This window comes from Pseudomonas sp. AFG_SD02_1510_Pfu_092 (assembly GCF_003331055.1).
Classification (GTDB): domain Bacteria; phylum Pseudomonadota; class Gammaproteobacteria; order Pseudomonadales; family Pseudomonadaceae; genus Aquipseudomonas.
In genome coordinates, this window is sequence record NZ_PUQD01000009.1 from 1 (window position 1) to 56,426 (window position 56,426).

52 protein-coding genes (1 of these 52 running past the window's edge) are annotated in these 56,426 nt (G+C 63.5%); 24 read left to right on the forward strand and 28 right to left on the reverse strand.

All coding sequences use genetic code 11. The features are described 5' to 3' along the window. The 13 genes from C6A77_RS06370 to tssB all read right to left on the reverse strand — a co-directional run. A partial coding sequence (locus tag C6A77_RS06370; protein ID WP_193901367.1) for a toxin VasX occupies positions 1-227 on the reverse strand: 227 nt, incomplete at its 3' end. Then, a complete protein-coding gene (locus C6A77_RS06375) occupies positions 220-1,152 on the reverse strand; it encodes a DUF4123 domain-containing protein (protein ID WP_114168616.1) in 933 nt (310 codons plus the stop codon). The genes C6A77_RS06370 and C6A77_RS06375, both read right to left, overlap by 8 nt. Further along, positions 1,149-3,317: a type VI secretion system tip protein TssI/VgrG gene (gene tssI / locus C6A77_RS06380; RefSeq protein WP_114168618.1), complete on the reverse strand. Its 2,169-nt coding sequence runs from the start codon at positions 3,315-3,317 to the stop codon at positions 1,149-1,151. Before tssI ends, C6A77_RS06375 begins: the two co-directional genes overlap by 4 nt. A gap of 91 nt (positions 3,318-3,408) precedes the next feature. Next, a complete protein-coding gene (locus C6A77_RS06385; RefSeq protein WP_114168620.1) occupies positions 3,409-3,918 on the reverse strand; it encodes an Hcp family type VI secretion system effector in 510 nt (169 codons plus the stop codon). A gap of 112 nt (positions 3,919-4,030) precedes the next feature. Then, the gene (icmH, locus tag C6A77_RS06390; protein WP_114168622.1) at positions 4,031-4,900 is read right to left on the reverse strand and encodes a type IVB secretion system protein IcmH/DotU; all 870 of its coding nucleotides are present in this window, start codon (positions 4,898-4,900) and stop codon (positions 4,031-4,033) included. A 1-nt stretch (position 4,901) separates the two neighbouring features. Further along, complete coding sequence (gene tssK, locus C6A77_RS06395; protein ID WP_114168624.1) at positions 4,902-6,236, reverse strand: type VI secretion system baseplate subunit TssK; 1,335 nt, start codon at positions 6,234-6,236, stop codon at positions 4,902-4,904. Positions 6,237-6,288: 52 nt separating this feature from the next. Then, entirely contained in the window at positions 6,289-7,083 is a 795-nt protein-coding gene (tssJ, locus tag C6A77_RS06400) for a type VI secretion system lipoprotein TssJ (protein WP_114168626.1), read from the reverse strand. Next, positions 7,080-7,643, reverse strand: a complete 564-nt coding sequence (locus tag C6A77_RS06405; protein ID WP_114168628.1) for an FHA domain-containing protein — start codon at positions 7,641-7,643, stop codon at positions 7,080-7,082. The genes tssJ and C6A77_RS06405 overlap by 4 nt, the downstream gene beginning before the upstream one ends. Then, positions 7,640-8,656 carry a type VI secretion system baseplate subunit TssG gene (tssG, locus tag C6A77_RS06410; RefSeq protein ID WP_114168630.1) on the reverse strand — a complete coding sequence of 339 codons (1,017 nt, stop codon included), beginning with the start codon at positions 8,654-8,656 and terminating at the stop codon, positions 7,640-7,642. The genes C6A77_RS06405 and tssG overlap by 4 nt, the downstream gene beginning before the upstream one ends. Beyond that, positions 8,620-10,386, reverse strand: coding sequence for a type VI secretion system baseplate subunit TssF (gene tssF / locus C6A77_RS06415; RefSeq protein ID WP_114168632.1), 1,767 nt, complete (start codon positions 10,384-10,386; stop codon positions 8,620-8,622). Before tssF ends, tssG begins: the two co-directional genes overlap by 37 nt. Before the next feature lie 3 nt (positions 10,387-10,389). Beyond that, positions 10,390-10,800: a type VI secretion system baseplate subunit TssE gene (tssE, locus tag C6A77_RS06420; protein ID WP_114168634.1), complete on the reverse strand. Its 411-nt coding sequence runs from the start codon at positions 10,798-10,800 to the stop codon at positions 10,390-10,392. Then, on the reverse strand, positions 10,797-12,284 hold the full coding sequence (tssC, locus tag C6A77_RS06425) for a type VI secretion system contractile sheath large subunit (protein ID WP_114168636.1): 1,488 nt from the start codon (positions 12,282-12,284) through the stop codon (positions 10,797-10,799). The genes tssE and tssC overlap by 4 nt, the downstream gene beginning before the upstream one ends. A gap of 17 nt (positions 12,285-12,301) precedes the next feature. Beyond that, positions 12,302-12,805: a type VI secretion system contractile sheath small subunit gene (gene tssB, locus C6A77_RS06430; protein ID WP_114168638.1), complete on the reverse strand. Its 504-nt coding sequence runs from the start codon at positions 12,803-12,805 to the stop codon at positions 12,302-12,304. 311 nt (positions 12,806-13,116) lie between these two features. Between tssB and vasI the strand changes: the two genes are divergently transcribed. Genes vasI through tssM form a run of 3 tightly spaced genes read left to right on the forward strand, consistent with a single transcriptional unit; the run spans position 13,117 to position 18,835 of the window. After that, complete coding sequence (gene vasI, locus C6A77_RS06435; protein ID WP_178082378.1) at positions 13,117-13,764, forward strand: type VI secretion system-associated protein VasI; 648 nt, start codon at positions 13,117-13,119, stop codon at positions 13,762-13,764. Further along, positions 13,752-15,209 carry a type VI secretion system protein TssA gene (gene tssA, locus C6A77_RS06440; protein ID WP_114168640.1) on the forward strand — a complete coding sequence of 486 codons (1,458 nt, stop codon included), beginning with the start codon at positions 13,752-13,754 and terminating at the stop codon, positions 15,207-15,209. Before vasI ends, tssA begins: the two co-directional genes overlap by 13 nt. Further along, the gene (gene tssM / locus C6A77_RS06445; RefSeq protein ID WP_114168642.1) at positions 15,206-18,835 is read left to right on the forward strand and encodes a type VI secretion system membrane subunit TssM; all 3,630 of its coding nucleotides are present in this window, start codon (positions 15,206-15,208) and stop codon (positions 18,833-18,835) included. The genes tssA and tssM overlap by 4 nt, the downstream gene beginning before the upstream one ends. Before the next feature lie 40 nt (positions 18,836-18,875). On the opposite strand, the gene C6A77_RS06450 is transcribed toward tssM, so the two are convergent. Further along, positions 18,876-20,732 (reverse strand): ABC transporter ATP-binding protein, encoded by a 1,857-nt coding sequence (locus C6A77_RS06450; RefSeq protein ID WP_114168644.1) that lies wholly within the window; start codon positions 20,730-20,732, stop codon positions 18,876-18,878. 246 nt (positions 20,733-20,978) lie between these two features. Here C6A77_RS06450 and C6A77_RS06455 point away from each other — a divergent pair, with 246 nt between their 5' ends. Further along, positions 20,979-21,884: a LysR substrate-binding domain-containing protein gene (locus C6A77_RS06455; protein WP_114168646.1), complete on the forward strand. Its 906-nt coding sequence runs from the start codon at positions 20,979-20,981 to the stop codon at positions 21,882-21,884. Between the two features lie 82 nt (positions 21,885-21,966). Next, positions 21,967-22,671 (forward strand): SDR family oxidoreductase, encoded by a 705-nt coding sequence (locus C6A77_RS06460; protein WP_114168647.1) that lies wholly within the window; start codon positions 21,967-21,969, stop codon positions 22,669-22,671. Positions 22,672-22,725: 54 nt separating this feature from the next. On the opposite strand, the gene C6A77_RS06465 is transcribed toward C6A77_RS06460, so the two are convergent. From C6A77_RS06465 to C6A77_RS06480, 4 genes are all read right to left on the reverse strand, one after another. Further along, a complete protein-coding gene (locus C6A77_RS06465; RefSeq protein WP_114168649.1) occupies positions 22,726-23,058 on the reverse strand; it encodes a hypothetical protein in 333 nt (110 codons plus the stop codon). A 100-nt stretch (positions 23,059-23,158) separates the two neighbouring features. Further along, positions 23,159-25,000 carry a potassium transporter Kup gene (locus C6A77_RS06470; RefSeq protein WP_114168794.1) on the reverse strand — a complete coding sequence of 614 codons (1,842 nt, stop codon included), beginning with the start codon at positions 24,998-25,000 and terminating at the stop codon, positions 23,159-23,161. 220 nt (positions 25,001-25,220) lie between these two features. After that, the gene (locus tag C6A77_RS06475) at positions 25,221-26,447 is read right to left on the reverse strand and encodes an MFS transporter (protein ID WP_114168650.1); all 1,227 of its coding nucleotides are present in this window, start codon (positions 26,445-26,447) and stop codon (positions 25,221-25,223) included. Positions 26,448-26,750: 303 nt separating this feature from the next. After that, positions 26,751-27,626 carry a universal stress protein gene (locus C6A77_RS06480; RefSeq protein WP_114168653.1) on the reverse strand — a complete coding sequence of 292 codons (876 nt, stop codon included), beginning with the start codon at positions 27,624-27,626 and terminating at the stop codon, positions 26,751-26,753. Between the two features lie 271 nt (positions 27,627-27,897). Between C6A77_RS06480 and C6A77_RS06485 the strand changes: the two genes are divergently transcribed. After that, positions 27,898-28,140 (forward strand): hypothetical protein, encoded by a 243-nt coding sequence (locus tag C6A77_RS06485; RefSeq protein ID WP_114168795.1) that lies wholly within the window; start codon positions 27,898-27,900, stop codon positions 28,138-28,140. 23 nt (positions 28,141-28,163) lie between these two features. Here the strand turns inward: C6A77_RS06485 and C6A77_RS06490 are convergent, their stop codons facing one another. Then, positions 28,164-28,541 (reverse strand): termination factor Rho, encoded by a 378-nt coding sequence (locus C6A77_RS06490; protein ID WP_114168655.1) that lies wholly within the window; start codon positions 28,539-28,541, stop codon positions 28,164-28,166. Positions 28,542-28,651: 110 nt separating this feature from the next. Continuing rightward, positions 28,652-29,032: a hypothetical protein gene (locus C6A77_RS06495; RefSeq protein ID WP_114168656.1), complete on the reverse strand. Its 381-nt coding sequence runs from the start codon at positions 29,030-29,032 to the stop codon at positions 28,652-28,654. 288 nt (positions 29,033-29,320) lie between these two features. Here C6A77_RS06495 and pstS point away from each other — a divergent pair, with 288 nt between their 5' ends. The 13 genes from pstS (at position 29,321) to C6A77_RS06570 (ending at position 44,249) form a co-directional block, all read left to right on the forward strand. After that, positions 29,321-30,352 carry a phosphate ABC transporter substrate-binding protein PstS gene (gene pstS / locus C6A77_RS06500; protein ID WP_114168658.1) on the forward strand — a complete coding sequence of 344 codons (1,032 nt, stop codon included), beginning with the start codon at positions 29,321-29,323 and terminating at the stop codon, positions 30,350-30,352. Between the two features lie 72 nt (positions 30,353-30,424). After that, a complete protein-coding gene (gene pstC / locus C6A77_RS06505) occupies positions 30,425-31,390 on the forward strand; it encodes a phosphate ABC transporter permease subunit PstC (protein WP_114168660.1) in 966 nt (321 codons plus the stop codon). Next, entirely contained in the window at positions 31,390-32,283 is an 894-nt protein-coding gene (pstA, locus tag C6A77_RS06510; RefSeq protein WP_114168662.1) for a phosphate ABC transporter permease PstA, read from the forward strand. The genes pstC and pstA overlap by 1 nt, the downstream gene beginning before the upstream one ends. A gap of 74 nt (positions 32,284-32,357) precedes the next feature. Continuing rightward, the gene (gene pstB, locus C6A77_RS06515) at positions 32,358-33,119 is read left to right on the forward strand and encodes a phosphate ABC transporter ATP-binding protein PstB (RefSeq protein ID WP_241507397.1); all 762 of its coding nucleotides are present in this window, start codon (positions 32,358-32,360) and stop codon (positions 33,117-33,119) included. A gap of 90 nt (positions 33,120-33,209) precedes the next feature. Further along, positions 33,210-33,908, forward strand: coding sequence for a hypothetical protein (locus tag C6A77_RS06520; protein ID WP_114168666.1), 699 nt, complete (start codon positions 33,210-33,212; stop codon positions 33,906-33,908). After that, a complete protein-coding gene (locus C6A77_RS06525; protein WP_114168668.1) occupies positions 33,908-34,507 on the forward strand; it encodes a hypothetical protein in 600 nt (199 codons plus the stop codon). Before C6A77_RS06520 ends, C6A77_RS06525 begins: the two co-directional genes overlap by 1 nt. A 206-nt stretch (positions 34,508-34,713) precedes the next feature. Further along, positions 34,714-36,060: a glutamine synthetase family protein gene (locus tag C6A77_RS06530; protein ID WP_114168670.1), complete on the forward strand. Its 1,347-nt coding sequence runs from the start codon at positions 34,714-34,716 to the stop codon at positions 36,058-36,060. A 61-nt stretch (positions 36,061-36,121) separates the two neighbouring features. After that, positions 36,122-36,895, forward strand: coding sequence for a gamma-glutamyl-gamma-aminobutyrate hydrolase family protein (locus C6A77_RS06535; RefSeq protein ID WP_114168672.1), 774 nt, complete (start codon positions 36,122-36,124; stop codon positions 36,893-36,895). 69 nt (positions 36,896-36,964) lie between these two features. Then, complete coding sequence (locus tag C6A77_RS06540; RefSeq protein WP_114168674.1) at positions 36,965-38,323, forward strand: aspartate aminotransferase family protein; 1,359 nt, start codon at positions 36,965-36,967, stop codon at positions 38,321-38,323. Positions 38,324-38,970: 647 nt separating this feature from the next. Then, positions 38,971-39,525 (forward strand): XRE family transcriptional regulator, encoded by a 555-nt coding sequence (locus C6A77_RS06550; RefSeq protein WP_114168678.1) that lies wholly within the window; start codon positions 38,971-38,973, stop codon positions 39,523-39,525. A gap of 224 nt (positions 39,526-39,749) precedes the next feature. Further along, positions 39,750-40,934 (forward strand): porin, encoded by a 1,185-nt coding sequence (locus tag C6A77_RS06555; protein ID WP_114168680.1) that lies wholly within the window; start codon positions 39,750-39,752, stop codon positions 40,932-40,934. Positions 40,935-41,218: 284 nt separating this feature from the next. Then, entirely contained in the window at positions 41,219-42,382 is a 1,164-nt protein-coding gene (nosP, locus tag C6A77_RS06565; protein WP_114168682.1) for a nitric oxide-sensing protein NosP, read from the forward strand. Beyond that, positions 42,351-44,249: a NahK/ErcS family hybrid sensor histidine kinase/response regulator gene (locus C6A77_RS06570; protein WP_114168684.1), complete on the forward strand. Its 1,899-nt coding sequence runs from the start codon at positions 42,351-42,353 to the stop codon at positions 44,247-44,249. Before nosP ends, C6A77_RS06570 begins: the two co-directional genes overlap by 32 nt. 106 nt (positions 44,250-44,355) lie before the next feature. On the opposite strand, the gene C6A77_RS06575 is transcribed toward C6A77_RS06570, so the two are convergent. The 6 genes from C6A77_RS06575 to C6A77_RS06600 all read right to left on the reverse strand — a co-directional run bounded on the left by C6A77_RS06575 (position 44,356) and on the right by C6A77_RS06600 (position 49,509). Continuing rightward, entirely contained in the window at positions 44,356-45,021 is a 666-nt protein-coding gene (locus C6A77_RS06575) for a response regulator transcription factor (RefSeq protein WP_114168685.1), read from the reverse strand. A gap of 58 nt (positions 45,022-45,079) precedes the next feature. Beyond that, positions 45,080-45,640 (reverse strand): PQQ-dependent catabolism-associated CXXCW motif protein, encoded by a 561-nt coding sequence (locus C6A77_RS06580; protein WP_114168686.1) that lies wholly within the window; start codon positions 45,638-45,640, stop codon positions 45,080-45,082. 129 nt (positions 45,641-45,769) lie between these two features. Then, complete coding sequence (locus C6A77_RS06585; protein ID WP_114168687.1) at positions 45,770-46,561, reverse strand: ABC transporter permease; 792 nt, start codon at positions 46,559-46,561, stop codon at positions 45,770-45,772. After that, positions 46,558-47,298, reverse strand: coding sequence for an ABC transporter ATP-binding protein (locus C6A77_RS06590; protein WP_114168688.1), 741 nt, complete (start codon positions 47,296-47,298; stop codon positions 46,558-46,560). The genes C6A77_RS06585 and C6A77_RS06590 overlap by 4 nt, the downstream gene beginning before the upstream one ends. Beyond that, entirely contained in the window at positions 47,295-48,284 is a 990-nt protein-coding gene (locus C6A77_RS06595; RefSeq protein ID WP_114168689.1) for a YVTN family beta-propeller repeat protein, read from the reverse strand. Before C6A77_RS06595 ends, C6A77_RS06590 begins: the two co-directional genes overlap by 4 nt. Positions 48,285-48,315: 31 nt before the next feature. Further along, complete coding sequence (locus C6A77_RS06600) at positions 48,316-49,509, reverse strand: ABC transporter substrate-binding protein (protein ID WP_114168690.1); 1,194 nt, start codon at positions 49,507-49,509, stop codon at positions 48,316-48,318. A 157-nt stretch (positions 49,510-49,666) separates the two neighbouring features. Between C6A77_RS06600 and C6A77_RS06605 the strand changes: the two genes are divergently transcribed. Together C6A77_RS06605 and C6A77_RS06610 are read left to right on the forward strand one after the other, a co-directional pair. Continuing rightward, positions 49,667-50,938 (forward strand): histidine kinase, encoded by a 1,272-nt coding sequence (locus C6A77_RS06605; protein WP_114168691.1) that lies wholly within the window; start codon positions 49,667-49,669, stop codon positions 50,936-50,938. 1 nt (position 50,939) lies between these two features. Then, positions 50,940-51,572, forward strand: a complete 633-nt coding sequence (locus C6A77_RS06610; RefSeq protein WP_114168692.1) for a response regulator transcription factor — start codon at positions 50,940-50,942, stop codon at positions 51,570-51,572. A gap of 160 nt (positions 51,573-51,732) precedes the next feature. Here C6A77_RS06610 and C6A77_RS06620 read toward each other — a convergent pair whose 3' ends face one another. After that, positions 51,733-52,392 (reverse strand): pentapeptide repeat-containing protein, encoded by a 660-nt coding sequence (locus C6A77_RS06620; RefSeq protein ID WP_114168693.1) that lies wholly within the window; start codon positions 52,390-52,392, stop codon positions 51,733-51,735. 146 nt (positions 52,393-52,538) lie between these two features. Then, complete coding sequence (exaA, locus tag C6A77_RS06625; RefSeq protein ID WP_114168694.1) at positions 52,539-54,434, reverse strand: quinoprotein ethanol dehydrogenase; 1,896 nt, start codon at positions 54,432-54,434, stop codon at positions 52,539-52,541. Positions 54,435-54,688: 254 nt separating this feature from the next. Here exaA and pedF point away from each other — a divergent pair, with 254 nt between their 5' ends. From pedF to C6A77_RS06640, 3 genes are all read left to right on the forward strand, one after another. Further along, on the forward strand, positions 54,689-55,150 hold the full coding sequence (pedF, locus tag C6A77_RS06630; protein WP_114168695.1) for a cytochrome c-550 PedF: 462 nt from the start codon (positions 54,689-54,691) through the stop codon (positions 55,148-55,150). Positions 55,151-55,155: 5 nt separating this feature from the next. Further along, positions 55,156-56,031, forward strand: a complete 876-nt coding sequence (locus C6A77_RS06635; protein WP_114168697.1) for a transporter substrate-binding domain-containing protein — start codon at positions 55,156-55,158, stop codon at positions 56,029-56,031. A gap of 135 nt (positions 56,032-56,166) precedes the next feature. Beyond that, positions 56,167-56,426, forward strand: the start of a protein-coding gene (locus C6A77_RS06640) for a quinoprotein dehydrogenase-associated SoxYZ-like carrier (protein ID WP_114168699.1). 508 nt of this gene lie beyond the right edge of the window; the window shows 260 of its 768 coding nt (coding positions 1-260); its start codon is at positions 56,167-56,169; the stop codon falls past the right edge of the window.

Consider the following 56,426-nt stretch of genomic DNA (forward strand, 5'->3'; position numbering starts at 1 on the left):
GGGCCTTGCATGAACACGTAGACATAGCCCGGGCGCAGCGCGCGCAGGGTGTAGGCGGAATGGTGCAGCGGCCCGAAGCCCTGTTCCAGGTTGAAACCTGCATCGGCATAACGGCAGGCGGGCATGTCGCCGGTGCGTGGGACGATGGCGTAGCGCACCGGCAGAATAGGGATGCGGGCGCTACAGGCAGGGCCTGAGGTGGCGCTGCTGACGGAGGCGTCATTCATGGGCGTGTTCCTTGCTTTCGATCAATGCGTGCAGATCGCGCAGACGGCTCTGGGGCGACTCCTCAAGGTTGGTGTAGATCTTCCCCGCCTCATCGTTGCTCATGAGCCACATATGTCTGGCGATCAGCCGGATGAACTGCCCGGCAACCTCCTCGTCGCGAAAGTTGAGGGCTTTCAGTTGCGGCAGCAGGCTTTCAATCCATTGCCTGATCTCGGCCAGTGTGTGGCGCTGGTGTTGCGGCAGGGCCAACACTTCGTGAGCCAACGTGAGCACGAAGTGCTCATGCAGGCCTGCCTGCAGCCGCTCGAGTTCAAGCCTGCGCAAGGCGAGGGGGGCGTGCGAAACAGAACGGGCAGGGGTCGGGCTGCGTTCAAGTGTCTTCCATGCGTGAGCCGGCCCCCAGTTGACTCGCCAGGCCAGCGAGCACACAGGCCCAAGCCAAGCGGCGCGATGGTCGTCATCCAGCGCATCCAGCCACGCTGCAAGGTGGTCTGGTTTGAACTGGAAAGTGGCCAGCCCCTGATCGGCAAGCGAGATTTGTACAAGGCTGGAGAAATGGTCTGCCAGCTCGGCAAAGCCGACATCGGCATTCAGGGCGATGGCACCGCCAATGGGCATCCAGTTCGAGATTGCATGGGCGAGCAGTTCGGGCGCGTCTGACACATTTACCAGCAACGGCCCGAAGTCATGGCGGTCATCCACCGCGCTGCCGCGCCACAGCCATGCATGCTGAGTGTTCCGGCTGACATCATCGATCAGCTCGACTACCGAAGGGGCATAAGCCGGAACCAGCTCACCGTTCGGAAGTATCTGGGATATTCGCCGGTAGGCCGAGTGCTCGATTACCAGAGTCATGAGCAGTAGAAAGCGCGCCTTGTTCGCGAAATCCAGGCCTGGCAGCGTGTGTGTGGGTGCTGTTTTCATCGGCCTGGCCCTTTGAGGCAGCGGCAATCGGGCAACGGGCAAGTACCATCGGGGCGACGCCCGCATTGGCGATCCAGCGGGGTGCCAGTGGTCGGCGCGCCGCTGAGGGAAAAGAGGTTGCCTGCCCCATCCGGCGATTGCAGCACCTGGCCATTGATGCGTATCGTCGGGCTGTCCAGGGTTATGCCGGCCTCATCGATCCGGATAGAGCCGCCAGGGCCCTGAATGATCACCGCTTCCGCTGTGCGCAGCTCATAGCGTCGGGTGCGCCTGCGGATTTCTCCGCGGGCTTCAAACTCGGCATGCCCTTCGACCTGTTGCTCGAGGTTGCCGCCAATGCGCGCGTGGTGGTTGGCTGTGATCTGGTCGTGGCGGTGGTTGCCGATGGTTTCGATACGGTCCTTGGCAACCCTGATGGTCTGGTTTCGCCCGATGTCGAGCGTGGCGTCGTGGCCAATGCTGACGCGCTCGTCATTACCGACCGTCTCGGTACGGTCATGGCCTATCAGAATCGATTCGTCGTGATTGACCTGTTCCTTGCGGTCATTGCCGACCTGGGTGGTCTCGTCGTGCCTGACCACGATGTTCTGGTCTTTCTGTGCGTGGATGAACACCTCTTCCTGACCCAGTTCATCTTCAAAGCGCAGTTCATTGAACCCGTCGCCCTTGTGGGTCTGGCTTTTGATCGTCATGCGTGTCTTGTGTTGCGGCAGGTCATAAGGCGGGAGCTGATCCCCGCAGTAGGTGCGCCCGGTGATCATCGGCTGGTCAGGGTCACCGTTGACGTAGTGGATGATCACGTCCTGACCGATACGGGGTATAGCCATCGAGCCCCAGCTGCCACCGGCCCAACCTTGCGACACCCGCACCCAGCAGGAGCTGAATTCGTTGTCCTGGCTCTCGCGGTCCCAAGGGAAGCTGACCTTGACCCGACCCCATTCATCGCAATAGATCTCTTCACCAGGCGGGCCAACCACGGTCGCCATGTGTGGCCCGTCGACGCGAGGTCTGGCCAGCGGCGCAGGGCGCCATTCCGCTTTACCGGGCACAAGCTGCGCGACCTGATCGTAGCGTGTGCTCTGCTCGACGCCTGCAGCTTCTTCCTGCAGGCTGGTGAACTGGCTGCCCTCATGAGTGACTGCAATGACACGCCAATGCACGTTTAAATCCGCGCGCGGGTGGCCAGCGAGGGTGAAACTCAGGCCCGGCTGCAGGCGTACATCGTCCCCTTGCACTTCGGCAACACGTACATCGTGGCGCAATGCGCTAATGCGGTTTTCCGTAAACGGCTTACCTACGGCATCGCGCTTGTAGCGGCCTGGGTAATCGAAGCGTTCGTATGCGCAAGACTGATGTTCCAGATGGCGGCCGGTGGCTCTGTGTTCCTGGCGGTAGGCCGGGTTGGTAAAGGTGTAGTCGCGTTGCACCTGGCGTGCGGTGCGCACCTTTTCGCTGTAACGCAGGCGTCGCAGGCAGGGTGTTGCCTGAGCGCCGGCGCTATTGGACCGATACAACACGCTGAAGGGCTTGGCGGGCTCCTCGTCCTTGGCAAGGCCTTCATCCTCATGATGGGTGGGGGATGGATCGCCAGGGATGTTGCCGAATGTCAGTAACCGGTCGCTGATGACCAGTGTGTGGGACTTTTCAGTATGTTCAAAGCGGTAGACGAAGCCTTCTTCGGCCAGTAGACGAGCGAAGAAGTCGAAATCGGTCTCTCCGGCCTGTACGCAAAATTCCCGAACGTGATGGTCGAGTCCTTTAGTGATCTGGTATTGGCTGATGCCTTGGCGCACCAGTATCAGTTCGAGGATTTGCGGGACGGTCTTTTGCTGGAAGATACGCCAGTTCGAACACAAGTTGGCGCGGGCCAGTTGTGGCTCGATGAGGGCGCTGTAGCGTGTGCGGTGAGGGCCGCTATCGCCTTGGTTGAAAATGCTGACCAGACCGTGGACATGGCGCAGCGGGCGGTTCGCACGGGAGATGGTAAAGAGTGCAGGCTTGTCGAGTATTTGCCCGAAGTCGACTTCGCATTCATGGCTTATCAGCTCAAGTTCCAGTTGAAAGTTGCTGCTGAGGCTCTCTTTCAGTTTGAAAGAGAGCACTTCGAACGCGGATCGGCTAGCGAGGGGTTGAAAGCTGTAATACAGGTCGGATTGGCTAGGCATGATGATTCCTTGTCCGCCGTCTGACGGTTTTCAGGTGCCCCGGGCAGCCTGCTGCCCGAGACACTCGATACCCTAAAGGCGTGATGGCGTATCAAGCCTTCTGCCAGTCATCGGAGCCTTCCGTACCGCAGATTTCGTGGCATTCGGTTATTTTTCGATAGGAGAACCAGACCTCCACCTCCTGATGTCGGGGCGTCAGCGTAGCGTCTTGCGCATGCGGTTGTTCAGTCCGCAACTTGATGATGGTCGCGTCGGTAAGCGTGGTCCGGTAATACAATTCGTTTGGATCCTCGCCGCTGGCTCGATAATGCGAGATGACCACCTCTGTCAGTAATTCGGCCTTGCAGATGGCTTCCAACAGCAGCGGCTTGGACTTGTTGGTTGTAAACGTCACCTTGAAGGGGCCATGTACGCGCTTGCCCGAAGGTTGTCCATTCTGCGGGTCGATCGGTGTATTGATCTCGTGCTCGACCTTTTGCAACATGATCTCGTCTTCGAACTCGGACTGGTAAATGTTACCAATCGACTCCGCAGTGCTTGCGCCTTCGCTGATGTTGCCTTGAACGTTGCCGGTGATTTTCAAATATGCCGGTGATGCCATGATCTGCTCCAGTTTCAGTAGTGTGCATGCCCCTGTTGTCGGGGCATTGCCATCGGGGACGATGGACTTGCTGACGAGATGGGATCTCGTCAATTCGTTGATTTCGGGCTTCTTACTTTTGCAAGATGGTGTTCAGCGACTCCAGCACTTCGGTAGTGATCAGGTGCAGGCGATAGCTGTAGATGCCGTACGCCACAGCCATGGCCACAACGGAAATCAGCAGAGGGCTCCACCATGGCCATATCCGGCTCATGCGAAAGTTTCGCGGAGCGACATTGCTGTATGGGTCGCAGACTTCTTCCGGGGTCGGCCCGCGCAGCTCCCGAAGCATCCCGTGAAGCTGATGGATGAGCGCTTTCAGTGTTTCTTCACCTTTCGGCGCAATGGCATATTTGCCCTTCAGGCCCAGGCACAGCGCGAAATACATGAACTCCAGTACGTCCTGATAACGCGCAGGCTCGTGCATCAGGCGCGCCAGCACGGTGAAGAATTTTTCCCCACCCCAGGTTTCGTCGTGGAAGATGCTGAGCAGGGGTTCCTGGCTCCAGCAACTGTTCTTGCCCCACGGCCGCTCCATCACCGCCTCGTCGATGTACAGGCACAGGGCATATGAATAAGCCAACGCCTGCGCGGGTTCGTAGCCGTGCTGGTGTATTTCTTCCTGGATGTTCTCGATCTGGTTGCGCACTTTCTGGTGTACATCTTTGATGTTTGGCAGTTCATCCAGGGTGCGCAGGCGTATGACCAGGCCGAACAGCGGGGCAGCGGCGTCCAGCATCAGGTTGTCGTAGCCACCGCGCAGCCTGAATTCGGGATCAGCCGGGTAGCCTTCGGCAACGGGCTCGGGCCGGGGCGTCTGTTCGGCGGTTGCGGATGCCGTGGAAGCGGGTCGCTCACCCGGCAATGGTGTCTTGAGCACCGACTGCAGCCGTGCACCCTTGTCATCTGCGGCATCGGTGGGCGGATTGTTCGTCGCTTTCATCTCACTCACTCCGGATCGCCCAGAACTGCAGTTCAAGACCCGGGAAGTCCCCCGCGATGTGGATGCCGAAGCCGTTGGCCATTTGCATGCAGTTCCACGCCGGGTCGCGTCGATCCACTTCGAAGTAGCTGAAGCCTGCGTGGAAGGGCAGGTCGCGTGGTGCCACGGGCAACAGGTTCAAAGGGATGCCCGGGAGTTGCAACGGCACCAGTTCCTCGAGCGCTTCCAGCGAAGTGACTTTGACTTTCTGCACGAACATCTGGCGCAACACATGAGGGGGCATTTCGGCGCGGACAGCGATGATGAAATCGGCCGCATCGATCAACCGGCGATCCTCCAGCGTGGTGGTCATCACGCCATAGGCCCGTGTTACCAGTGGCAACGACACGGCACGTGGTTGCAGCACCGTACTGAGTGCCCGGCGCAGGGTGTCTTCGAGCGGCTTGAACGAAGTGCGCAGTGCGCTGTGGTGATACGCCGGGTATTCCTGCGGCAGCCGGCTTTCGTCAGTGAAGGTCACCAACTCCCCGCACGCCTGGCTCATGCACAGGTACAGCTGTTCGGGGTGGGTCTGGGCTTGTCTGGCCAGGTGCTGGAAGCAGGGCCACCAGCGGTTCATGGCCTGCAGCAGGTTGAAATCGCGGATATCGGCAACACCGGACTGGCCGGCACCGCCAATGCGGGCAGCGAGATTGCGCGCTCGTTCACGCAGGGTATGGGTGATTTCTTCGAGAAAACGTTGCAGCGCCGGCACTGCCCGCAGCGACACGCAGGTGGGGTAGAACGCTTCATCCAGTTGCAGGCTGCCATCGGGACGGCGTTGCAGAATGCGCGCCAAGGCCAGGCGCGTATAGGCACTGCTGTCATCGGCCTGGCGTTTGAGCTGCAGGTTGGGCACGGCCAGCTCGACCTGCGCCAGGTCGCCGTCAGCGCTATGGGTATCCTTTATCTCCTGCGCCTGGGCAACATAGCGGAAGTTGCCCGCATCGTCGGGCCAGCTGACTTCACGGCCGCCCTCGGTGCGTAAAGGCAAGCACAGATACACTTCGCTGCCCTGCGAGCCGTCGTCGATTTCCAACGGTGGCGGTGGTGGTAGGTCTGCGGGGATATCGAATACGGTGCCGTCCGGCATGACACCCCGGGCCCGGGTGATGGCGATTTTGCCCAGGCTCAGGTACTCGTCGTTCAACTGCAGTTCGCTGAAACCGTAAAAGACCGCATTGAGGCTGCCGAGACGTTGATGCAGGGCCGCTTCACTGGCCCGGAGCGCTTGCTGGAAATGCTGCGGTTTTACGTACAGGCCTTCAGGCCAGAGGACAGGGTTACGTGTACTCATGAGAACTCCGTGTCAGCGTGAGCAGGGCGAAAGGGCAGGGCTGGCAACGGCATCAGTCTTCTTCCTTGAGCAGCAGCTGGGTGTCGTTGAGTAGCACCGACAGAACGATCTGGTGACCGCGTGGGGGAATGCGCAGCACTTGGCGCCAGGTCGCGTTTTCCTGGTTTCGGTAGTCGCCGATCACCGCTACGAAGCGGGTCTCTGCCTCGATGGGCGCAAAGGGGATGAACTTGAACTGGCCGGGTCGCACCAGGTAATCGTCATCGCGGATATAGGTGCTGCGCAGGGCCTTGGCGGGGTCGGTGTACAGCAGCTGATAAACGCTGTTGCGCAGCAGTGAGTCGTCGCGCAGTTGCAGAATCTTGATCGCCATGGGCGTCGCAACGGACGTAGTGGCCAGGGTGGGCGGGCGCGGCAGTGTCAGTACTACTGTCGGGTCGTCATAGCTGCCGGGGGTGCTCTCTTCCAAGGGGGAGCGAAGCGGCCCTGGGTCATCTTCTCCGTCCGTCACGACCGGCGACACGGCGGGAAATTGTTGCTGAAGGTATTCGAACAGCGTCCCGACCTTCTCGGTCAGGGCGATGGGGTCACCGGCACTCAGGCTGACAGCGTAAGGGCTGGGCTCCAGAGCGCTCTCGGGCTCAACGCCAAGGTCGACGCTGTTCGGGTTGCCGTTGAGGGTAGGGCTGGCGTTGATGCTGAAGGCAACCTCGGTCGGATGATCCGTGGGCGGCCCGATGGGTAAGGAGGGGTCCATGGCGACTTGGCTCATTCGGCTCAAGGAGGTGCAGCCAGAAAGCCCGAGCAGCACGGCCAGCAGGGCAGCTGCGAACGGATGCGCGGTCATGAATGTTCTCCTGAGATCAGCTGCAGCAGCGGGTTGTCCCGCGTCAATCCGGTGGCTGCCGCGGCATCCAGTGCCGCCAAGGGGTCCTTTCCTGGCGCTGCCGCGAACAGTGAGCAGATCTCGGCAGCGGCCGCTGCGACTGAAGGTTCGGTTAGCCAAGGCTTGGCCGGCACCTCGGCTATCAACTGGTCGAGTAGCTTCCGCCCAGGGTTGAACAGGTCTGCCAGCGAAGGTGCATCGGCGGCTGACAGCTGAACCCGCAGCCGACAGGTGCCGATACGCAATTGGTCACCTTCTGCCAGCCGCCTTGGTGGCAGCGCGCCCAGGCTCAGGGCACTGTCGTTCAGGTAGGTGCGGTTGCAATGGTCGATGACGCAGAAGCTGCCCTCGATCCAGCGGATTTCGCAATGCAGCGGCGCAACGGTGCGGGCACGGTCATCGATCTGCCAGGTGGCCGCTGCGCTGCCGATGGTGCCGCCCGTGCTGTCGAAGTGATGCCGGGCAACAACGTTGTGCTGCAACTGTTCGAGGTTGCTGATGCTCAGGATCAATGTGCTCATGAGCGCCCCCGAAAGCGCACGACGGGGCGGATCTGGCCGTGACGATCAGTTACGAAGCTGGTCCAGCCAAGCAAGGCGCCTTGGCTGCGGTGCAGGCAGAAAGGCGCCAGCGCGTTCTGCCTGAGGCGCAGTTCCAGGTCGTAGGCCAGGCCGTCACGTAACAAGAAATCGATCAGCGCGCGCAAGCGGCCGAAGTTGATGCCGCTGGGGAGCAAGTCACGCAATTGACCCTGGTCCAGTTCGCTGATCACGATGGTGAACTTGCTGCTACGGGTGCGCGTGCGGCGACCTACCATGAAGCTTCGGCCCAGTTCGCAGTTGCCATGGCCAAGGCTTGCGAGCTGCTGCGCTGCCGTGGCTACAGAGCGTGTTTCGAATTCACGGATCTGCACCTGCTTCAGGTCGAAGCAATGGGCGATGATGCCGGCCACCGTCCCCGGGGCACGGCTACGGCTGGCAATGGCGCCGGCGAAGCTGAGCAGCCGGCTCCAGGGCAGCGCCGTATCACCGCGCAGCTGTTTGTCGTTCAGGCCGAGCAGGGCAAAGATGTAGTGCGAGAAGCCATCGGTGGCGCCGGGTTGAAAGCGGATGTAGTAGCGATATTTGCGCCAGATGCGGTGCAGCAGGCTGAGCAGGTAGTGGTTGAAGAAGTCGAAGAAGGCCGGGCGCGCACCGATACCCTGGGCATGCTCATAGGCCACTTGCTCAAGGTAATAGGTGGGCAGGGGCGAGTCGGTACCGTGCAGGCCCATGAAGGTCGTGCACACGCGATAGCGCCGTTGTTCGCCAGGCATGCGTTCGGCTTTGTATACGTCCGTAACAGGGAAAGTCAGCCGTGGGTCGCTGGCAAGTCGCACGCGTAACCGGGTGGCCTCGCTTGGCCAGCGCGGTTCGAGGTCGTCACCGTATAGCCCATGCAACCGCTCCAGTAACTGGAAGAAGTTGTACTGGTGCGCCTTGGCGAGCAGCTTGTCGGCTAGATCAGCGGTTGTTTGCCGGTCTGGATGGGCCATGTGTAGTGCTCGTTGTTGGTCGTGTTGATCACTTCCAGCTGGTGGAAGGAGTTGATGCTCGCGTACAGGGCGAAGAAGTGAGCGAGTACGCAACTGAACAGGTACAGATCGCCTTCGCAGAGGAAGGCCGCCTGATCCAGCTTCAGTTGGGTGTGCAGGCCACGGATGGGCTGCCCCTTGATCAGCCAATCCAGCGGCGTTGTACGAATGTCGCGGATACCCTCGAGTTGCTTGGCGGTGGTGCGCGTCTGCTGAATGTCGTGCAAGGCGAGGAAGTCATAGGCACGGATGACCGCTTTCAGCGGCTCGACCGAGAGCAGCGACAGGTAATTGAGCGACATGTTGGAAATCAGGGCCCACTGCAGCTGGCCGTCCAGCACTGGCCGACACGGGCGCGTAGGGGCGCAGATGTTGCTATAGGTGGCCAGGGGCGGTGTGGCTTCGGTGGTCACGTTGATGTCATCGATGTTCAACGCCAGTGGCAGGTCGCGGTTGCTGCAGGTGAGGTCGATGGAGGCCGTTTCCAGCTCGCCGATGTAGGCGTTGGCATCGGCGCGCACGAACGCCATGCGATGCGTGACGCCATCGCCGCTCAGCGCCGCTTCGAGGGTGCAGCGGTAGTACAACGCCGTACGCCCCTGAACATGTTCGATTTCATGCGCGAACGACTCGAAGGGGCGGAAGGTTCTCAGGTGTTCGCCGGTACTGCCGTCTGGCGTGGTGCGAGTGCTGACGACCTCATCGATGCTGAAAATTTCGTAAGCGTGCCGCTCCGCGCCTTTGGGTTTGAGCTCGACATCGGCAACCTCGCTGGACAGGTCGATGGGCTCGGCACTGTGATTGAACAGGTTGATGGCGGGTGCGCAGAACAGCTTGAAATCTGCTTTGCCGACCCGCAGCGCATCCGGTAACTGGCGGTTGAAATGAAACTCGATGGCCACCTGCGGGCTTCGCGCCGCGGGCCACAACCGGTGCAGCCCGGTGAGGGTGAAAAAGTGAAAGCGCTGCGGGAACATGAAGTATTCCTGCAGGATGCGGTAGCCATCGAAGACGTTCTGCGGATAGGGCAGCAGGGCTTCGTCCGGGCTGAAACCTGGGAACGCAATGCTGCTGGGCGGCAGCCGGCGAACTTCGCCATCGAAAGTTACGCTGACCTCTTCGAGGTATTGCGAAAGCCACAGATACAGGGTGCGGGCAGTGCGCTGATCGCCACTCAAATGAAAGTCGAGGCTGGCGCAACCCACAGTATCCAGCGGTCGCTCGGCCAGGGTTTGCAGGCCGATGCGCAGCACGGAACTGTCCAGGGTCTGCGTGGCGCCAACCGTGTCGATTGCGAACGGGTGGATGTTTACCGCCGTGCAGGTGCGAAATTCGCAGGCGACACCGTCCACCGGTTTGGAGAACAACCTTGACCCTTTGGGGATCTGTTGTGACTGGCTAAGCGACTGCTTGCGTGGCACGAACTGGATGATCGTTGCGCTGGGCAGCGGCCGAAGGTAGTTGGGCCACAGCAACTGCAGCATGGGCTGGGTCAGCTCTGGCAGGTCGTCTTCCAGCTTGAGCCGCAACCTCGCCGTCAGGAAGGCGAAGGCTTCCATCAGGCGTTCGACGTCCGGGTCGCTCGCGCCGTTGCCAAGAAACCGGGCAAGTCGCGGATTGTCCTTGGCGAAGTCGTTACCCAGTTCGTGCAGGTAACGCAGCTCCTCGCTGAAGCGGTCCTTCAGAGACATGTGTCACCTCACTCGGGTCTGGCGGTTATGCCCGTTCACCAACAGTTCCAGTTGCAGCTGCTGCGTGTGGTTGTTGACCTGCACCTGGCAGTCCAGCCTGAAATGCAATTCCAGGGGCGCATGGCAATCCGGTACCGCTTTGAGGGCGCGCACCCGAAGGCGGGGTTCAAAGCGCTCGATAGTGCGGCGGATATCGGTACTCACTTGCTCGAGCAGATCGCCGCTGCTTGCGTCATGCCCGTTGAAATCGGCCAGGCCCAATTCAGGGCTGCTCTGTGAGCAACCCTTGCGCGCGTTCAGCAGCGTTTCGAGGTGGCGCTTGATGGCAGCGAACAGGTGGGCTGCGTTCTCCTGCCGAGAGGGGTTCGGGCTGACGGCCGGGTCTGCGCTCAAGCGATCGAAGAGCGCACTCATTGCGTGTCGAGCCGCCCGACCAGAGAGATTTCGAAGTTGGCCCCCATGTATTTGAAGTGCGGGCGCACGGCGAGTGAAACCTGGTACCAACCTGGATCACCGGCAACGTCCGAGACTTCGATCCGGGCGGCGCGTAACGGACGGCGGCTGCGGACATCGGCAGACGGGTTTTCCTGGTCGGCGACGTACTGTTTGATCCAGGTATTGAGCTCGGCCTCGAGGTCGCGTCGCTCCTTCCAGCTGCCGATCTGCTCGCGCTGCAGCACCTTGATGTAGTGGGCCAGCCGGTTGACGATGAACAGATAGGGCAACTGGGTGCCGAGCTTGTAATTGGTCTGCGCTTGCAAACCTTCGTTGGTCTTGGCAAAGCGCTTGGGTTTCTGTACCGAATTGGCCGAGAAGAATGCAGCGTTGTCGCTGTCTTTACGCATGGTCAGGGCGATGAAACCCTCTTCGGCCAGTTCGAACTCCTTGCGGTCGGAAATCAGCACCTCGGTCGGAATTTTGGCCTGCAACTGGCCCAGCGATTCGTATAGATGCACTGGCAAGTCTTCGACGGCGCCGCCCGATTGCGGGCCGATGATGTTCGGGCACCAGCGGTAACGGGCAAAGCTGTCATTGATGCAACTGGCCAGCAGGAACGCCGAGTTGCCCCACAGGTAGTTGTCATGCCGTCCGGCGATGTCTTCTTCGTAGTTGAAGCTCTCGATGGTCTTTTCTTCAGGGTGGTAGGCGGAACGGAGCATGAAGCGCGGCCCGGCCAGCGCAGCGTAACGGGAATCCTCGCTTTCGCGGAACGCACGCCATTTGGCATGCCGTGGGCCGGCGAAGATGTCTTTGATCTCTTTGAGGTTGGGCAGCTCTTCGAAGCTGCCGAGGTTGAAGAATTCCGGTGAGGGCGCCGCGAGGAAAGGTGCATGCGACATGGCCCCAACGGACGCCATGTAGCTCAGTAATTTGATATCCGGGGAGGAGGGGCCGAAGTTGTAGTTACCGAGCATGGCCGCAACCGGCTCGCCACCAAACTGGCCGTAGCCTGCCGTGTAAACGTGCTTGTACAGGCCGCTGCAGGTGATATCGGCAGCATTTTCGAAGTCGTCCAACAGGTCCGCTTTATTGACATGCAGGACCTCGAGTTTGATGTTCTCACGGAAGTCGGTACGGTCGACCAAAAGTTTCAGGCTGCGCCACGCAGACTCCAGTTGCTGGAACTCGGGCTGATGCAGAATGACATCCATTTGTTTGCCGAGCAGTCGATCAAGCTGTGTAATCATCTGGTCGACACGGTGCTTGTTGATCAATTGATCCGGGTCATTGCTTTTGAGGATTTCGGTAATAAAGGCAGACACACCCTGGCGGGCAACTTGATAGCCTTCTTGTGCGGGTATCAACTTGGTTTCGGCCATGATCTGGTCAAGCAAGGTCGCGCTGCTCAGGTTTTCGCGAGTTGCTTCAACGGCAGTGGTGCTGTTTGGCTTTGGCATAGGGACGCTCCGTTGTCTCAGTCGACTTTTGGTGCTTCAAGCACCAAGTCAAGCTCCTGGGCAAGTTGTTTGCGGGCTTGCTCGTCGTTGAGCAGGTGCTGCAGTTGCTTGCGGAATGCCGGAACGTTGCCCAGCGGGCCTTTGAGGGCGACCAACGCTTCGCGCAGTTGCAGCAGTTTGTTCAATTCCGGCACCTGACGAGCGATGCGGTCCGGCCCGAAGTCGTTGATCGAGGTGAACTGCAGCTCGAGCGCAAGCTCTGCGTCAGGGGCTGCGCCAAGCATGGAAGGCACGGACAGGTGCAGGCGTACCTCGGCGTCGTTGAGCACGTTGTTGAACGTGTGTTTGTCGATACGCATCACCGGACGGTCTTCCAGGGCACGGCTGTCATCCAGGCCGAAGTCACCGAGAACCAGCATTTTGTGGGGCAGTTCCACTTCGGCTTTTTCGTCACTGGTGGCCGGTACGTATTTGATGTTGATGCGCTCTTTTGGAGCAACGGAGCCAAAAGAATTACTCATGCACTCATCTCCTTGTTTAATTGCGATCCCTATATGTAAGAAGCGTCCTACAAATTGGTATTTAATATAAGGCTGTGAGCTCGCCGGGTTTGCTTGCGCATAAAAACCATGCCTGTGGAAAGTGGCTTTAGTCGAGCGGTAAGGTGTAAAAAAATATTTGTTTGTATTGTGGGTTGCTTGTGTACTAGTCTCCGCGCAGTTCGTTCGGCCTGGCAGCTTGAGGGTTGTTAGGTGTGGCGGGTTTTATTTGTAGGAAAGTGAGACTTATCACGTAAGGGATATGTGATGCTGACGAAGGGAGTAAACTTGCGATGACTGCCCGCTATTGCTGTGGCGCCATGCTTTCGTTGTTGTTTTGTTTGCTGCCGGCAATGGCGAGCCCTGTGCTGGATTGTCCGCGGATCATGTCCAATGTGGCGCGTCTTGCTTGTTTTGATCAGGCAGCCAATACGCCTGCCTATGTCACCCAGCAGCAGTGGTCGGCGCCGGAGCAAGCGGCGCCCAGCGTACTGCGTGTAATGGCAAACGAAAGCGCGCGAAAACCAGATGATCTGACCTTTCTGGCCAGCGCAGGCGAAGATGACTGGCGTTTGCAGGGGTTGGTGATATCAGCACCGGCCATTGCATCGGCCGAGCCGCGTCCGTACCTGGCGATCAGCTGCATCGAGAGCATTTCGAGGCTGCAGTTGATTACCGCGCGCCCCCTGGACGCGCGATGGGTAAAGGTTCAGCTGCAAGGGGAGCGTGCGTCCACGGTTGCAACCCCCTGGCAGGTGATGGAGAACGGTCAGGTGCTGGACGCAGGGCGGGGGCTTCCTGCCATCGAACAGATCAAGCAACTGATCGGGGCTCAGCGCATACAGCTGCGTAGTGACAACCCGGCAGTGGATAGCCTGACATTCGACGCCCAGGGCCTGGACCTGCTGATCAGCAAGGCGCGTAGCACATGTCGCTGGTAACGGGTGGGCTGGAGGAACAACTCGCCCGGCTGCTGCTGCCGATCGATCCGGTAACACCGGCTGGGCTGTTTGACATGGAGGACGAAACCTACCAGGCCATTGACCAGGAAATGGTCAAACTGGGCGGCTTGCAGGAGGCTTCGATCGACTGGGCCTACATCGAAGAGGCGTCCTGCCTGTACCTGGTGCAGCAGTGCAAGCACTTGCGGATCGTGGCACATCTGGGTGTCGTATGGCTGCGCAGTGGTTGTTGGGAGCGCTGGGGCACTACCTTGGCGTTATTGGCTGGCATGGTTGAGCGCTACTGGGAAACCGCATACCCCAATCCGGGGCCCAAAGGTTTCCTGGGCAAGCGCAAGCTGGTCGGGCTTGTGCTCAGTCGCCTGACCGCCGCGCTGCCGCGCCTTGATCGCTTCAGCTATGCCCCTGCCCACGCGGCAGCGGCACAGGAGGCGTTGCTACGCCTGAAGCAGCAACAGGCGGTGGCCCAGCTGGATGCTGCTGTTCTGGCCGAACTGGGGCGTTTGCTAGTCAAACACATGGACCAGGCCAATGCCGTTGGCGTGGCTGCCGAGCCGGTTGCAGCTACCCCGCCGGTGTCGCTGACGGACGTCATTGCAGCACCCGCACCCCGTGCGTCGCCGGGCAACGAACGCGAAACCCGACGCGCCGTGTTGCGTATGGCCGAACTCATCAATCAACAGGACCCGTACGACCCGACGGGCTACCAGTTACGTCGTTTCGGCCTGTGGGGCCATATCCAGGCAGCGCCGGTGGTGACACAGCGGCACTGCACAGGGCTGATAGCGGTACCGCCAGAGGTTGTCGCGGGCTACGAAAAAGCCGCAGCTGCAGCGTCGCCTGACATCACGTTGCTGCACCGGCTGGAGAAGAGCATTACCGCTGCGCCCTATTGGGTCCGGGGCAGTTTCCTGGCCGCGAGCGTGGCGTCGCAACTGGCCATGGCGGAGGTCAGCGAGGCCATTCGCAGTACGACCGCGCGGTTTGTCCAGCGCCTGCCTTCGTTGCAGCAACTGTGCTTCAGCGATGGCACGGCGTTTGTCGATGATCAGTGCCTGGCCTGGCTCAAAGGTCGCCAGGAAATGCCCGAGCAGGGCGCTGCCGCCCAAGAGTTTCGCGGCCTGCGCGAGGAACTCATCGCGCAGTTGGAGGGCATTGGTGTCGAGCAGGTGCTGTTGCGGCTGCAGGGGATGCAAGGCGCGCTTCACTCCCCGCGTGAGCGTTGCCACACCACGCTGATCGCCGCTGACTTGCTGGCGACGCGAGGCGTGTCCTGGCTGGCTCAGGACTTGTGCGCCGCCATAGCGCGAACGATGCAGCAGACGACTGCTGACGCCTGGGAGCCCGACCTGTTCCAGCGACTTCAACAACACGCGACATTCACTGCATTGGCCGTTCAGCACAAGGATCCGGACCCCCGATGAATCTAACCTGGAAGCAACTCAAACGCTGGGCGCTGCCCTTGGCTAACCGCATGGGTCTGGCGATGCCGCTGCTGCTCGCGCTGGGTATCGGGCTGCTGCTGATCGCGATCTGGTGGCTTGGCCCGCAATGGACCTGGCGTGCGCGTCAACCACTGGCCAACGGCGCGGATCGCGTGGTGGCGAGCTTGCTGCTCGTGCTGGTACCACTGTGTTTCTGGCTGCTGCTGTTGCGTCGGCGCTTTCGCCGCCTTCAAGCGGAGCGAGAGCAGGCGGTTGCGGCCGAAGCGGATCGCACGTTGCCGCTTCTCCGGGCGCAAGAAAAGGCGTTGGACCAGGCGCTTGAACGTTACTTTGCCAATGCTGGCGGGCGAAGTGCGTTGTACCGCTTGCCCTGGTATCTGGTGCTGGGTGGTGTACACGCAGGCAAGACCAGCTTCATCGACCGCACCGAGCAGAATTTCGCCCTGACCCGTATCGACAGCGCCCAGGCTCGTGGTCGGCAGGACCAAGTGCTTGCCTACCCTGTGGGCTGGTGGGTCAGCAATGACGCGGTGATCATCGATCCCCCGGGTGTTTTCATCAGCCAGGAGGCCCCGGCAGGCGCGTCAGCAGAACCTTGCCCGGGCGTGCCGCCCGCAGCCCCGGCCAGGCTGTGGCAGCACCTGTTGGGGTGGCTGCTGCGCAATCGCAGCCAAAGAGCGCTGAATGGGCTGGTATTGGTCGTCGACCTGCCTGTGCTGCTACATGGAACGGCCGAGCAACGTCTGGCACTGGCTCATGTGTTGCGCACGCGCCTGTACGAGGTGAGTAGCCAGTTGGGTTCGCGCTTGCCGCTGTACGTGGTGCTGTCCAAGTTCGATCTGCTGGATGGCTTCGATCAGCTGTACGGCAAACTCTCGGCTAGCGGCAGGGAAAAGGTACTGGGTTTCACGTTCACGCTGGCTACCGTCGATTCGTTCGATGCCTGGCTGGTTGAATATGGCGAGCACTATGACCGCTTGATCAGTAGGCTGTTCGAGCAGGTCTTCGATCAGCTCCGTCGCCTGGACAATGCTGCGTCCGCTGCGCGTCTGTTTACCCTGCATGCACAACTGGTCGGGCTGCAGCCGATACTGCTGAATTTTCTGCGTGATACCCTGGCGAGTGACCGCTTCACCACGCCAGCGCTGGTGCGTGGTGTGTATTTCTCCTCGGTGGCGCAACAGGGCGATATGCTCAATGCGTTCGTCCGTGAGGCGGCCCAGCCCTACACGACAACGCTTCCACTGCGTGAAGGCAAGGTACCGGGCAAGACGTCGGCCTATTTCATCCAGCACGCGTTCAGGCAGGTGATCTACCGGGAAAACGGCATTGCCGGTGACAATGTCAGGGTGGCTGGCAGCAAGCGGCGACTGCTGTGGGCCGGCTCTGGTGTAGGCGTGCTGGCGTTCTGCGTGGTCATTGCCAGTTGGCAGCGCTATTTCGATATCAATGACAGCAAGGCCAGCACGGTGCTTGCCAAGAGCCGCGAGTACAGCCACCACGAAGTGGAGCAGCACCTGGACCCGACCGGGCGCAACCTGTTGGCGCCACTGGAGCAGATCCGCGATGCCGTGTCGGTATTTGGTGACTATCGCGCAGCGTGGCCGGGCGTTGCCGACCTGGGCCTGTATCAGGGGCGGGCAATCGGCCCTCGTGTCGATCAGGCGTACCTGGATTTGCTCTCCAGGCGCTTCCTGCCGGCCTTGGCCAGCGGGGTGATCGATGCAATGAACGCTGCGCCGCCCGGCAGCGAACAGCAAATGGCCGCGCTGCGGGTGTACCGCATGCTCGAAGACCGCCACAACCGCCGCTCCGAGTGGGTCGAGCAGTGGATGGCCCGGCAGTGGCAACAGGCATTCCCCGGGCAAGGGCAACTGCAACGCGACCTCATGCAACATTTGCAGTACGCCTTGGCCTATGCCGATACCGAGTTGCCGCAATACCGCCAGCGTATCGCCGAAGTGCAGCAGACACTGCGCCAGGTACCGTTGCCACAGCGGGTATATGCCGGCCTCAAGCAGCAAGCCGAACAGCAGTTGCACACCGGCCTGGACCTGCGTCGGCAGGTCGGGCCGGCCTTCGATGTGGTGTACCAGCCGTCTGCCGCGTCAGATCAGGGCGATGCGGGCGTTCTGCTGGCGGCGATGCTTACCGGCAAAGGATTTCGCGACTATTTCGAGCCACGCACCGAGGGCTTTGCCGACATGGCCATGATTGACCAGTGGGCGCTGGGTGAGCGCGACCGGCTGGATTACTCGCCTGCCGATCGGGATGCGCTGGTCGAACGCCTGCGTAACCTGTACAGCAGTGATTACATCGACAGCTGGCGGCGAGCGTTGAATGCCTTCGTGATTGCCGATTTCGCAGATCTGGACCACGGCGTCACCATTCTGCAGCAGCTGGCCGGGCCGGCGGCGCCACTGCAGCGGTTGCTGGATACGGTGCGGGACAATACGCAGTTGCTGTCGCCAGCGGGTATCGAAGCAGCGACCGGCGCAGCGACCGCGCAGCTGCCAAGACGCAACGCCGAACCGCCGCAGGTCCTGGCCATCCAGCGGGCATTCGCCGGCCTGAATGCCATGTCGAAGGCCACCGGTGACAAACCGAGCTACTACGATGAAACCCTTGTCGCCCTGGCGACCGTGCACGACTACGCCAAGGCCGTGCAGGGCAGCCCGGACCGTGGCAAAGCCGCCTTGCATGCCGTGCTTCAGCGTTTTGCCCTGAGCGGGCATGACCCTATCGGCACCTTGCAGCGGGTGGCCACCGGTTTGCCGGAACCGCTCAATCAGCAGGTCAGAAAGGTCGCGGAGCAAACTGCACAAGTGCTCAACGTCGAAGCATTGCGTGAGCTGGAGCGGCGCTGGGATGCCGACGTCTACAGTTTCTTCCAGCAGCGTCTGGCCGGGCGTTATCCATTCGTGGTGCGAGCGCCTGACGCTGCCCTGGATGATTTTGAAGCGTTCTTCGGGCCAAAGGGCCGGTTGCAGCAGTTCCACGACCAGTACCTGAAGCTGTTCCTGAGGGAAAACCTCGAAGCCCTCCAGGCCGGCCAGTCGGGGCAGTCGCTGATCCGCAGCGATGTGCTCGAACAGCTGGAACGGGCAGAGCGCATCCGCGAGACCTTCTTCGATCAGCGCGGAAACCTGAGCGTGCAGTTCAGCATCGAGCCCTTGGGGCTCAGCGCCAATCAACGCACCAGCCTGCTCGATCTGGATGGCCAGTTGATTTCCTACACCCACGGCCCGAGCCAGATCATCGGCATCGTCTGGCCCAACACGCTGGGGCAGCACGTGCGTAGCAACCTGACGCTGCTCAGGCAGAACGGCAACAGCAGCAGCCTGGAATACCGAGGGCCATGGTCGATGTTCCGCTTGCTCAGCCGGGGTTCGCTCAATGGCCGCACGGCGACCAGCGTGGACCTGAGTTTCAGGGCCGGAGATGGCGTGATGCGCTATCGGCTGAACGCGGAAAAAGCCTTCAACCCCATCACCCAGCAACCCTTCAAAGGCTTCCACTTGCCGCGCGGCCTGTTGCAACAGCCAGTCAATGGAGGGGAAGTGGTGCTAGCGGACGCGCCATCTATCGAACGCCAGCGCCGCTAACCTCAATACACGCCGGGGCAGGGCCGGGCCGCCAGACAGCCTACTCCACCGCCTCGGCCACCCCTTGGTCTTCACCCAGGAAGCCGCCACTCTGGTGCCGCCACAACCGTGCGTAGGTACCATTCTTCGCCAGCAGTTCCACATGGGTGCCTTGCTCGACGATGCGCCCTTCATCGAGAACGATCAGCCGGTCCATGGCGGCAATGGTCGACAGCCGGTGGGCGATGGCGATGACGGTCTTGCCCTGCATCATTTCATCCAGGCTCTCCTGAATTGCCACTTCCACTTCCGAGTCCAGTGCACTGGTCGCTTCGTCCAGCAGCAGGATCGGCGCGTTCTTCAGCATCACCCGGGCAATGGCGATGCGCTGGCGCTGGCCGCCAGACAGCTTGATACCACGCTCGCCCACCAGCGTATCGTAACCGCTGTGGCCCTGCCGGTCGCTGAGCTGGCTGATGAAACCATCGGCCTGCGCATTGGCTGCAGCGGCGCGGATTTGCGCTTCGGTGGCATCGGGGCGGCCGTAGGCGATGTTGTCGCGGATCGAGCGGTGCAAAAGCGAGGTGTCCTGGGTGACCATGCCGATGGCGCTACGCAGGCTGTCCTGAGTGACCTCGGCGATATTTTGCCCGTCGATGCGGATCGCGCCGCTGTCCACATCGTAGAACCGCAGCAGCAGGTTGATCAGCGTCGACTTGCCGGCGCCGGAGCGGCCCACCAGCCCCACTTTTTCGCCCGGGTGGATGTGCAGGCTCAGGTTGTCGAGCACCTGGCGCTCGCCGTTGTAATTGAAGCTGACCTGGTCGAAGGTTACCGCGCCGCCGCGGGCCACCAGCTCACCGGCGTTCGGCGCATCCTGCACCTTGGGGCCGCGGGTGAGGGTAGCCATGCCGTCCTGCACGGTGCCGATGTTCTCGAACAAAGAGGTCATCTGCCACATGATCCAGTGCGACATGCCGTTGATGCGCAAGGCCATGGCGGTGATCGCCGCAACGGCCCCGGTGCCGACCTGGCCTTGGTGCCACAGCCACAGCGCATAACCACCGGCGCCCAGGATCAGGCCCACCACCAGCGCCTGGTTGACGATTTCAAACTGGCTCACCAGGCGCATCTGGCGAAAGCCTGTCTGCTTGAAGTCTTCCATGGCCGCGCGCGCGAAGTGCGCTTCACGTCGGGAGTGCGAGAACAGCTTTACCGTGGTGATGTTGGTATACGCGTCCGACACCCGCCCGGTCATCGACGACCGCGCATGCGCCTGCTCCTGGCCGACCTTGCCCAGGCGTGGCACGAAATACAGCATGGCCAGCCCGAACAGCAGCAGCCAGGCAATGAACGGCAGCATCAGCTTCAAGGCGAAGCCGCCGGCCAGGGCGATGATGGCAATGAAGTACACGCCAATGCCGGGCAGGATCTCGATGACGGTGAACAGCACTTCACGCACCGCCAATGCCGTTTGCATGACCTTGGTGGTGACCCTGCCAGAGAACTCGTCTGAGAAAAACGACAGGCTCTGGCGCAGCATCAGCCGGTGGAAGTCCCAGCGCAGGCGCAGCGGCAGATTGATCGCCAGTACCTGGTGCTGCACCATCGTGCGCAGCGCCACCAAGCCGATGCTGATCAGCAGGACGATGCCGATTCCCCACAGTACGCGGCTTTCTTCGGCCTGCGCAGCAGCACCGCCGGTCTGCCAGGCCGCGAGCAGGTCGACCACCTGGCCGAGGAAGGCGAACAGCCAGGCTTCGTAAATCGACACCCCGGCGCTGAGCAACGCAAGCGCCAGGATGTAACCACGTGCCCCGCGGGTACAGGCCCACATGAAGCGCAACAGGCCAACCGGCGGTGGCGGGACCTCGTCAGGCGGGAAGGGGTCGAGCCATCGTTCAAAAATACGCAGCATGCTGGTCTCCGAATGCAGGGTTTGCCTGGCCGCTAACCATACAGAACGCTCAGGGCTGCAGGGGTTCGTGCGGTTTTCGGGGTAACCTTTGCGCATCCGGGTGTCGCTCGCAATAGCGCAGGCCGCACCGTTGCAATTAATTACATTTAGCCTTGATCGGGGAAGCGCGGGCAGCCATCGACTTCCCTGGCCGATGAAGGTAGCCTCGTGGACTACTGCTGATCAGCCAATAGAAAAATCATCGCCATGCCTGCAGGTTTCCCCGGGTTGCCCTCACTCAATGCACTACGGGTGTTCGAAGTGGTGGCGCGCCACTTGAACTTCCGCCTGGCGGCCGAGGAAATCGGTGTCACCCAGGCGGCCGTGGCCCAGCAGATACGCGGCCTGGAAGCCGGCCTGCAGGTTCGCCTGTTCGAGCGCTTGCCGCGCGGCCTTGGCCTGACCGACGCCGGCCACGCCTACAGCACCAGCGTACGCAACGCCCTGGCGATGATCGACGAAGCCACGCGGCTGCTGCGCCCGGCACCCGCGCATCTTACGGTCAGCGTAACGCCAACCTTTGCCTCGAAATGGCTGATCCCCAGGCTTGGGGATTTTGCCGAGCGCAACCCCGAGATTGACCTGCGGGTGTTGGCCACCGAGCGGCTTTCGCACTTTCATACCGATGCTGTGGACCTGGCCGTGCGTTATGGCCAGCCGCCGTTCGCCAACGGGTTGAACGCCGAGTTGCTGATGGCCCCGGCGGTGATCGCGGTGGCCAGCCCTGGGTTGTTGGCCAGCGCAGGCTGGCCCGGGGATTTCGCCGCCTTGCAGCGTTATGTGGCGTTACACGATGCGCACAACTTCTGGCCGCAGTTTTGCGCTACGGTGTTTCCAGGCCACCCGCCAGCCACGGCGAAGACCGTGCGCTTCAACCAGACCTCGCTGGCCATCGAAGCCGCCATCGGCGGGCAGGGCATCACCCTGGCCAGCCAGGCCTTCGTCAGCGATGACCTCGCCGCCGGCCGGCTGGTGCAGGTATTCCCCCAGCAACTGCGGCTGGACAAGGCGTTCTACCTGGTGTGGCCGCGCAAGGCGCAGCCGCCCGCGGCCCTGCCCATCGTCATGGCCTGGCTAAAGGCTCAGGTAGGCGAAAGAAAATCTACTGTCTAGGCAACGCCAGGCTGTCTCCCTGCGTACCGGCATGGCTGCTAGGGTGAATGCACGTGCAGAATCCATCATCGAAGGGGGCAATATGTCTGGGAACAAAGTAGCCATCATCACCGCCGGTGGCAGCGGCATGGGCGCAGCTGCGGCGCGGCGCCTGGCTGCCGAGGGCTTCAAGGTCGGCATCCTGTCGTCCTCGGGCAAGGGCGAAGCGCTGGCCAGGGAACTGGGCGGTATCGGGGTTACCGGCAGCAACCAGTCGCTCGAGGACCTGCAGCGCCTGGTGGATGCCGTGGTCGAGCAGTGGGGGCGCGTCGATGTGCTGGTCAACAGCGCTGGCCACGGTCCGCGCGCACCGATCCTGGAAATCAGCGACGAAGACTGGCACAAAGGTATGGACACCTACCTGCTCAATGTCATCCGCCCGACACGCCTGGTCACGCCGATCATGCAGCGGCAGCAGGGCGGGGTGATCATCAACATCTCCACTGCCTGGGCATTCGAGCCCAACGAAATGTTCCCCACATCCGCCGTGTTCCGCGCGGGGCTGGCCGCATTCAGCAAGATTTTCGCCGACACCTATGCCGCCGACAATGTGCGCATCAACAACGTGTTGCCTGGCTGGATCGACAGCCTGCCGGCGACGGAACAGCGTCGCGACAGCGTCCCGCTCAAGCGTTATGGCAGTAGCGAGGAGATTGCCGCGACCATTGCCTTTCTCGCCAGCGAAGGCGCCGCCTATATCACCGGGCAGAACATCAAGGTCGATGGCGGCCTGACGCGTAGCGTCTGACCGCCGTCAGCGTGCTGCGGTTGGCAGCATGGCCGAGCCTTGAGCCTTGGTCAGTCAGCGGTCATGTTTCGAAGAAGACCGCCCGGGTGCATTGTGTTCCCTGGAATGGGCAGTGGCCGAGCGGGTAGTACCACGGCCATTGTCATCGTTGCGCAGGCTGCCATAGTGATTACCGCTCTCGCCATGGTTGCGCGTGGCCTTGCCGGCGTGATCGCTTTCATAACCGCCACCATTGCCGTTGACGCCCCCCTTGCCGCCGCCATGCCCACCGCCGTTGCCACCGCCCTTGGCATACGCTGAACCAATCGGTGAAACACTGGCCGGCAACAATGCGGTTGCGCCGAATGCCAGGGCACAGGTAAAGACGGCTAGCAGGGTTTTTTTCATGTGTGTTCGCCTCCAGAAGGCGTAGGGGGGAGCTTGGGTGCGGATACGACACAGGCTTTCTATTTTAGTTCCAGCCAGCGGCATGCACCTGGCGGTCAGTTCAGATCTCGACCTGAGTGCCCAGCTCGATCACTCGGTTCAGCGGCAGTTTGAAGTACTTCAGGTTGCTGTTGGCGTTCTTCAGCAAGAAGGCAAACAAGTGTTCCCGCCAGCGCGCCATGCCCATCCGCTTGCCGGCAATGACGGTTTCCCGGCTGAGGAAATAGGTGGTGCGCATGGGGCCGAACGCCAGGTCCGCACGCTGGCAGCGGCTTAGCGCCAGCGGCACATCGGGCTCTTCGATGAAACCGAAATGCACGTTCATGCGGAAGAAACCGTCACCATAGGCCTCTACCTCGCAGCGCTTGTCAGCACTGACCCGCGGTGCATCCTCGAACACCACGGTCAACAGCACCACTTGTTCATGCAGCACCTGGTTATGCAGCAGGTTGTGCAACAACGCGTGCGGCACCGCCTCGGGCCTGGCGGACAGGAATACCGCCGTGCCGCCCACGCGGTGAGGTGGCTGGGCCTTGAGGCTGGCAATGAACAGGTCCAGCGGCAGCGAGCTCTCGTCCAGGCGCTCGACAATGATTCTGCGCCCGCGCTTCCAGGTGGTCATCAGGACGAACAGCGCCAACCCCGCTATGACCGGAAACGCACCGCCCTGGAAAATCTTCGGTGCGTTGGCGGCAAAATACAGGCTGTCGACCAGCAGCAAGGCCAGCAGCATCGGCACCGCCAGCCAGCGAGGTGCCTTCCACAGCAACAGCACCACGGCCGATGCCAGCAGGGTGGTGATCAGCATGGTCCCGGTCACGGCAACGCCATAGGCCGCCGCAAGCGCACCGGACGACTCGAAGCCGACCACCAGCAGCACCACGCCAACCATCAGCGCCCAATTCACCATGCCGATGTAGATCTGCCCCTGTTCCTCGCTGGAAGTGTGCTGGATGAACATGCGTGGTACGTAGCCCAGCTGGATGGCCTGGCGGGTCAGCGAGAACGCACCGGAGATCACGGCCTGGGAGGCGATGATGGTGGCCAGTGTCGCCAGCCCGACCATCGGCAGCAGGGCCCACTCGGGTGCCAGCAGATAGAACGGGTTGCGCACTGCCTGCGGGTCGCCGAGGATCAACGCGCCCTGGCCGAAGTAGTTCAGCAGCAGGCCGGGCAGCACCAGCAAGAACCAGGCCCGGGCAATCGGTTTGCGGCCAAAGTGGCCCATGTCGGCGTAGAGCGCTTCGGCGCCGGTCAGCGCCAGCACCACCGCACCCAGAATCGCTACGCCCATGCCCGGGTGCAGCACGAAGAATTTCACCGCCCACAGCGGGTTGAGCGCCTGCAGCACTTCCGGGCGCTGGACGATGCCCTGCACGCCCAGCGCCCCCAGCACGATGAACCACACCACCATGATCGGCCCGAACAGAATGCCGATGCGCGCAGTGCCGTGCTTCTGGATCAGAAACAAGGCCACCAGCACCACTACCGACAGCGGCACGACCCAGTGTTCGATACCGTCGAAGGCCAGTTGCAGCCCCTCGACCGCCGATAGCACGGAAATCGCCGGGGTGATCATGCTGTCGCCGTAGAACAGCGCGGCGCCGAACAGGCCGAGCAGCACCAGCAGCCTGCCCAGCCGCTTGTACGGCGCTGCCGCCCGATGGGCCAGGGCGGTCAGGGCCATGATGCCGCCTTCGCCCTGGTTGTCGGCCCGCAGGATGAACAACACGTACTTGAGCGACACCACCCACAGCAACGACCAGAACACCAGCGACAACACGCCGAGTACCCCGGCCGTGTTGGCCTGCACGCCATAGTGACCGGCGAACACCTCCTTGAGGGTGTACAGCGGGCTGGTGCCGATATCGCCATACACCACGCCGACAGCGGCGACGAGCATACCGATGGCGTTGGTCTTGCCGGGAAGGGATTGGTTTGCGGTAACGGTGGGCTGGCTCACTCAGGGCTTCTCTGGACGGGCGGGTAGAAGTGCATGCCATCCCTGGCCATCGCGCGGCCAGTATTCCTTGAAGCGGTCGGTCCAGTCGTAAAAAGAACGTAAAAAATCAGCGCTGCAGCCCCTGCCGGGGCGGCAGCGCATATCGATGCAGCGGCGGCAATCAGCCAGGTTGCGCCGCGAGGCTGTTGCTGACGTTACGCCCCAGCACCAGCACCGTGGCGAAACCGCAGCCCACCAGCGCCGTGGCCAGGCTCAACAGCACCGAGCTGCCCAGCTGGTCGACGATCCGCCCGCCGAAGAACGAGCCCAGCGCGATGATCACCTGGAACATGGCGACGAACAGCGGCATGCCGCGTTCCACATCCTTGGGCGCGACGACGAACATCCAGATGCTGGCGCATGCCGGGAAGGCGCCGAACGCGAAGCCCCACAGCCCGATCAGCATCGCCGCGCCGGTCATGCCGGTGGCGAAATGGGGGAACAGGGCGGTGCTGGCGCCGATCATCAGCGCTACCAGCAGCAGGGTGTGGCGCACACTGCGGTTGGCGGCAAAACCGGCGAAGATGTTGCCGAAAACCCCGGCCACGCCATAAAGCAGCAGCAAGGAGCCAATGGTCGGCCCATCGAAGCCGGAACTCTGTTTGAAGAACGGCGCGACATAGGTGTAGGCGGCAAAGTGCGCCAGGCCGATCAGCAGCACGGCGATCAGGCCAACCCGCGCTTGTGGGTTGATGAACAGCGCCGGCAGGTCGCTGATGCGAATGGCCTTGTCCGGGGTCAGGCGCGGCAGCAGCAGGACCTGCGCAAGCAGCACCGGTACGCCCACCAGCGCGGTGACCAGAAAGGTCATGCGCCAGCCCAGCAGGCCACTTAGCCAGGTGCCTACTGGCACGCCCAGCACGGTGGCCAGGGTGACCCCGACCATGATGATCGAGGTGGCCTGAGCCACGCCGACCCCCTTGGGCGCCAGGCGCCCGCTGAGGGCAATAGCGGTCGCCCAGAAGCCGCCGATGCTGACGCCCAGCAGCACGCGACCGAACAGCAGCAGGCTGAAGTCACTGGCGTAGGCCACCACTGCGTTGGCGATGATCATGATCAGCGTCAGGCCGATCAGCAGGTAGCGCCGGTCCAGGGTGCCAATGCCCACCGACAGCAACGGGGCGGCGAGGGCGGCCATGATTCCGGGCAGGGTCACCATCAGCCCGGCGTGGCCGGCACTGATGCCGAGGTCGCTGGCGACATCGTTGAGTACGCCGACCGGCAGGAACTCGCTGGTCACCAGGGCGAAGGCACCCACCGCGACCGAGAGAATCGCCAGCCACTGCTGGCTGACGCTTTGTTGATTATGTTCGGGGAGGCCGCGAGGGGCCTGGCTGGCACTTGGCATGAATGTGGATTCCAAGAGAGAAGAGGTCGCCTGACGCAGGCGCAGGAGCGGGGCAAAACCGGACGGCGATTATAAGTGGCGTTTTTGCGCGGCCAACAGGCGGGACGGTCGATAATGAACATCAGCGCAATCGATGAAACGCCTGGCGCAGGGAGCGGCAGGCGCGCCGCAGAATCCTGTGGGAGCGGGCATGCCCGCGAAGAAGGCGACGCGGTGTCTGGCACCGGCTACGCCGGTGTTCGCGGGCGCGCCCGCTCCCACAGGTACAGCACTAGGCTTGCGGCCATGGGGGCGGGGTTCAGCCTATGGCGACACCAGCACATCACACTGGCACTCATTCAGCACATGCTTGGTGACGCTGCCGATCAGCAGTTCTTCAAACGCACTTTCCCCTTGCTTGCCGACCACGATCAGGTCGCATTCCAGTACCTGCTCCTGCTCGGCAATGCGCCAGCCAGGGTCACCGTGCACGATGATTTGCCGGGCATCGGCCAACCCGGCGGCTTCCGCGAGGGCCGCCAGCTGCTGCACGGCATCCTTGCGGATGACATTGCGATAGTGGGTGAGGGTGTCGCGGTCGATATGGGCGAAGCGCATGCTGCTTTCGAACGGCGCCTCGTACACATGCAGCAGAACGATTTCCGCCTGCGGCGCAACGGCTTTCGCCCGTTCGATGGCGCGCAAGGACGACGCCGAGAAATCAACCGGAACCAGCACGGTGCGGTAGGCGTCACGGGGTGCCTGCTTGACCACCAGCAACGGGCAGGGCATGCGGTTCAGCAGCTTGTGCACCGTGGAGCCGAGCAGCAGGCGTCGAGCCACGCTTTGGCCCTTCGCCCCACATACCAGCAAGTTGCTGCCTTTGTCCTGCACCACGCGGGTGATTTCTGCAACCACCGCGCCGTGCGCCACCTGCACGCCAGCGGCGATGGCGTGACGCTGGAACAGCAATGCCGCCAACGCACGAATTTTTTCGCCAGCGGTATCGAGTACCCGTTTCAATAAGTCGTCGTCAGGCACCAGCAGTTGCTTCAAGCGCTCGAAAGGTACCGGGTTGGCAACGTACAGCAGGTCCAGTGAGGCCTGTTGCGCCTGGCTCAGCTGGGCAGCGCGTTCGGCCGCGTTGCGGGCGGAAGTGGACAGGTCGGTGGCGACCAGTACGTGGTTCAGCGGGCTCATGTGGGGCTCCTTGGCCAAAGCCGCGCGCAGTGACGAGGGCGATAGCCTTTGAGCACGCTGCGCCTGGCGGTTGTGGTTCATTCCTTGCTGGCTGCCATCGTCTCGCGAACCCGGCGCGGTGGCTTGATTTACGTCAACCAGATCGTCCGCCACCGTGAGGCCCTGTGTTTTCATCTCATGACACGATCTGACGGCTTGGCAATGGATTGCATGAGTCAGCTTGATGCTTTCCTGTAACGGTACTAATACTAAGAAATTGCCGGGGAGGGGGATGATCATGCAGACGCGCTTTGTTGTGGTTCCCGCTGTGCCGCTAAAAAAAGAGGTTTACCCTCGCATGCTTGGGTTTCCCGCGCTGCTGGGGGAGGGCTACGACCTCTACGACACACAGGAGAAGATGCGCCTGCCGCTCAACTACCCGACGCGCGCGGAGGCAGAATTCGTCTGCGCATCGCGCAACAGTTGCCGGGACACCGATGCGGCGGACGTTGCAGGGATGGGCCATACGGCCTGAAAAGTAAAAGCGCAGGGCCTGGGTCAGGCCCGCGCAAGTGCTTCCACTAATTGGGCCTTGGTCATCTTCGAGCGCCCTTTGATATCTTTGCTACGCGCTTCTTTCATCAGGCTTTGCTTGCTTTGTGTCTCCAGCGAGCCGGGCGAGCTCCGCGAATGGCCCTGGCGTGAACTGGCGGCGCGCTTGGCCGAGTCGGAACGTGCAGTCTTTTTCTCGCCAGAAGACGTCTTGCTGCCCGAGCCGCCTCGCTTCTCGCCGCCACCGGACTGCTTGTTGACGGTCGCCCAGGCGCGGGCCTCAGCTTCCTCCTTCGGGACGCCCTTGTGTTCGTAGCTATCCTCGATATGTTCGGCCTTGCGCTTCTGCTTGTCGGTGTATTTGTCCTTGTCGCCGCGGGGCATGGTCTTCACTCCTGCAGGGTTTGCCTGAACGGTTGAAACCGGGCGCATGGGCAGAGTGCCGGGCAATGGACGAGTGGTGTCGCCATGCCAGGCGCTCGACTGCCAGGGCTTCAGCTTCCAGAGCCCCCGCCACCGCCCCCTGCACCGCCAGCACCTGCACCGCCCGCACCGCCGGCGCCACCCGTGCCGCCACCGCTGCCGTTACCCGAACCACCGGTCCCCGTGCCGCTTCCTGTACCCGTACCCCCGGTGGTGCCGTCGCCACCGGTGCTGTCGGTGCCGTTGTCACCCGTGCCGCCGGTGCCGGTACCCATACCATCGGCCGGGGTGCCGGAGCCGCTCGCCCCGCCTTGGCCATTCATTTGACCATTGTCGTGAGGCTGGCCGCCCGGGGCCGGCTGATCGACACTGTTGGTGGCGGCGAGCGCCAGGGGCGCGCTCATGCCCAGGCACAGGGAGAGCAGTAGTGATCGAGCCATCATCGGTTTCATGGTGAATCTCCTTTTCCAGTGAGTCACCCACTGTTCGGCCCGCATCCTGCGCCCGGGTGCCACGCTGGCGACGGACGGGCGCCCGCCCGGCAAAATGGTCATGCAATCGACACATCGGAAGGTTAGCTTTGGCCCTTGCATATTCGAATGTATAGGTGCCCTGGAAAGCCGGCATGCGCCGTGATGGCCAGGCCCGGCGGCTCTACCCTGCCGCCTGCCATTCATCGGTCACAAAGCTGTAACATTGCTGCTGCAAAGTGTGCCGGCCATCACACGGAGCGCTTTTCGATGATACGCCTGATGAAGACTGCTGCACTCGCCGTTGCCGTTTCGCTTTGCGCCACCTCGGCCTCCTTTGCCGCAGAGAATGTCCGCCTGACCGGTTCCGGCGCCAGCTTCCCGGCCCCGATCTACCTGACCTGGTTCAAGGCCTTCAGCAAGGAAACCGACGGTGTCACCGTCGACTATCAGTCCAAGGGCAGCGGGGCGGGTGTTCAGGATTTTCTGAACAAGACCGTCGACTTCGCCGCCAGCGACTCGGCGATGAAACCTGAAGAAATCGCCAAGGTCGGCGAGGGTGTGCAACTGCTGCCGATGACCGCCGGTGAAATCGTCCTGGCCTACAACCTGCCGGGCAACCCGAAAGGGCTGAAGCTGCCGCGCGATGTGTACTCGAACATCTTCCTCGGCAAGATCACCCAGTGGAACGACCCGCAGATCGCCGCAGCCAACCCAGAGCTGAAGCTGCCCGCCACGCCGATCACCGTAGTCGTGCGTGCCGACTCCAGCGGCACCACGGCGGTATTCACCAAGCACCTGTCGGCCATCAACGCCGACTTCAAGCAAGCGCTGGGTGAAGGCAACACCGTCAACTGGCCGGCCAGCGACAAGTTCATCAAGTCGCCGAAGAACGATGGCGTAACCGCTACCGTGCGCCAGACTCCAGGCGCAATCGGCTACATCGAATATGGCTTCGCCAAGCTGGCCAAGGTCGACTTCGCCCAGCTGCAGAACAAGGCCGGCCAGTACGTCGTGCCGAACGCCGAAAGCGGTGCCGAGGCGCTGGCTGCGGTGAACATGCCGGAAAACCTGGTGGCCTGGCTGCCTGACCCGGACGGCGCCAAGTCGTACCCGATCACCTCCTACACCTGGATGATCTTCCGCAAGGACAACGGCAACCCGGCCAAGGCCAAAGCCATGCGCGACATGGTCGAGTACAGCCTGACCGAAGGCCAGAAGATTGCCGACTCGATGGGCTACATCCCGCTGCCGGCGTCGGTGGTCGACCAGGTTCGCAAAGCGTCCGCCAACATCCAGTAACACCCACAGGCGCTCCCGGTGTGGCCGTACGGCCAGGCCGGGGGTGTTTGCCCTTTGTCCTGGAACTTGCCAATGAACACACCTTTTGCCATCCCGGCTAACCCCGACTCCGCGTGCCAGCCCCCGTCCGCGAAAGACTTCCTGGTCGATCGCACCTTCCGTGCGCTTGCGCGCATCGGTGTGGTGCTGGTGTTGGCGCTGGTCGTCGCGCTGGTCTACGAAGTGGGCCGCAAGGCACTGCCAGGTATCGAGAAGCACGGCTTCGACGTGCTGTTCGGCAGCGTGTGGGACGTCAACCAGGGCAAGTACGGTATTCTGCCAGCGATCTGGGGCACCCTGTACAGTGCGCTGATCGCCCTGCTGATCGCCGGTTTCTTCGGCGTCAGCATGGCCATTTTCCTCACCCAGGACTTTCTTCCGGCCCGGCTGGCGTCGGTGTTTCGCACCATCGTCGAGCTGCTCGCGGCCATCCCCAGCGTGGTGTACGGCCTGTGGGGCATCTATGTGGTGATCCCGGCCATTCGCCCGCTGACCACCTGGCTGAACAGCGAGCTGGGCTTCATTCCGTTTTTCGGCACCTCCCTGAGCGGCCCCGGGCTGCTGCCCGCTGCGCTGGTGCTGGCGATCATGATCCTGCCGACCATCGCCGCCGTTTCGCAGGACGCGCTGACCAGCGTGCCGATGAAAACCAAGCAGGCCGCCTACGGCCTGGGCGCTACCCACTGGGAAGCCATCCTCAAGGTGATGGTGCCCTCGGCGGCCACCGGCATCTTCGGTTCGCTGGTCCTCGGCCTGGGCCGGGCGCTGGGGGAAACCATGGCCCTGGCGATGCTGGTGGGCAATGCCAACACCATTTCCCTGTCCTTGTTCGCCCCGGCCAACACCCTGGCGGCGTTGCTTGCCCTGAACTTCCCGGAGGCCGGCCCGAACGAGGTCGAGGTGCTGATGTACGCCGCACTGGTACTGATGTTCATCACCCTGCTGGTGAACGTGCTCGGCTCGATGATCATGCTCTACGCCCAGCGGGGTAATAAATGATGACTGACCTCTCCACCCCGACAAAAGCCCTGCCCAGCCTGCAGCGCAAGCTGGAAGGCCGCTCGCTGCGCAGCCTGGTGCTGACCACGCTGGCCTGGTTCGCCGCGCTGGTGGCCAGTGTGCCGCTGATCTCGGTGCTGTACATGCTGGTCACCCGTGGCGGTGCCCGCCTCAACCTGGAAGTGTTCACCGAGCTGCCACCCACCGGTTTCGAAATGGGCGGGGGCTTTGGCAACGCCATGGTCGGCACCTTCGTCATGGTCGGCATTGCCGCCGCCATTGCCGTGCCGGTCGGCATCCTGGCCGCGGTGTTCCTCGCCGAACTGGGCCCGGACAGCAAGCTGGCCAACGCCGCGCGCTTCGCCGCCAAGATGCTCACCGGCCTGCCGTCGATCCTGGCCGGGGTATTCGCCTACGCCCTGGTGGTGATGACCACCGGCACCTACTCGGCACCCGCCGGCGGCGTGGCCCTGGCGGTACTGATGCTGCCGATCGTCGTGCTGACCGCTGAAGAGTCGATGAAGATGGTGCCCAAGATCATGAAGGACGCCGCCTACGGCATGGGCTGCACGCGCGCCCAGGTGATCTGCAAGATCGTCCTTCCCACTGGCCTGCCGGCGATCCTCACCGGCGTCATGCTGGCGGTCGCCCGTGCCGCCGGCGAAACCGCGCCGCTGCTGTTCACCGCGCTGTTCAGCAACTACTGGATCCTGCATGACGGCGACCTGGCCGTGATGAACCCCACGGCTTCGCTTGCCGTGCTGATCTACAACTTCTCCGGCATGCCCTTCGACAACCAGCTCGAGCTCGCCTGGGCGGCCTCGCTGGTACTGGTGATGATCGTGCTGGTAATCAACATTTTGAGCCGAGTCTTCGGCAAGCCCAAGTACTGAGAAAGGGAGCATCCACCTTGAACGTATCCACTGCGCCAAAAGCCGCTCCCGTGGTCAGCGAAGCCCCCATCGTCATGGACTGCAAGCTGGACAAGATCTTCTACGGCAACTTCATGGCCGTTCGCGACAGCCACGTGCCGATCCGCAAAAACGAGATCACCGGCTTCATCGGGCCGTCCGGCTGCGGCAAGAGTACCGTGCTGCGCAGCCTCAACCGCATGAACGACCTGGTAAAAGGCTTCCGCTTCGAAGGCCATGTGCATTTCCTTGGCCAGGATGTCTACGGCAAGGGCGTCGACCCGGTGGTGGTGCGCCGCTACATCGGCATGGTGTTCCAGCAGCCCAACCCGTTCTCCATGAGCATTTTCGACAACGTCGCCTTCGGCCTGCGCCTGAACCGCTACAAGGGTGACATCGGCGACCGCGTCAAGCACGCGCTGCAAGGCGCCGCGCTGTGGGACGAAGTGAAGGACAAGCTCAAGGTCAGCGGCCTGGCCCTGTCCGGTGGGCAGCAGCAGCGGCTGTGCATCGCCCGTGCCATCGCCACCGAGCCGGAAGTGCTGCTGCTCGACGAACCCTGCTCGGCGCTCGACCCGATCGCCACCCGCCGGGTGGAAGAGCTGATGGTCGAGCTGAAGAAGAACTACACCATTGCCCTGGTCACCCACAACATGCAGCAGGCGATTCGGGTCGCCGACACCACCGCGTTCTTCTCGGTCGATATTTCCAAGGGCACCCGCACCGGCTACCTGGTCGAAATGGGCCCGACCACGCAGATCTTCCAGGACCCGCGCGAGCAACTGACCGCCGACTACATCAGCGGCAAGTTCAGCTGAGCCGTAACGCCCAAGGGGCAGGGAGGGGGCCAGGAAGGCCGCCACTCCCTGTCGCGTTACCTTTTGTCAAAGTGTTACCCAGGATTTCCAATGCCAGCGACGCCTCGTCTTGATCTGTCAGCGGTAGAGCGCGCACTGCGTGAGGTGCAAGGCCGCTTTGCCGAACTCAGCCAGCATTTCACCGAGCCGCGTGACCCGTTCACCGACGAGGTGCTGGGCAATGTGCTTGAAGGCTATGCCCTGATTGACGACTATGTCGCCCGGGGTGTCGACCTGTTTGACCTGCAGCAACTGAACCTCATGCTGGAGATCAACGCCACCGTACTGTGCGGCAGCGACCCGGCCCGCCGGCTGGAGTTCGCCGCGCACCTGGCGGCGACCGAGGCGCACTTTTTCAATAACGTGGAGGGCGGCATCAAGGACCTCTACAACTGGTACTGCGCGTATGGCAGCGACTCGATCTGGAAGCGCGCGGCGGGTGTCTACGTGCGCATTCTCAGCAAGCCGCAGCTGTTCATCGAAGGCAACAACCGCACCGGGTCGCTGATTGTCAGCTACTTGCTGATGCGCGCCGGGTTACCGCCTTTCGTGCTCTCCCTGGACAACGCCGAAGGGTATTTCAACCCGTCCTCGGTCATCCGCAACTCTGCCAAGCATGGGGTCATGGCTTTGTACGAACTGCCCAAGATCAAGAAAAAGTACGCTGCGTTCCTCGAAGCGAAGGCGCCCGCGCCCGGCAAGTTCTTCCTCAGCGACAGGCCCACGCCTGCGTGCCAGAGAGGCCGTTGATGGACCAGTCATCCCTGCTCCAGCGCAGCCGGCAAGTCATCCAGCGCACGTTCAATCGCCCGCAGGTGCGCATTTCGTTCGATATCGACGACACGCTCGCCTGCCAGGCCGAGCACGCCGCCGCCGAGCACAGCAAGCTGCCGGCGTTCGTCCATCGCTGGCTGGGTGAACCGCTGCGCAGTGGTACCCGCGCACTGATCCGCGACCTGCGCCGCCAGGGCTGCAGCATCTGGATCTACACCTCGTCGGGGCGTACGCCAGCCTACATCCGCCGCTGGCTGATGCTGTACGGCATCCGTGTCGATGGCGTGGTCAACAGTGACCGCCACCAGCACATCCTGGCCATGAACGGGCTGCAGAATGCCCCCTCGAAGCTGCCGTCGGCCTTCGACATCGACCTGCATGTCGATGATTCCGAAGGTGTCCGCCTGGAAGGCGTCGATCACGGTTTTCGCGTGGTGGTGGTGTGCCCTAAAGACCAGAACTGGGCGCAGAAAGTGATGAATGCTGCGCTCGATGTCCAGGCCCAACTGGCCTGGCAGCAGCCGCAGCGCTATCAGATGCCTATACGCCAGCCTGCCCAGGCCCTCGCCTCCTGAGGGCGTCAAAGCCCCGTTTCGCCACCCCGCTTCGCAGCTCACCCCAAGGCTTTGGAGTTGAGCGGCTGCCTCGCTATTCCCCTCTCGCTCCATCCCGGCAGGCCGCTGCCTGTCGCCTGAGATTTTCCGTTTCGGCTTGACTCGTGAAATTTTTCATGTAATTTTTCATGAAAAATAAATATAAAAATTTCACGGAGGACAAGAAGATGAGTGTCATCTTTCCGGATCTGCTGACTGAAGTGCGCGCGTTCCGCGCCAGGTACCCAGAAATACGCTATGTCGACCTGATCGCGCTGGATATTCCGGGGCACTTCTACGGCAAACGCTACCCCATGGACATGCTGGAAAAGGTTGCCGCCGGCGCGCCGCTGAAGCTGCCGCAGAACTGCGTGTTGCTGGGCACCCAGGGTGGCCTTTACCCGATCGGTGACTACTGCTTCGCCGACGGCGACCCGGATGCCGCGCGGCGCCTGGTGCCAGGCACCTTGAAACCGGTGCGCTGGGAGCAGGAACCGCTCGCGCAGATGCTGATCACCTCCGATGGCACCGCCAAGCCTATCGAGTTCGAGCCCCGTGAAGTGCTGGCCCGGGTACTCCAGCGCCTGGCCAGCCGCGGCATCCGCCCGGTGGTGGCGTTCGAGCTGGAGTTCTACCTGTTCGACCGCAAGCTGAACAACGGCCTGCCCCAGTACCCCCGCGACAGCGCCACCGAAGACCCGGACGACCAGCCGAACATGCACATCGAGCGGCTGTCGCGCTTCGCTTCGGTACTGCACGACATGGTCGATGGCGCCAACGAGCAGGGCGTGCCGGCGAACGTCATCACCGCAGAACTGGGCCCCGGCCAGTTCGAGATCAACTTCTGCCACAGCGACGATGCCCTGAGCGCGGCGGACTGGTCGGCGCTGTTCTGCCGCAGCACCCGCGGTATCGCGATGAAACATGGCTACCGTGCCAGCTTCATGAGCAAGCCCTACCTGGACGCGCCGGGCAGCGGCATGCATGTGCATGTCAGCCTGTACGACGCCAGCGGCAACAACATCCTGGCCGATGCGCAGCAGCGCAAGCTGCGCCATGCCGTGGCGGGGTGCCTGGAGCTGCTGCCGCACTGCATGCCGATCTTCGCCCCCAACCACAATGCCTACCGCCGCTACGGCGCGATGGTCAATGCGGCGAGCAAGGCCAGCTGGGGCTTCGAAGACCGCGATGCGTGCATTCGCATCCCCGAGTCCGACCCGCAGAACCTGCGCATCGAACACCGCCTCGCCGGCGCCGATGCCAACCCGTACCTGGTCCTGGCGGCGATCCTGACCGGCATGGAGCATGGCCTGGAGCGCGGCCTGGAACCGATCGCCCCGCTGAACGACAACCGCCCGAGCGGCATCGATTTCCCCAAGGATGCCCTTGGCGCGCTGGCGGCCATGCGTCACCACCCGGTGATCAACCAGGGCCTGGGCAGTGAGTTCGTGATGGTTTATTGCGAAAACAAATACCAGGAGCAGCTGGACTTCATGCACCACATCGATGCCCGCGAGTACCGTTGGTTCCTGTAGCTGGCGCTGCTTTTTTACCGTTTCAACCACAACGCGCAATATGGATTTGCCGGAGGAAGCTATGCCCCGTGTGCCCGTTATCGGCATTACCGCATGCACCCGCATGCACGAGCTGCATGCCGTACAGACTATCAGCGAGAAGTACGCGCGCGCGGCGGCCCAGGCGGCGTGCGGGTTGCCCATCGTGATCCCGAGCCTCGCCGACCTGGTCGATAGCGCCGATATTCTCGAGGTGGTGGATGGGCTGATCTTCACCGGTTCGCCGTCGAACATCGAACCGTTTCACTACAACGGCGCGGCCAGTGCGGCGGGCACCCATCACGACCCGCTGCGTGATGCCACCACGCTGCCGCTGATGCGTGCGGCGATCGCCGCGGGTGTGCCGGTGCTGGGCATTTGCCGTGGCCTCCAGGAAATGAACGTGGCACTGGGCGGTACCCTGCATCAGAAGGTCCACGAGACCGGCACATTCATGGACCACCGTGAAGGCCAGGGCGAGCCCATCGAAACGCAGTACGGCCCGCGTCATGCCCTGCATATCGAGCCCGGCGGCATGCTCGAGCGCATCGGCCTGCCGGCGATCATCCAGGTCAATTCCATTCACGGCCAGGGCATCGCTGTGCTGGCCCCCGGGCTGAGGGTGGAAGCGCTGGCCCCCGATGGCCTGGTGGAAGCGATTTCGGTCGAGAACAGCAAGGGCTTTGCCCTGGCCGTGCAGTGGCACCCCGAGTACCAGGTGATGGACAACCCGCATTACCTGAGCATTTTCCAGGCCTTCGGCAAGGCCTGCCGGCAACGCTCGGTACTGCGCCAACTGCTGTTGCAGTCCGCTTGAACGGCAAGCGCGTCCCGATACCACCAGTACTCGCGCGGCACGGCTGCGCCACTTTATGGAGTGAAGTCAATGAGTGAACAGCATTCGCAGACATTGGCCTGGCAAGCGCTGAGCCGCGACCACCACCTGGCGCCGTTCAGCGATGTCCGCCAGCTGGCCGAGAAGGGCCCGCGCATCATCACCTCGGCCAAGGGCGTCTACCTCTGGGACAGCGAGGGCAACAAGATTCTCGATGGCATGGCCGGCCTGTGGTGCGTGGCGGTCGGCTATGGCCGCGATGAACTGGCCGAGGCCGCCAGCCAGCAGATGAAGCAGTTGCCGTACTACAACCTGTTCTTCCAGACCGCACACCCGCCTGCACTGGAGCTGGCCAAGGCGATCGCCGACGTGGCCCCGCCAGGCATGAACCATGTGTTCTTCACCGGCTCCGGTTCCGAAGGCAACGACACCGTGCTGCGCATGGTCCGCCACTACTGGGCGCTCAAGGGCCAGCGCAACAAGCAGGTGATCATTGGCCGCATCAACGGCTACCACGGTTCCACCGTGGCCGGGGCCGCCCTGGGTGGCATGAGCGGCATGCACCAGCAGGGCGGGGTGATCCCGGATATTGTGCACATCCCGCAGCCGTACTGGTACGGCGAAGGTGGCGACATGACCGAGGCCGACTTCGGGGTGTGGGCGGCCGAGCAGCTGGAGAAGAAAATCCTCGAAGTGGGCGTGGAAAACGTCGCCGCCTTCATCGCCGAGCCGATCCAGGGCGCCGGTGGCGTGATCATCCCGCCGCAAAGCTACTGGCCGAAGGTGAAGGAGATTCTCGCCCGTTACGACATCCTGTTCGTCGCCGACGAAGTGATCTGTGGTTTCGGCCGTACCGGCGAGTGGTTCGGTAGCGACTACTACGACCTCAAGCCCGACCTGATGACCATCGCCAAGGGCCTCACCTCTGGCTACATCCCCATGGGCGGTGTGATCGTGCGTGACGAAGTGGCCCGGGTCATCAGCGAAGGCGGCGACTTCAACCACGGTTTCACCTATTCCGGCCACCCGGTGGCGGCTGCGGTGGGCCTGGAGAACCTGCGCATCCTGCGTGACGAGCGGATCATCGAGCAGGTGCGCGAGCACACTGCGGCGTACCTGCAACAACGCCTGCGCGAGCTGGCCGACCACCCGTTGGTGGGTGAAGTCCGCGGCCTGGGCATGCTCGGTGCGATCGAGCTGGTGCAGGACAAGGCCACCCGCGCCCGTTACCCGGGCAAAGGGGTGGGCATGATCTGCCGCCAGCACTGCTTCGACAACGGCCTGATCATGCGTGCCGTGGGCGACACCATGATCATCGCGCCGCCGCTGGTGATCAGCGTCGAGGAAATCGACGAGCTGGTGGCAAAAGCCCGCAAGTGCCTGGACCTCACCTACGAGGCTGTACGCTGACGGGCTGCTGTGCAGCCCATCGCCGGCAACGCGGTGGATGGCACCGGCTGCGCCGGTGTTCGCGGCTAAAGCCGCTCCCACAGGTACAGTGCTAGCGCAGGCCTGCGCCGTCTCCTGTGGGAGCGGGTTCACCCGCGAAGCAGGCGGCGCGGTGGATGGCACCGGCTGCGCCGGTGTTCGCGGCCACGGCCGCTCCCACAGCTACAGTGCTAGCCCAGGCCTGCGCCGTCTCCTGTGGGAGCGGGCAAGCCCGCGAAGCAGGCGGCGTGGTGGATGGCACCGGCTGCGCCGGTGTTCGCGGCCACGGCCGCTCCCACAGGTACAGTGCTAGCCCAGGCCTGCGCCGTCCTCTGTGGGAGCGGGTTCACCCGCGAAGCAGGCGGCGCGGTGGATGGCACCGGCTGCGCCGGTGTTCGCGGCTAAAGCCGCTCCCACAGGTACAGTGCTAGCCCAGGCCTGCGCCGTCCTCTGTGGGAGCGGGTTCACCCGCGAAGCAGGCGGTGCGGTGGATGGCACCGGCTGTGCCGGTGTTCGCGGGCAAAGCCCCGGCAGGTAAAGTGTCAGCTCCCTTGAAGCATTTTGCTTTGCACGTTGAATCCTGTACTTTTCAGGGCATCCATTTCCTGTCCGAAAGTCGCGATTCAATTATGAAAGTGCACGAAGAAATCGAAGGCCTGGCCGTCCTGATTCGCGACCTGCGCAAGTTCAAGGGCCTGACCCTTGGCGAGCTGGCCCAGCGCATCGGCCGTTCGGTGGGTTTTCTGTCCCAGGTCGAGCGCGGCGTATCGCGCCCGACCGTGGCTGACCTTACGGCCATCAGCGAAGAGCTCGGCGTGTCGACCGCCTATTTCTACAAACTGGAAAAGCCCCGCGAACTCGACTGGGTCACCCGCCCGCACGAGCGCCGTACGCTGCACCTGGCCGGCGGCATCACCGATGTGCTGGCATCCCCGACGATCACCGGCGCGTTCTCCATGCTCGACAGCCACCTGGAGCCCGGCGCCAGCAGTGGCGAGGAATACCTGGACGACAGCTCCGAGCAGGGCTGCTTCGTCCTCGAAGGCGAGCTGACCGTGTGGCTGGATGGCGGCGAACCGGTGACCCTGCGCGCCAGTGACAGCTTTCAGCTGCAACCGCACGCCAGCTTTCGTTACGCCAACCTCACCGACAAGCCCACCCGCGTGCTCTGGGTGTTCAGCTGAAGGGCCTGCCCGACCAGAAAGTCGCAGGGGCCTTGCTCCCTGCCTGCTCCTAAGGGTTACGCCGCAAGTGTTGCCTCTGGGCGTAACCCGGTCTCAAGCCTGAATCAGCGCACCCCGCGCACGCCCCCAAAGCACCTGCCAGCCCCCTCCAAGGCAGTGTATCTGGCTGTTTGCCTGCTTCTGATAATCGCCTCCGACACCCCGTCCTCGTTCCGGAGCGCGCCATGTACAACAATAAGAACCTGTCCCCCCGTCTGCTGGCAGCGGTTGCCGTCAGCCTGTCGAGCCTTTGCCTGAGCAGCCTCGCCCAAGCCGAGATCATGCTCTACGACAAAGACCAGACGACCTTTTCCACTGACGGCTACATCAACGCCTTCTACGTCAACAGCGATGTCGACCGCCAGGGCGAGCAGTTCGACCGCCGCCAGTCGCGGGTGAAGATGGGCTTTCTGCCCAACTACCTGGGTTTCAACATGGGCAAGCAGGTCGATGACCTGAAGCTCGGCGCCCGCGCCTCGTTCTGGGTCACCATCAACGACAGCGAAACCAACGGCACCGACACCGCCATCGATGTGCGCCAGTTCTACGGCACCGTGGCCAACCCCGAGTGGGGCGAGGTACTGATCGGCAAGGACTTCGGGCTGTTCGCCCGTTCCAACATCCTGCTCGACGAATTGCTCGCCGGTTACGGCCAGGTCAGCGACACCCTGGGGCTGGTGGACGGCGGCGGGGTATCGTTCGGCAACATCGGCAGCGGCTACCCGTACCCGTTCCCGACCTCGCAGATCACCTACCGTACGCCGGTGATGGACGGCTTGCGGGTGGCGGTGGGCATCATGGACCCGGTGGACACCAACGACAGCAGCCCGACCGGCAAGGCCTACCAGGAAAACCCGCGTACCGAGAGCGAGATCACCTACCAGTTCGACCTTGGCGGGGCGCAGATCTACAGCTGGCTCAACGGCAGCTACCAGACCTCCGACAACACCGACCCGGCGGTGCAGTCGGTTACCTCCAAGGGCGTCGGTTATGGCGTGCAGGCGAAGATGGGCGGCCTGTCGCTGACCGGTTCGGGGTTCCAGGCCAAGGGTATCAACCCGTTCTTCACCAACAATGCTGGCGAGCCGACCCTGCGCAATGTCGACAGTGACGGCTATCTGCTGCAAGGCTCGTACAAACTCGGCAAGAACCGCCTGGCGCTGTCCTACGGTAAGACCAAGGACGACGGCAACGGCGCGGTGGGCAGTGGTGCCGACTACGAGACCCGCGGTGTGGCGCTGTTCCATGACGTCAACGACAACCTCAAGCTGGTTGCCGAGTACAACCAGTTTTCCATCGACGGGCATGAAACCAGTGAGCAAAACGAAGACACCGATACCTTTGCGGTCGGCGCAGTGCTGACCTGGTAATGACCTCGCCTCCAGCCCCGGTGTGCGCATCGCACCGTGGCTGGAGGCCCCTGTGGGAGCGGGTTTACCCGCGAACACCGGCGAAGCCGGTGCCCAACACCATGTCGCATTCTTCGCGGGTAAACCCGCTCCCACAGGGACCGCGGCTGGCCTGAGGTTGGTTCCTTGCATGAATGCGGGGCTTTTACACCCATCGAACCGCTCACCCGCTACCCAAGTAGCATTCGTCCTTCGGTACAGCCTTCGTACACTCATCGCTCAGCCAACCCGCGCCGGAGACCACCATGCAGCAGGCTCACAACGACGGTGTGGTCAGCGCCATGTCCCAGGCCACCGACGCGCGGCTGGCCGCCCAGGAGCTGGCGGGGCAGCTGCTGCACCCGCACCTGGGCTTCGTGCTGTTCTTCTGCTCGGCCGAATACGACCTGCAGGCCCTGGGCGAGGCGCTGGAGCAAGGTTTTGGCGGCATCCGCCTGGTCGGCTGCACCAGTGCCGGCGAAATCACCCCGCTGGGCTATGGGCGCAACTGCGTAACGGCCGTCGGCTTCGATCATCGGCACTTTTCCATCGCCACCGAGCTGATCGATGAAATGGAGCGCTTCAGCCTGATCGACGCCCAGCAGATGGTCGAGCGCCTGGTTGGCAGCTGCCGCAGCAACAACCTGGCGCCGATCAAGGGCCACAGCTTTGCCCTGACCCTGCTCGATGGCTTGTCCAGCCGCGAGGAAATGGTCCTGGCCGCCCTCAGCGCGGCGCTGGGCGATATCCCGCACTTTGGCGGTTCGGCCGGCGACGACAACTACCTGACCCGCACCCATGTGTATTTCGGCGGCGCCTTCCACCATGGCGCGGCAGTGGTGGTGCTGGTCAACACCTGGCTCGACTTCGAAGTGTTCACCACCCACCACATCCTGCCGCGTCAGGAAAAGCTGGTGGTCACCGCGGTCGACAGCGCCCAGCGCCGGGTCTTCGAACTGAATGCCGAGCCCGCAGCCGAGGAGTACGCCCGGCATATCGGCGTGCCGGTGGCCGAACTCGATTACCGGGTATTCGCCGCCCATCCCTTGGCCGTGCGCATCCACGACCAGTATTACGTGCGGGCCATCCAGCAAGTGCACGCGGACCTGAGCCTGAGTTTCTACTGCGCGGTGGAGCACGGCATCGTGCTCACCGCCATGACCCCAGGCCCGTTGTTGCCGAACCTGCACCAGCTGTTCGACGGCCTGCAGCAACGCCTTGGCCCGCTGTTGCTGACCATCGGTTGCGATTGCTTCCTGCGGCGGCTGGAACTGGAAGGCCGCCATGGCCTGGAACCGATCGGCGCGTTCCTGCGCGAGCAGCGGGTGATCGGCTTCAACACCTACGGAGAACAGTTCAATGGCATGCACATCAACCAGACCTTCACCGGCGTCGCCATTGCCCGCAACCGGCCTCCTGTCGGTCGCTGAACTGCAGGCCGAGATCGCCCGGCTGCAGCAGCACAACCACAAGTTGCAGCGCATCAACGGTGCGCTGATCGAACGCATCGAGTCCGGCGTAACCCGGGGCAACGACCCTTACGCCGCCTTCCAGCATTCGGTGGTGCTGGCCGAACAGGTGCGCGAACGCACCGAAGCGCTGCACCAGGCGATGGCCGAGCTCAAGGCCGTCAACCACCTGCTCAGCGAAGCCCGGCAGCGCGCCGAAACTGCCCACCAGCACCAGATTCGCCTGATCACCGACCACGTGCCGGCGCTGATCGCCTACCTGAACGCCGACCTGGTCTACGAGTTCACCAACAAGGTCTACGAAGAATGGTACTGCTGGCCACGCGGCGTGATGCTCGGCCAGAGCCTGCGCGAGGCGCATAGCGAGCAGCACTACCAGCGCCTGGAAGCCTATGTCGCGCGGGCGCTGGCGGGGGAAAGCGTGACCTTCGAGTTTGCCGAAACCAATATCAAGGGGCAGGAGCGCTACATGCTGCGCTCCTACGTGCCCAACCGCCTGGCCAATGGCGATGTGGTGGGCATCTTCGTGCTGATCCGCGACATCACCGAGCGGCGCAATACCGCCCAGGCGCTGCACCAGGCCTACCAGCACCTGGAACAACGGGTGCGCGAGCGCACGGCCGAGCTGACCAGCCTCAATGACCAGCTGCTGCGCGAGATCGAGGAACGCAGCCGGGCCGAATCGCGCTTGCGCGAGGCCAAGCGCGAGGCCGAACAAGCCAACCTGTCGAAAACCAAATTCCTCGCGGCAGTCAGCCATGACCTGCTGCAGCCGCTGAACGCGGCGCGGCTGTTCACCAGCGCCCTGCTCGAATGCCGCGCGCCGCAGGACAGCGCACACCTGGTGCGCAACGTGAGCAATTCCCTCGAAGATGTGGAGAACCTGCTCGGTACGTTGGTGGATATATCCAAGCTCGACGCCGGGGTGATCAAGGCCGATGTCGCTCCGTTCGCCCTGCGCGAGCTGGTCGACAACCTCGCCGCCGAATACGCCCAGGTGGCGCGCAGCGAAGGGCTCGAACTGCATTTCGTAGGCTGTTCTGCGGTGGTGCGCAGCGACATCCAGCTGTTGGCGCGGATTCTGCGCAACCTGCTCAGCAATGCCATCCGCTACACCCGCAGCGGGCGTGTGGTGTTGGGTTGCCGGCGCCTGCGCGGCGGCCTGCGCATCGAAGTGTGGGACAGCGGGATCGGCATTGCCGAAGAGCACCTGGAAGAGATGTTCCAGGAGTTCAAGCGCGGTGATGTGCAGCGCCCGGACCAGGACCGCGGGCTGGGCCTGGGCCTGGCCATCGTCGAGAAGATTGCCGGTATCCTCGGCCACCGGATCCGCGTGCGTTCCTGGCTTGGCAAGGGCTCGGTGTTTGCCGTCGAGGTGCCGCTGAGCGCCACCGCGCCCAGGCCCCAGCCGAGCCAGGCGGTGTGCGAGCCGATGCTCGAACGCCTGCGCGGGGCGCGGGTGTGGGTGCTGGACAACGATGCCGCGATCTGCGCCGGCATGCGCACCTTGCTCGAAGGCTGGGGCTGCCAGGTGGTCACCGCATTATCGGAAGAGGACCTGGCGCGCCAGGTGGACAACTACCACGCCGAAGCCGACCTGCTGATTGCCGACTATCACCTGGACAACGACTGCAACGGCGTCGACGCCGTGGCGCGGATCAATGCCCGGCGTACCCAGCCACTGCCGGCACTGATGATCACCGCCAACTACAGCAACGAACTCAAACAGCAGATTCGCGAGCTGGGCCATACCTTGATGCACAAGCCGGTGCGGCCGATGAAGCTGAAGACGGCGATGAGCCATTTGCTGGCTGGCAGTGTGACATAGCCGTCGGCCACTTCGCGGGCTCGCCCGCTCCCACAGGTACCCTGCGGCTTCGAAGCCTGTACAGAACCTGTGGGAGCGGGCATGCCCGCGAAGTGGCCGGCGCAGATCAGCGGCGCAGGTAATCGGCGAAATCGATATCGCCGGCGCTGAGGATCGCCTGCACCCGGTTGTGCACGTTGAGTTTGCGCAAAATCGCCGAAACGTGGGCCTTGACCGTGGTTTCGGCGATATCCAGGGTGTAGGCGATCTGCTTGTTCGACTCACCCTTGGTCATGCGTTCGAGCACCAGCAGCTGCTTGCGGGTCAGCGCCTGGAGCATCTCGGGCGGGAAGCTCGGGGCATCGCTGAGGCGCCGGCTGCTGGTGCTTTTCTGGGCACGGATGATGTCGGGCGGCAGGTAGACATTGCCGTTGAGAATCTGCTCGATCGCTTCGATCATCTGCGAGCGTGGCGACGACTTGGTGATGAAGCCCACCGCACCATAGGTGATGGCCTGCAGCACGATCTGCTTTTCCTGCTCGGCGGAAACGATCACCACCGGTGTGGTCGGTGCCTCGTTGCGCAGGGTGATCAGGCCGTTGAGGCCGTGCATGCCGGGCATGTTCAGGTCGAGCAGGATCAGGTCGAGGTCATCGTGCTGGTGGGTCAGTGCCAGGGCACTGTCCAGGTCGGCGGTTTCCATGACTTCGCTGCCTTGGAAGCCATCGCTGATGACGTTGTGAATGGCTTCGCGAAACAGCGGGTGATCATCGGCAATCAGAATTTTGTACATGGCCTTTTCACCTCGTTTTTATTGGATGGAGCGGGGCACGCATGCGCAGGCGACAGCTTCAGGGGAAGGGTTGCGGTTGTGCTGGCGCCACCGGCAGGTTGGCTTGCTGCCAGGCATCCAGGCCGTCGCGGTACCAATACAGATTCTTATAGCCCAGGGCTGTCGCGCGTTTTACCGCGTTCCAGCTCAACCAGCAATCGGCGCGGCAGTAAAAGACCAGCGGTCGTTGCCGGTCGCCGGCGCTGGCCGTTGCCAGGTTGCGCACGAAGTAGGCCTGCCAGGCCGGGCTCAGCTCGCCATCACCGGTGTTGGCCAGCCACAGGCTGCCGGGGAGGTTGGCGTGGGGTTCGTCTTCGATGAAACGCCCCTGCAGCCATTGGCGGCGATAGACGTCGATCAGCACCGGCCTGGGTTGCTGGCGCAGCATTTTTTGCAGGCTGGCGGTGTCGATCACCTGGCCGCCTTCGACCTGCTGCGGGGTGGGGCTGCGATAGAGGGTGGTGCGATAGCCTTCGGCAGAGAACAGCGGCGTGCTGTCGGCCTGGGCAAGGCCCAGCGTCAGGCTCAGCGAAAGCGCCGCCAGCAGAGGGCGTGGCAGCCGGGGCAGGGCACATGGCATGGGGTTTGTCCTTTTTGTTATAGGCCCATTACATGCCAGCGGTGGTGCGTTGTGAATGCGACGATCAGACAGCAAAGGCAGTACTAAAGTAGTAGCGGGCTGGGCACAGTACCTGTGGGAGCGGCCAGATCAGCGCGGCTTGCGCAGCGCCGCATGCTGGGGGTTGAAGGTGAGGATCGCCAGCAGCGTGAACAGCACCGTCAGCCCCAGGCATACCGCCAGCGCCAGCAGGTTCAGCCGCTCGTACAAGGCAAAGCGCACCAGCTCCACCGCATGGGTGAACGGGTTAATCGCACACAACCCGTACAGCCACTGGCTGGCCTCGCGCATCTTCCACAGCGGGTACAACGCCGAGGACAGGAAGAACAGCGGGAAGATCACGAAATTCATCACCCCGGCAAAGTTCTCCAGCTGGCGTATCGCATTCGACAGCAACAGCCCCAGGGCACTGAGCATCAGCGCCACCAGCAACAACGCCGGCAGCGCCAGCAGCAAGCCCGCCGCCGGCGGTTGCACGCCGTACAGCCAGGCAATGGCGAGGAATGCGTACACCTGCAGCAGGGAAATCAACGAGGTCGCCAGCAGCTTGCTGCCCAGCAGGAAAGGCCGCGGCAACGGGCTGGTCAGCAGCACGCGCATGCTGCCCATCTCACGGTCATAGACCATCGACAGCGAGCCCTGCATGCCATTGAACAGCAGGATCATGCAGGCCAGGCCCGGGATGATGTACACCTCGTAGGGGATGTAGGTGTCATAAGGCTCGATGATGGCGATGCCCAGGGCCGCACGAAACCCGGCGGCGAACACCAGCAGCCACAATAGCGGGCGCACCAGGGCACTGAGAAAACGCGTGCGCTGCAAGACGAAGCGCAGGCATTCGCGCAGCAGGATGCCATTGAAGCATTGCCAGTAAGCGTTCATCGGGCGTTGTCCCCTTGTGGTGTACGGGTCAGGCGGGCGAAGGCCTGGTCAAGGTCGCCGCCATGCTCGAGGCTCAGCGCATCGGCCATGCCACTGGCCACCAGGCGCCCCTGGTGCAGGATCAGCAGGTCATCGCTGGGCTGCACCTCGTCCAGCAGATGGGTCGCCCACAGCACACTGAGCTGCTGCTCGCGGCACAGCAGCCGCAGGTGCTGGTTGAGCGCCAGGCGGCTGGCCGGGTCAAGTCCGACGCTGGCTTCGTCGAGCAGCAGCAGGCGCGGCTCGTGCAGCAGCGCGCGGGCAATCTCGACCCGCCGCCGATGGCCGATGTTCAGCGCCCGGACCGGTTCGCGCCGGCGTTCGTCGAGGCCCTGGCGGGCCAGCTCGGCATCCACCCGTATATCGCGCTGGCGGCGCGACAGGCCATGCAGCGAGGCGTGATAGCGCAGGTTCTGCTCCACGCTCAGGTCCAGGTCCAGGGTGCTTTGCTGAAACACCACGCCCAACTGGCGCAAGGCCGGCCGTGCGGCAGTACGCAGCGAACAGCCGCACACGCGGATGTCGCCCTGCTGCAGGTCGTACAGCCGCGTGAGCAGGGCGATCAGGGTCGATTTGCCGGCACCGTTGGGGCCGAGCAAGGCGGCGAAGCGCCCGGGCGCCAGGCTGAAGCCGACCTGCCTGAGCGCCTCGCGCTGGCCGTAGGCAAAGCTCACCTCGCTGACTTCGAGGGTATTCATGGCGTCACCACCACGCCCCAGGGGTAGCGCCCGACTTTCACCGACTTGAGCACCTTGAGGTTGTGCGTATCGATCACCGAGACATCGCCGCTGACCCCGTTGGTGGCCAGCAACCGGCTCTGGTCCGGGGTGAACGCCAGCTGCCAGACGCGCCGCCCGACCAGCAGGTAATCGAGCACTTCGTAAGTCCTGGCATCGACCACCGCCACATGGTTGGCCGGGCCCAGGGCGACGAAGGCGTACTTGCCGTCGGCGCTGAGCTTGATGCCCACGGGCTGGACCTTGTCCGGGTGCACGCCCTTGATCTGGAAGGTCAGGGTTTTCAGCACCTGGCGGCTGGCTACGTCGAGGATGGTCACCGTGCCGCCGATTTCTGCCGAGGCCCACAGCCGTGTGCCGTCCTGGCTGAACTCGACGAAGCGCGGCCGCTGGTCCACCGGGGTGCTTTCGGCCAGGGTCTGGGTGCTGGTGTCGATCCAGTGCAGCATGTTGGTGGTTTCGCTGGTGTTGACCGCCCACTTGCCGTCGGGGCTCACCGCCATGCCCTCGGGCTCGATGCCGACATCGATCTGCCCGAGCACCTTGTCGGTCTGGGTGTCGATCACCGTCACCAGCGCGTCGTCCTCGTTGGACACGTACAGCCAGCGGTCGTTGGGGTGCAGGGCGAACTGCTCGGGGTCCTTGCCGGAGGGCAGTTCCTTGATGATCTTGCGGGTGGCCACGTCCATCACCTGCACCCGGTCCGAATCGCTGGCGCAGATGTACAGCAACCGGTTGTCGTGGGACAGCAGCAGGCCGCGCGGGCGCTGGCCCACCGGCAGGGTTTCGGTCACTTCTAGGGTTTGCAGGTCGATCAGGCTGAGGCTGTTGTCTTTCTCGTTGGAGACCCAGGCGGTAGCGGCCATGGCATGCCCGCCGGCAAGCGCCAGGGCGCCGGCCAGCAGGGTGGGGTAGAGCATGGCCCGGTGAAAAGCGCAGCGACGCATGGCGAAAATCCTTGTTGTTGTGGTTATCGGGTCAGGGGTAGGCGCAGGTCACTTCGGGCTTGTCGTAGCCCAGGCTGTCCATTTCGTTGAAAGGGTGCAGGAAGCCTTCCTGCGGCGAGGTGCTGACCAGCGCGCGCGGTTGCACCAGCGGGATCGGTTGGCGCAGCTCGCCGTTCCACGGCCGATAGCTGAGCTTGCGGCCCTTGAAGCCGTCCAGCGGCAACTGCTCGCTGAGCAGCGATTGCTGCACGGCACGCGGCTCGGCCTGGCGCAGTTTGCTCACTGCGCTGGCGACGCTGCGCACGGCCATCCAGGCGGCGAAGTCGCGGTCGTTCATCCAGCGCCCGGCCTGGGCTTCGAAGCGCTTTTGCAACTGCGCCGCGCCGAAGGTTTCCACGGTCTTGTGCCAGCCGGTGGGGGTCAGGCCCTGGGTGCCGGCGACCGGCCGGGGGTACCAGGTCTGGTAGGGCAGGTATTCGCCGAAGTCGCCACGCTCGTCGGCCACCAGCACCACGTCGTACTCGGTGGTTTGCGTGAACAACGGCATGTCGGCCTGGGCGCTGCGGCGCTGGTCGTTGTCGAAGGTCCAGGCTTTTTCCGCGACCAGTTGCATGCCAAAGCGCTGCATGGCGCGGCGCAGGGCGGCGGCGTAGGCGCGGTCGTCGTCGGTCTGGCCGACCACCAGCAGCGCCCGCTGCCATTTGCGCACCACCATGAACTGCACCAGGGCATCGGCCAGCATGGCCCGGCCCGGCAGGCTGTGCAGCACGTTGCCCAGGCACTGGCTGCTGCGCAGGCTGTCGTCCGCGCTGCCGGCATTGAACAGCAGGCTGTCGGGCAGGGCGGCCGCCAGGGCCCGCAGGCTGGCGGCCGGGGCATTCACCACGAACAGCCGCAGCCCCTGGTCATGCTGGGCCTGGGCGGCTTGCAGCAGGGCTTCGGGGCTGTCGACGCTGGCCTCGGTCAGGTGGAATGCCTGGTTGAGGAAACGCCCGCTGCTGTTGCTGTCGACGATCGCCAGCCGGGCGCCTTGCAAGCCGGCATCGGCCGGCTCGGGAATGACATTGGACAGCAGCGGGCCGGGATCGGGGCGATAGCCCAGGTAGCCGATGCGCACCGGCAACGGTTGCGCAGCCTGGCCCTGGTTGGCGGCTGCGGGCTGCGCCAGCAGCGTCGCGGCCAGGGCCAGCAGGCAGGTCAGGGCAAGGTGGGCAGGCTGGCGCATAGGGCGACTCCACGGCAGATGGCGCCAGCATAGGAAGCCCGCCGGGAGGGGGAAATATGCAGAAAGTAGCGCTCGGCCGGTACCAAGGTAGTAATTCGCCATGCAGGCCCCGGTTCTACCATGGCCGGCAACCTTCCAGGCCTGAGGAGAACCGCCCATGCGCCTCTCGGATCTGTCGGCCTTGTGGCGGATCAACCTTTGCGTCACGGTGTTTTTCGCGCTGGTGACACTGGCCTGTGCCGGGGTGCTGTTGCACCAGGCGGTCGCTGACGTCGAGCGTGAATTGCAGTCTGCCGAAGCGGTGGTGGCCTACCTTGGCGACAGCGCCGAGCGCGACCCGGCAAGCCTGCAACCGCAGCTGACGCAAAGCCTGCGCCATGTCCGGGTGCATTGGCTGGCGGCGGGCGAGCGTGTGCAGTTGCCGCTGGAGACCGGCCTGGATGCCTGGCTGGGCCGCCACCTGCTCGGTGAACGCCACGCCGGTGCTCGGCTGCTGGCGTTGGGCGATGGCCGGCGGGTGATGATTGCCGTGGATGCGCGCGACGAAATCGACGAGGTGCGCGACTCCCTGCAACAACTGTTGGGCCTGTGCGGCCTGGCCTTGTTGTCGAGCCTGTTGACCATCCGCTGGGCGGTGCGTCGCGGCATGGGCCTGCTGGACGAGCTGTTGCAGGCCTTGCGCCAGGTTTCGGGCGGGCAATTGGGCACGCGCCTGCGCGAGGCCGGCCTGCCGGAGGCGCGCCAGCTGGCGGAGCACTTCAACCGCATGACCGGCTCACTGGCGCAGGCCCGGGCCGACAATGCCCAGCTGACCCAGGCCCTGCTGGCGGTGCAGGAACAGGAACGCACCCAGCTGGCGCAGGCGCTGCACGACGACCTGGGGCAATACCTGGCGGGTATTCGCGCCCAGTTGTGCCTGCTGCGCATGGTCGCCGACCAACCCGCCCAGGTGGTGCAGACCACACGCACCCTGGAACTCGATTGCGAACGCTTGCAGCAGGGTTTTCGCGCCCTGGTGCATGACCTGTACCCGCTGGCCTTGCAACACATGCCGCTGGCCGAGGCGTTCGGTTTGCTGGTGAGCCAATGGCAGGCCAGCCACGGTATCGACTGTCGCCTGCGGGTCGGCGCGCAGCTGCCGGTGCTGCCCGGGCCGAGCCGCACGCATTTGTACCGCTTGTTGCAGGAGGCGCTGACCAACGTCGCCCGCCACGCCGGCGCCAGCCAGGTGCGGGTGCGCCTGCAACGCAGTGGCAAGGGCTTGCGCCTGCTGGTGCGCGACAACGGTCGCGGGGCGCTGCAGCCCCAGCGCCCCGGGTTAGGCCTGCACTCGATGGCCGAACGCGCGCGCAGCCTCGGTGGTGAGCTGCGCATTATCAGCCGCCCCGGGGCCGGCTGGGCGCTGGCCCTGAACATGCCAAGGAGGTGAGATGAATATCGTCTTGGTCGATGACCATGCCGTGGTTCGCCAGGGCTATGCCAGCCTGTTGCGCGCGGTGCTGCCGAACATGCAGGTGCGGGAAGCCGCCAGTGGCGAAGAAGCCCTGGCCCGGGTGCAGGAGCAGGTGCCCAACCTGGTGATCATGGACTTCGGCCTGCCGGGCATCAGTGGCCTGGAAACTACCCGGCGCCTGCGTCAGCGCCTGCCGCAGTTGCGCGTGCTGTTTTTCAGCATGCACGACGAACTGCCGCTGGTACGCCAGGCGCTGGACGCCGGGGCTTCGGGGTACCTGACCAAGAGTTCGGCGCCCGAGGTACTGATCGAGGCGGTGCAGCGGGTGCTGGCCGGGCATGCCTACATCGAACAACCGCTGGCCACGCAGTTGGCTTGCAGCGCACAGCAAAGCGACCCGCGCCTGCAACGCATGACCCAGCGTGAGCTGGAGATTTTCGTGATGCTGGCAAAAGGCACGCCGGTGCGGGTGATTGCCGAGCAGTTGTGCATCAGCGCCAAGACCGTGTCCAACCACCTGACCTTGCTCAAGAGCAAGCTGCAGGTCAGCTCGCATGCCGAACTGGTGCACTTGGGGATTGATCTTGGCCTGGTGCGGGTGGCGGGGTGAGGGTTCTTTGAAGGCCAACCTACGAGTGATGGGTTTAGCAGGGACTCTGTGGGAGCGGGTTCACCCGCGAATGAGGCGACTCGGTATATGGCACCGGCTTTGCCGGTGTTCGCGGGTGAACCCGCTCCCACAGGGGAATAATGTGCCCAGCACGCTTTGTTCAATTGTCCCAGGTATCCGGGCACCCCTTGCAGCCTTCCATGTTGGCGTCCTGAAAATTCCCGTAATGCAAGCGCGCCCCGCGCAGGTCGGCGCGTTGCAGGTTGCTCTGGCCGAACTTGGCTTCTTGCAGGTTGGCATCAGCCAGGTCGGCCTCCAGCAGGTCAGCCTTGCTCAGCCAGGCCATCTCCAGGTCCGCAGCGCGCAGCCTGGCCTGCTGCAGGTGCGCCCCGGACAACCGGGCGAATTGCAGGTAGGCCGCGCTGAGGTCGGCCTGGGCAAACTGCGCTCCCTGGGCGAACAGGCCCCAGCCCTGAACCGCCACCAACCGGCCGTTGCTCAGGTCGGCCAGGCGCAGGTTGCTCTGCTGCAGGCTGGCGCGGGTCAGGTTGGCGCCCTGCAGCCGGGCTTTTTCCAGGTTGGCCAGGTCCAGCCGGGCATGGCGCAGGTCGGCGTCGCGCAGGTCGGCGCCGGCCAGGTTCATCTTGCGCAGGTCCTGGTTGGCCAGGTTGGCGCCCCGCAGGTTGGCGCCCGGGCACTGGCTGGCCTCGGCGATCAGGCAGCCGTTGATGGTCAAGGGGGGGCCGTTGGCCGCGTCGTCGGCAGTCGTGGCCATGGCGGGGGACAGCACCAGCAGCAAGGCGAAGGGCAGGTAGTTCATAGCGATCGTCTCTCGATGTGAAGTCAGGCCAGCAGCCCGGGGCCGCTCTGCGGCCCATCGCCGGCAAGCCAGCTCCCACAGGTTGAAGGCAGCACGGTCGGGGTGGGAGCTGGCTTGCCGGCGATGGGCTGCATCAGCTCAGGCGGTCAACGTTGGGCGGTCTTGGTGTCCCAGCTGGGGATCTTGAACACCCAGAACGAGCCGCCCTGGGCCACCGGCTTGGTCAGCTCGGCCATGTCGCCGCCCCACAGCGGCACCGCACCGCCGTAGCCCACGGTCACGCCGATATACTGCTCGCCGTCCTGCTCCCAGGTAATCGGCGGCGAGACGATGCCGCTGCCGGTCTGGAACTTCCACAGCTCCTTGCCCGTTCTGGCGTCGAAGGCCTTGAAAAAGCCATCGCCGGTGCCGGTGAACACCAGGTTGCCCTTGGTCGCCAGCACGCCGGCCCACAGCGGCAGGGGCTCCTTGTGCTCCCATACCAGCTTGCCGGTGCTCGGGTCCATGGCGCGCAGGGTGCCGACATGGTCGTCGTACATGCGCTTGATGCGAAAACCCATGCCCAGGTAGGCCGAGCCCTTCTTGTAGTTCACTTGCTCGGTCCAGTACTCCTCTTTCCACTGGTTGGCAGGGATGTAGAACAGGCCGGTGTCCTGGCTGTAGGCCATGGGGTTCCAGTTCTTGCCGCCCAGGAACGGCGGCGAGACTTCCACCGGCTTGCCCTTGGTTTCACCCGGCAGCGGCTTGGCCGGGCGCTGCCCGGGGTTCTCTACCGGGCGGCCGCTGTCGAGGTCGATATGGCTGGCCCAGGTGATGTTGTCGACGAACGGGAAGGCGTTCTGCAACTTGCCGTTGCTGCGGTCGACCACGTAGAAAAAACCGTTGCGGTCGGCGTGGCCGGTGGCCTTGACCAGCTTGCCGTCCTTGCCCTTGTAGTCGAACAGCACCAGTTCGTTGTTGCCGGAGAAGTCCCAGGCATCGTTCGGCGTGTGCTGGTAGAACCACTTCACTTCGCCGGTGCTGGGGTCGACCCCGACCTGGCCCGAGGTGTACAGGCTGTCATGGTCGCCGGGGTTGCCGTCCTTGGCGGTGCGCGCCCAGGTGTTCCAAGGCGCCGGGTTGCCGGCACCGACGATGATGGTGTTGCTCTCGGGGTCGAAGCTGGCGCTTTGCCAAGGCGCGCCGCCGCCATGGCTCCAGGCCTCGACCTTGCCGGTCTCGGTGCTGGGGTCGTCCGGCCAGGAGGGCGCCTTGACGTCGCCGGTCGGGGTGCTGTCCTTGCCGTTCAGGCGGCCCATGTGGCCCTCGACGAACGGGCGCATCCACACCTCTTCGCCGGTTTCCGGGTCACGCGCGAACAACTGGCCGACCACGCCGAACTCGTCGCCGGAGCTGCCGTGGATCAGCAGCACCTTGCCGCTGGTCTTGTCCTTGATCAGCACCGGGGCGCCGGTCATGGTGTAGCCGGCGCCGTGGTCGCCGAACTTCTTGTTCCACACCACCTTGCCGGTGCGCTTGTCGAGGGCGATGACCCGCGCGTCGAGGGTGCCGAAGTAGATCTTGTCGGCGTAGATCGCCGCGCCGCGGTTGACCACGTCGCAGCACGGGCGAATGTTGTCGGGCAAGCGGTGGTTGTAAGTCCACAGGCGCTTGCCGGTTTTGGCGTCGAGGGCGAATACCCGCGAGTAGGAGCCGGTGACATAGACCACGCCGTCGCTGACGATGGCCTGCGACTCCTGGCCGCGCTGCTTCTCGTCGCCGAACGAGTAAGACCAGGCCGGGGTCAGCTTGAACACGTTCTGCTCGTTGACCTGGGCCAGCGGGCTCCAGCGCTGGGCGTTGGTGCCCATGCCGTATTGCAGCACATCCTGGGTGGTGAGGTGGTCGTTGGCGATGTCTTCCCAGCTGACGTTGCTGCCGGCAGCTGGCGCAGGGCTGGTGGCCGCTGTTGCCACACTGCCCAGGGCCAGGCCACCGGCCACTAGCAGCGCACGCACGCCGAGGGCCAGAGGGGAAGGGGCGGGTAGCGATCTTATTGTCATGGTTGCAGTTCCCAGTGGAGGTTTTGGCCTGCACAGGGTGGGGCGCGGCAGCCGTCGCCGGATACGGAAAACTTCCCGCCGTGGCCGGGAATAGTTCCCGTACGCCACCTCAATTGGCCCATCGCCACAAGCCCTACTACCAAGGGAGTAAGGCCCGGCCACCAAAGCAGCATTCGGCCGCCTGCGGGCTGTTTTTAAGATGGCGATACGGCCTCTGTGGTTGAGGCTTTGCGTGCAATGGTGAGGGCATGACAATGACAATAAAACGCAATGTGTTGCTGGCTACAGGGCTGCTCGCCGCGGCGGTGCTGAGTGGCACCGCCTGGGGCCATGGCAATGTCGTGCCGCAGGCGGTAGAGACCCAGGGCCTGACCCCGATCAAGGACGCCGGTGTCAGCGTGGACGGCGACGGTTGGGCGGCGGTCAACCCGTATCGCGAATCGCCCGAACGCGACAAGGCCGTGGAAATCGGCGCCTCGGCCTACAACCAGAACTGCGCGGCCTGCCACGGCCTGGAAGCCAAGTCGGGCGGCATCGCCCCTGACCTGCGCATGCTCGATGCCGGCGAGGCCGGGGATGAATGGTTCGTCGAGCGGGTGCGCCATGGCGCGGTTCGCGACGGCCGGGTGTACATGCCGAAGATGGCCGACTACCTGAGCCAGGAAGCCCTGTGGGCGGTGCGCACCTACCTTGACAGCGTGCACGTCGAGGAGTGACGGCCATGCGCCTGTTGGCGGTGCTGTTGAGTGGCCTGCTGCTGTGTTGCGCGGCGGCCCAGGCGCAAGTGCGCAACTACGACGCGATCATTGCCGCTGGCGAGCTGAAGGTCGCGGTGTACCAGGACTTCGCCCCCTACAGCTTCGAGGACCACGGCCAGCCGCGCGGTGTCGATGTGGAGCTGGCGCAGGCGCTGGCGGCAGCGCTGGGGGTGCGCCTGCAACTGATCTGGGCGCCCCCCGGCGAAAAGCTCGACGACGACCTGCGCGACTACATCTGGCGCGGCAGCCCGCTGCGCCATCAGCAGCTGGCCGACCTGATGATGCGGGTGCCCTACGACCACGCCTACGCGCAGCGGCGCAACGAGGTGGGTGAGCTGGAAAACGCCCAGGTGGTGATGTTCGGCCCGTATCAGGAGGAGCGCTGGCAGGTCGCCTACGACCGCCGCCGGCTGGACTCGGTGGCCAGTGTCGCGGTGTTCCGCCAGCACCCGATCGGGGTCGAGGTGGACAGCGTACCGTCGTTCTACCTGACCTCGGTGTTCAACGGCATGCTCAGCGCCAGGACCCATCATTACCCCAATGTGCAGCAGGCCTTCGCGGCCATGCAGGCGGGCCAGGTGGATGCGGTGATGGCGATGCGCGGCGAGGTCGACTGGCAACTGCACCAGGCCGGCGACCCGCAACTGCAACTGGCGGAAAACGCCTACCCGAACCTCGGCAAGCAGGCCTGGGAGATCGGCATGGCGGTGCACGAAAGCAACCGGCAACTGGCCTATGCGGTGGAGGAGGCCCTGGAGGCGATGATCCGTGATGGGCGGTTGAAGGCGATGTATGCCAGTTATGGGCTGCGCTATGAGGTACCGGAGATGTATCAATAACACTGGCAAGACCCCTGTGGGAGCGGGCGCGCCCGCGAACACGGGCGAAGCCCGTGCCATCCACCGCGGCGCCTGCTTCGCGGGCATGCCCGCTCCCACAGGGGCCTTCTCGCAGTCGGCGAAAAGGAGTTGGTTATGAACTGGCGAGCGGCTTTCCTGCTGGCCTGCTGGATGCCCTGGGCCGGCCAGGCCCTGGCCAGCGAGCCCAGTGCCAACAAGGACCCGGTACCCTCGGTGATGTGGGACTTCTATCACAAACAGCTGCTCGGCCAGGCCGCGTTCGTCTTCGATGAGCGGGTCAAGCTGCTGGCGCCGCCGTTTGCCGAGGACGCCCGCCAGGTGCCGCTGGAGATCGACGCCCGGGCGCTCGGTAGCGAGGTGGTGCGGATTCTCGC

Coding starts and splice junctions, on each gene's coding strand:
- C6A77_RS06375 (WP_114168616.1), bottom strand. CDS start 1,152: ATGAAAACAGCACCCACACACACGCTGCCAGGCCTGGATTTCGCGAAC.
- tssI (WP_114168618.1), bottom strand. CDS start 3,317: ATGCCTAGCCAATCCGACCTGTATTACAGCTTTCAACCCCTCGCTAGC.
- C6A77_RS06385 (WP_114168620.1), bottom strand. CDS start 3,918: ATGGCATCACCGGCATATTTGAAAATCACCGGCAACGTTCAAGGCAAC.
- icmH (WP_114168622.1), bottom strand. CDS start 4,900: ATGAAAGCGACGAACAATCCGCCCACCGATGCCGCAGATGACAAGGGT.
- tssK (WP_114168624.1), bottom strand. CDS start 6,236: ATGAGTACACGTAACCCTGTCCTCTGGCCTGAAGGCCTGTACGTAAAA.
- tssJ (WP_114168626.1), bottom strand. CDS start 7,083: ATGACCGCGCATCCGTTCGCAGCTGCCCTGCTGGCCGTGCTGCTCGGG.
- C6A77_RS06405 (WP_114168628.1), bottom strand. CDS start 7,643: ATGAGCACATTGATCCTGAGCATCAGCAACCTCGAACAGTTGCAGCAC.
- tssG (WP_114168630.1), bottom strand. CDS start 8,656: ATGGCCCATCCAGACCGGCAAACAACCGCTGATCTAGCCGACAAGCTG.
- tssF (WP_114168632.1), bottom strand. CDS start 10,386: ATGTCTCTGAAGGACCGCTTCAGCGAGGAGCTGCGTTACCTGCACGAA.
- tssE (WP_114168634.1), bottom strand. CDS start 10,800: ATGAGTGCGCTCTTCGATCGCTTGAGCGCAGACCCGGCCGTCAGCCCG.
- tssC (WP_114168636.1), bottom strand. CDS start 12,284: ATGCCAAAGCCAAACAGCACCACTGCCGTTGAAGCAACTCGCGAAAAC.
- tssB (WP_114168638.1), bottom strand. CDS start 12,805: ATGAGTAATTCTTTTGGCTCCGTTGCTCCAAAAGAGCGCATCAACATC.
- vasI (WP_178082378.1), top strand. CDS start 13,117: ATGACTGCCCGCTATTGCTGTGGCGCCATGCTTTCGTTGTTGTTTTGT.
- tssA (WP_114168640.1), top strand. CDS start 13,752: ATGTCGCTGGTAACGGGTGGGCTGGAGGAACAACTCGCCCGGCTGCTG.
- tssM (WP_114168642.1), top strand. CDS start 15,206: ATGAATCTAACCTGGAAGCAACTCAAACGCTGGGCGCTGCCCTTGGCT.
- C6A77_RS06450 (WP_114168644.1), bottom strand. CDS start 20,732: ATGCTGCGTATTTTTGAACGATGGCTCGACCCCTTCCCGCCTGACGAG.
- C6A77_RS06455 (WP_114168646.1), top strand. CDS start 20,979: ATGCCTGCAGGTTTCCCCGGGTTGCCCTCACTCAATGCACTACGGGTG.
- C6A77_RS06460 (WP_114168647.1), top strand. CDS start 21,967: ATGTCTGGGAACAAAGTAGCCATCATCACCGCCGGTGGCAGCGGCATG.
- C6A77_RS06465 (WP_114168649.1), bottom strand. CDS start 23,058: ATGAAAAAAACCCTGCTAGCCGTCTTTACCTGTGCCCTGGCATTCGGC.
- C6A77_RS06470 (WP_114168794.1), bottom strand. CDS start 25,000: ATGCTCGTCGCCGCTGTCGGCGTGGTGTATGGCGATATCGGCACCAGC.
- C6A77_RS06475 (WP_114168650.1), bottom strand. CDS start 26,447: ATGCCAAGTGCCAGCCAGGCCCCTCGCGGCCTCCCCGAACATAATCAA.
- C6A77_RS06480 (WP_114168653.1), bottom strand. CDS start 27,626: ATGAGCCCGCTGAACCACGTACTGGTCGCCACCGACCTGTCCACTTCC.
- C6A77_RS06485 (WP_114168795.1), top strand. CDS start 27,898: ATGATCATGCAGACGCGCTTTGTTGTGGTTCCCGCTGTGCCGCTAAAA.
- C6A77_RS06490 (WP_114168655.1), bottom strand. CDS start 28,541: ATGCCCCGCGGCGACAAGGACAAATACACCGACAAGCAGAAGCGCAAG.
- C6A77_RS06495 (WP_114168656.1), bottom strand. CDS start 29,032: ATGAAACCGATGATGGCTCGATCACTACTGCTCTCCCTGTGCCTGGGC.
- pstS (WP_114168658.1), top strand. CDS start 29,321: ATGATACGCCTGATGAAGACTGCTGCACTCGCCGTTGCCGTTTCGCTT.
- pstC (WP_114168660.1), top strand. CDS start 30,425: ATGAACACACCTTTTGCCATCCCGGCTAACCCCGACTCCGCGTGCCAG.
- pstA (WP_114168662.1), top strand. CDS start 31,390: ATGACTGACCTCTCCACCCCGACAAAAGCCCTGCCCAGCCTGCAGCGC.
- pstB (WP_241507397.1), top strand. CDS start 32,358: ATGGACTGCAAGCTGGACAAGATCTTCTACGGCAACTTCATGGCCGTT.
- C6A77_RS06520 (WP_114168666.1), top strand. CDS start 33,210: ATGCCAGCGACGCCTCGTCTTGATCTGTCAGCGGTAGAGCGCGCACTG.
- C6A77_RS06525 (WP_114168668.1), top strand. CDS start 33,908: ATGGACCAGTCATCCCTGCTCCAGCGCAGCCGGCAAGTCATCCAGCGC.
- C6A77_RS06530 (WP_114168670.1), top strand. CDS start 34,714: ATGAGTGTCATCTTTCCGGATCTGCTGACTGAAGTGCGCGCGTTCCGC.
- C6A77_RS06535 (WP_114168672.1), top strand. CDS start 36,122: ATGCCCCGTGTGCCCGTTATCGGCATTACCGCATGCACCCGCATGCAC.
- C6A77_RS06540 (WP_114168674.1), top strand. CDS start 36,965: ATGAGTGAACAGCATTCGCAGACATTGGCCTGGCAAGCGCTGAGCCGC.
- C6A77_RS06550 (WP_114168678.1), top strand. CDS start 38,971: ATGAAAGTGCACGAAGAAATCGAAGGCCTGGCCGTCCTGATTCGCGAC.
- C6A77_RS06555 (WP_114168680.1), top strand. CDS start 39,750: ATGTACAACAATAAGAACCTGTCCCCCCGTCTGCTGGCAGCGGTTGCC.
- nosP (WP_114168682.1), top strand. CDS start 41,219: ATGCAGCAGGCTCACAACGACGGTGTGGTCAGCGCCATGTCCCAGGCC.
- C6A77_RS06575 (WP_114168685.1), bottom strand. CDS start 45,021: ATGTACAAAATTCTGATTGCCGATGATCACCCGCTGTTTCGCGAAGCC.
- C6A77_RS06580 (WP_114168686.1), bottom strand. CDS start 45,640: ATGCCATGTGCCCTGCCCCGGCTGCCACGCCCTCTGCTGGCGGCGCTT.
- C6A77_RS06585 (WP_114168687.1), bottom strand. CDS start 46,561: ATGAACGCTTACTGGCAATGCTTCAATGGCATCCTGCTGCGCGAATGC.
- C6A77_RS06590 (WP_114168688.1), bottom strand. CDS start 47,298: ATGAATACCCTCGAAGTCAGCGAGGTGAGCTTTGCCTACGGCCAGCGC.
- C6A77_RS06595 (WP_114168689.1), bottom strand. CDS start 48,284: ATGCGTCGCTGCGCTTTTCACCGGGCCATGCTCTACCCCACCCTGCTG.
- C6A77_RS06600 (WP_114168690.1), bottom strand. CDS start 49,509: ATGCGCCAGCCTGCCCACCTTGCCCTGACCTGCCTGCTGGCCCTGGCC.
- C6A77_RS06605 (WP_114168691.1), top strand. CDS start 49,667: ATGCGCCTCTCGGATCTGTCGGCCTTGTGGCGGATCAACCTTTGCGTC.
- C6A77_RS06610 (WP_114168692.1), top strand. CDS start 50,940: ATGAATATCGTCTTGGTCGATGACCATGCCGTGGTTCGCCAGGGCTAT.
- C6A77_RS06620 (WP_114168693.1), bottom strand. CDS start 52,392: ATGAACTACCTGCCCTTCGCCTTGCTGCTGGTGCTGTCCCCCGCCATG.
- exaA (WP_114168694.1), bottom strand. CDS start 54,434: ATGACAATAAGATCGCTACCCGCCCCTTCCCCTCTGGCCCTCGGCGTG.
- pedF (WP_114168695.1), top strand. CDS start 54,689: ATGACAATAAAACGCAATGTGTTGCTGGCTACAGGGCTGCTCGCCGCG.
- C6A77_RS06635 (WP_114168697.1), top strand. CDS start 55,156: ATGCGCCTGTTGGCGGTGCTGTTGAGTGGCCTGCTGCTGTGTTGCGCG.